Source organism: Bacillus sp. T33-2 (assembly GCF_002860205.1).
Lineage (GTDB): Bacteria > Bacillota > Bacilli > Bacillales > Cytobacillaceae > T33-2.
Map to the genome: position 1 here is coordinate 115,344 of NZ_PGVB01000016.1, position 56,232 is coordinate 171,575.

39 protein-coding genes, 4 pseudogenes and 1 riboswitch (1 of these 44 cut by a window edge) are annotated in these 56,232 nt (G+C 42.0%); of the genes and pseudogenes, 29 read left to right on the forward strand and 14 right to left on the reverse strand.

Annotated elements, in window-relative coordinates:
- From CVD19_RS13055 to CVD19_RS24755, 7 genes are all read left to right on the forward strand, one after another.
- Positions 1 to 634, forward strand: partial view of a carbohydrate ABC transporter permease gene (locus CVD19_RS13055; protein ID WP_101582299.1) — the 3' portion only. 242 nt of this gene lie to the left of the window's left edge; 634 of the gene's 876 nt are visible here — the last part of the coding sequence; its start codon lies off the left edge, out of view; the stop codon is at positions 632 to 634.
- Between the two features lie 5 nt (positions 635 to 639).
- Positions 640 to 1,533 carry a carbohydrate ABC transporter permease gene (locus tag CVD19_RS13060; RefSeq protein ID WP_257985126.1) on the forward strand — a complete coding sequence of 298 codons (894 nt, stop codon included), beginning with the start codon at positions 640 to 642 and terminating at the stop codon, positions 1,531 to 1,533.
- 137 nt (positions 1,534 to 1,670) lie between these two features.
- Positions 1,671 to 3,218, forward strand: a complete 1,548-nt coding sequence (locus tag CVD19_RS13065) for a DUF4127 family protein (protein ID WP_101582300.1) — start codon at positions 1,671 to 1,673, stop codon at positions 3,216 to 3,218.
- Between the two features lie 105 nt (positions 3,219 to 3,323).
- A complete protein-coding gene (locus tag CVD19_RS13070) occupies positions 3,324 to 4,895 on the forward strand; it encodes an FAD-dependent oxidoreductase (RefSeq protein WP_101582340.1) in 1,572 nt (523 codons plus the stop codon).
- Positions 4,896 to 5,156: 261 nt separating this feature from the next.
- Positions 5,157 to 5,969, forward strand: a complete 813-nt coding sequence (locus tag CVD19_RS13075; protein ID WP_101582301.1) for an MBL fold metallo-hydrolase — start codon at positions 5,157 to 5,159, stop codon at positions 5,967 to 5,969.
- Between the two features lie 495 nt (positions 5,970 to 6,464).
- Complete coding sequence (locus tag CVD19_RS13080; protein ID WP_101582302.1) at positions 6,465 to 7,289, forward strand: glycerophosphodiester phosphodiesterase; 825 nt, start codon at positions 6,465 to 6,467, stop codon at positions 7,287 to 7,289.
- 248 nt (positions 7,290 to 7,537) lie between these two features.
- On the forward strand, positions 7,538 to 7,702 hold the full coding sequence (locus tag CVD19_RS24755; RefSeq protein ID WP_180953619.1) for a hypothetical protein: 165 nt from the start codon (positions 7,538 to 7,540) through the stop codon (positions 7,700 to 7,702).
- 81 nt (positions 7,703 to 7,783) lie between these two features.
- Here the strand turns inward: CVD19_RS24755 and CVD19_RS13085 are convergent, their stop codons facing one another.
- Entirely contained in the window at positions 7,784 to 8,527 is a 744-nt protein-coding gene (locus tag CVD19_RS13085) for a plasmid pRiA4b ORF-3 family protein (RefSeq protein WP_101582303.1), read from the reverse strand.
- Between the two features lie 447 nt (positions 8,528 to 8,974).
- Here CVD19_RS13085 and CVD19_RS13090 point away from each other — a divergent pair, with 447 nt between their 5' ends.
- The 4 genes from CVD19_RS13090 (at position 8,975) to CVD19_RS13105 (ending at position 14,473) form a co-directional block, all read left to right on the forward strand.
- Complete coding sequence (locus tag CVD19_RS13090; protein ID WP_101582304.1) at positions 8,975 to 9,868, forward strand: LysR family transcriptional regulator; 894 nt, start codon at positions 8,975 to 8,977, stop codon at positions 9,866 to 9,868.
- A gap of 227 nt (positions 9,869 to 10,095) precedes the next feature.
- Positions 10,096 to 11,307: a M20 family metallopeptidase gene (locus CVD19_RS13095; RefSeq protein ID WP_101582305.1), complete on the forward strand. Its 1,212-nt coding sequence runs from the start codon at positions 10,096 to 10,098 to the stop codon at positions 11,305 to 11,307.
- 32 nt (positions 11,308 to 11,339) lie between these two features.
- The gene (locus CVD19_RS13100) at positions 11,340 to 12,764 is read left to right on the forward strand and encodes a YfcC family protein (protein ID WP_101582306.1); all 1,425 of its coding nucleotides are present in this window, start codon (positions 11,340 to 11,342) and stop codon (positions 12,762 to 12,764) included.
- A gap of 17 nt (positions 12,765 to 12,781) precedes the next feature.
- Positions 12,782 to 14,473, forward strand: a complete 1,692-nt coding sequence (locus CVD19_RS13105) for a M28 family peptidase (RefSeq protein ID WP_101582307.1) — start codon at positions 12,782 to 12,784, stop codon at positions 14,471 to 14,473.
- A 901-nt stretch (positions 14,474 to 15,374) separates the two neighbouring features.
- On the opposite strand, the gene CVD19_RS13110 is transcribed toward CVD19_RS13105, so the two are convergent.
- On the reverse strand, positions 15,375 to 17,249 hold the full coding sequence (locus CVD19_RS13110; protein WP_101582308.1) for a Xaa-Pro dipeptidyl-peptidase: 1,875 nt from the start codon (positions 17,247 to 17,249) through the stop codon (positions 15,375 to 15,377).
- A gap of 452 nt (positions 17,250 to 17,701) precedes the next feature.
- Between CVD19_RS13110 and CVD19_RS13115 the strand changes: the two genes are divergently transcribed.
- Positions 17,702 to 20,029 carry a WD40/YVTN/BNR-like repeat-containing protein gene (locus CVD19_RS13115; RefSeq protein ID WP_101582309.1) on the forward strand — a complete coding sequence of 776 codons (2,328 nt, stop codon included), beginning with the start codon at positions 17,702 to 17,704 and terminating at the stop codon, positions 20,027 to 20,029.
- Between the two features lie 228 nt (positions 20,030 to 20,257).
- Here the strand turns inward: CVD19_RS13115 and CVD19_RS25465 are convergent, their stop codons facing one another.
- A complete protein-coding gene (locus CVD19_RS25465) occupies positions 20,258 to 20,614 on the reverse strand; it encodes a DUF3291 domain-containing protein (RefSeq protein ID WP_257985129.1) in 357 nt (118 codons plus the stop codon).
- 453 nt (positions 20,615 to 21,067) lie between these two features.
- Between CVD19_RS25465 and CVD19_RS13125 the strand changes: the two genes are divergently transcribed.
- The gene (locus CVD19_RS13125) at positions 21,068 to 22,057 is read left to right on the forward strand and encodes a LysM peptidoglycan-binding domain-containing protein (RefSeq protein WP_101582310.1); all 990 of its coding nucleotides are present in this window, start codon (positions 21,068 to 21,070) and stop codon (positions 22,055 to 22,057) included.
- Positions 22,058 to 22,750: 693 nt separating this feature from the next.
- On the opposite strand, the pseudogene ftsZ reads toward CVD19_RS13125, so the two are convergent.
- Positions 22,751 to 23,758: pseudogene (gene ftsZ / locus CVD19_RS13130) on the reverse strand (cell division protein FtsZ); the annotation flags it as partial.
- A 617-nt stretch (positions 23,759 to 24,375) separates the two neighbouring features.
- Here ftsZ and CVD19_RS13135 point away from each other — a divergent pair.
- Positions 24,376 to 25,014 (forward strand): aspartyl-phosphate phosphatase Spo0E family protein, encoded by a 639-nt coding sequence (locus tag CVD19_RS13135; RefSeq protein WP_101582311.1) that lies wholly within the window; start codon positions 24,376 to 24,378, stop codon positions 25,012 to 25,014.
- 195 nt (positions 25,015 to 25,209) lie between these two features.
- Here CVD19_RS13135 and CVD19_RS13140 read toward each other — a convergent pair whose 3' ends face one another.
- The 3 genes from CVD19_RS13140 to CVD19_RS13150 are packed head-to-tail and all read right to left on the reverse strand — an operon-like array spanning position 25,210 to position 28,011.
- Positions 25,210 to 25,638, reverse strand: a complete 429-nt coding sequence (locus CVD19_RS13140) for a hypothetical protein (protein ID WP_101582312.1) — start codon at positions 25,636 to 25,638, stop codon at positions 25,210 to 25,212.
- 1 nt (position 25,639) lies between these two features.
- Positions 25,640 to 27,415 carry an aminodeoxychorismate synthase component I gene (gene pabB, locus CVD19_RS13145; RefSeq protein WP_101582313.1) on the reverse strand — a complete coding sequence of 592 codons (1,776 nt, stop codon included), beginning with the start codon at positions 27,413 to 27,415 and terminating at the stop codon, positions 25,640 to 25,642.
- On the reverse strand, positions 27,409 to 28,011 hold the full coding sequence (locus CVD19_RS13150) for an anthranilate synthase component II (RefSeq protein WP_101582314.1): 603 nt from the start codon (positions 28,009 to 28,011) through the stop codon (positions 27,409 to 27,411). The genes pabB and CVD19_RS13150 overlap by 7 nt, the downstream gene beginning before the upstream one ends.
- A 234-nt stretch (positions 28,012 to 28,245) precedes the next feature.
- On the opposite strand from CVD19_RS13150, the gene CVD19_RS13155 reads away from it, so the two are divergent.
- Positions 28,246 to 28,635, forward strand: coding sequence for a hypothetical protein (locus CVD19_RS13155; protein ID WP_101582315.1), 390 nt, complete (start codon positions 28,246 to 28,248; stop codon positions 28,633 to 28,635).
- 714 nt (positions 28,636 to 29,349) lie between these two features.
- Here the strand turns inward: CVD19_RS13155 and CVD19_RS13160 are convergent.
- A complete protein-coding gene (locus CVD19_RS13160) occupies positions 29,350 to 30,195 on the reverse strand; it encodes a MurR/RpiR family transcriptional regulator (RefSeq protein ID WP_101582316.1) in 846 nt (281 codons plus the stop codon).
- 306 nt (positions 30,196 to 30,501) lie between these two features.
- Here CVD19_RS13160 and CVD19_RS13165 point away from each other — a divergent pair, with 306 nt between their 5' ends.
- The 9 genes from CVD19_RS13165 (at position 30,502) to CVD19_RS13205 (ending at position 39,828) form a co-directional block, all read left to right on the forward strand.
- Positions 30,502 to 32,070, forward strand: a complete 1,569-nt coding sequence (locus tag CVD19_RS13165; protein ID WP_101582317.1) for an ABC transporter substrate-binding protein — start codon at positions 30,502 to 30,504, stop codon at positions 32,068 to 32,070.
- A gap of 28 nt (positions 32,071 to 32,098) precedes the next feature.
- Entirely contained in the window at positions 32,099 to 33,049 is a 951-nt protein-coding gene (locus tag CVD19_RS13170; RefSeq protein WP_101582318.1) for an ABC transporter permease, read from the forward strand.
- 17 nt (positions 33,050 to 33,066) lie between these two features.
- Positions 33,067 to 33,966 (forward strand): ABC transporter permease, encoded by a 900-nt coding sequence (locus CVD19_RS13175; RefSeq protein ID WP_101582319.1) that lies wholly within the window; start codon positions 33,067 to 33,069, stop codon positions 33,964 to 33,966.
- A gap of 27 nt (positions 33,967 to 33,993) precedes the next feature.
- Entirely contained in the window at positions 33,994 to 35,007 is a 1,014-nt protein-coding gene (locus CVD19_RS13180) for an ABC transporter ATP-binding protein (protein WP_101582320.1), read from the forward strand.
- A complete protein-coding gene (locus tag CVD19_RS13185; protein WP_101582321.1) occupies positions 34,988 to 35,974 on the forward strand; it encodes an ABC transporter ATP-binding protein in 987 nt (328 codons plus the stop codon). The genes CVD19_RS13180 and CVD19_RS13185 overlap by 20 nt, the downstream gene beginning before the upstream one ends.
- A 13-nt stretch (positions 35,975 to 35,987) precedes the next feature.
- Complete coding sequence (menC, locus tag CVD19_RS13190) at positions 35,988 to 37,103, forward strand: o-succinylbenzoate synthase (protein ID WP_101582322.1); 1,116 nt, start codon at positions 35,988 to 35,990, stop codon at positions 37,101 to 37,103.
- Positions 37,104 to 37,124: 21 nt separating this feature from the next.
- Positions 37,125 to 38,273, forward strand: a complete 1,149-nt coding sequence (locus tag CVD19_RS13195) for a M20 peptidase aminoacylase family protein (protein WP_101582323.1) — start codon at positions 37,125 to 37,127, stop codon at positions 38,271 to 38,273.
- Between the two features lie 40 nt (positions 38,274 to 38,313).
- Positions 38,314 to 39,480, forward strand: coding sequence for an o-succinylbenzoate synthase (gene menC / locus CVD19_RS13200; RefSeq protein WP_101582324.1), 1,167 nt, complete (start codon positions 38,314 to 38,316; stop codon positions 39,478 to 39,480).
- A gap of 162 nt (positions 39,481 to 39,642) precedes the next feature.
- On the forward strand, positions 39,643 to 39,828 hold the full coding sequence (locus CVD19_RS13205; RefSeq protein WP_101582325.1) for a DUF3934 family protein: 186 nt from the start codon (positions 39,643 to 39,645) through the stop codon (positions 39,826 to 39,828).
- 371 nt (positions 39,829 to 40,199) lie between these two features.
- On the opposite strand, the gene CVD19_RS13210 is transcribed toward CVD19_RS13205, so the two are convergent.
- The 5 genes and pseudogenes from CVD19_RS13210 to CVD19_RS13230 form a co-directional block, all read right to left on the reverse strand.
- Positions 40,200 to 40,676 (reverse strand): hypothetical protein, encoded by a 477-nt coding sequence (locus CVD19_RS13210; RefSeq protein WP_101582326.1) that lies wholly within the window; start codon positions 40,674 to 40,676, stop codon positions 40,200 to 40,202.
- 410 nt (positions 40,677 to 41,086) lie between these two features.
- Positions 41,087 to 41,305 (reverse strand): helix-turn-helix domain-containing protein, encoded by a 219-nt coding sequence (locus CVD19_RS13215; protein ID WP_101582327.1) that lies wholly within the window; start codon positions 41,303 to 41,305, stop codon positions 41,087 to 41,089.
- Positions 41,306 to 41,314: 9 nt separating this feature from the next.
- On the reverse strand, positions 41,315 to 41,803 hold the full coding sequence (locus CVD19_RS13220; RefSeq protein WP_308314871.1) for a DUF2975 domain-containing protein: 489 nt from the start codon (positions 41,801 to 41,803) through the stop codon (positions 41,315 to 41,317).
- 530 nt (positions 41,804 to 42,333) lie between these two features.
- Positions 42,334 to 42,954 carry an NUDIX hydrolase gene (locus CVD19_RS13225; protein ID WP_101582329.1) on the reverse strand — a complete coding sequence of 207 codons (621 nt, stop codon included), beginning with the start codon at positions 42,952 to 42,954 and terminating at the stop codon, positions 42,334 to 42,336.
- A gap of 143 nt (positions 42,955 to 43,097) precedes the next feature.
- Positions 43,098 to 43,881, reverse strand: a pseudogene (locus tag CVD19_RS13230) (IS1595 family transposase); the annotation flags it as partial.
- 294 nt (positions 43,882 to 44,175) lie between these two features.
- On the opposite strand from CVD19_RS13230, the gene CVD19_RS13235 reads away from it, so the two are divergent.
- From CVD19_RS13235 to CVD19_RS13260, 5 genes and pseudogenes are all read left to right on the forward strand, one after another.
- Positions 44,176 to 44,979, forward strand: a complete 804-nt coding sequence (locus CVD19_RS13235) for a 5-bromo-4-chloroindolyl phosphate hydrolysis family protein (RefSeq protein ID WP_101582330.1) — start codon at positions 44,176 to 44,178, stop codon at positions 44,977 to 44,979.
- Positions 44,979 to 46,154: a toxic anion resistance protein gene (locus CVD19_RS13240; RefSeq protein WP_101582331.1), complete on the forward strand. Its 1,176-nt coding sequence runs from the start codon at positions 44,979 to 44,981 to the stop codon at positions 46,152 to 46,154. Before CVD19_RS13235 ends, CVD19_RS13240 begins: the two co-directional genes overlap by 1 nt.
- Positions 46,155 to 47,124: 970 nt before the next feature.
- A riboswitch (cyclic di-GMP riboswitch) is annotated at positions 47,125 to 47,214 on the forward strand.
- A gap of 3,377 nt (positions 47,215 to 50,591) precedes the next feature.
- Positions 50,592 to 51,520 (forward strand): annotated as a pseudogene (tagU, locus tag CVD19_RS13245) (polyisoprenyl-teichoic acid--peptidoglycan teichoic acid transferase TagU).
- A gap of 389 nt (positions 51,521 to 51,909) precedes the next feature.
- A protein-coding gene (locus tag CVD19_RS13250; protein WP_257985127.1) for an IS630 family transposase occupies positions 51,910 to 52,972 on the forward strand; the annotation gives its coding sequence in 2 pieces (ribosomal slippage) (positions 51,910 to 52,419 and positions 52,421 to 52,972; 1,062 coding nt in all).
- A 1,169-nt stretch (positions 52,973 to 54,141) separates the two neighbouring features.
- A complete protein-coding gene (locus tag CVD19_RS13260) occupies positions 54,142 to 55,128 on the forward strand; it encodes a hypothetical protein (RefSeq protein ID WP_101582333.1) in 987 nt (328 codons plus the stop codon).
- Between the two features lie 235 nt (positions 55,129 to 55,363).
- Here CVD19_RS13260 and CVD19_RS13265 read toward each other — a convergent pair.
- Positions 55,364 to 56,061, reverse strand: a pseudogene (locus CVD19_RS13265) (transposase); the annotation flags it as partial.
- Positions 56,062 to 56,232 lie beyond the last annotated feature (171 nt).

Here is a 56,232-nt window from a genome sequence, read left to right on the forward strand (position 1 = left end):
CCTGCCCATTTTCCTCGCCATTCTCGTCAATCAGCAGGTGAAGGGGATTGCCTTTTTCCGCTCGGCCTATTACGTCCCGGTTGTTACATCGATGGTTGTCGTCGGGATCATGTGGAAATGGGTTTATGCTGATACAGGAATCCTGAATTATTTGCTTCAGGCAACAGGCATTATCGATAGCCCGGTGCATTGGCTGACATCGACTTCCACTTCCATCTTTGCTGTCATGGCCGTCACTATCTGGAAAGGGCTTGGCTATTATATGGTAATTTACTTGGCAGGGCTGCAGTCAATTCCGTCGGATTTATATGAGGCGGCCGACATTGATGGTGCAAGCAAGTGGAAACAAATTCTACATATCACCATACCGCTCTTAATGCCTTCCATAATGATTGTTTCTATCATGTCTTCAATATCTGCGATGAAGGTTTTCGAGGAGATATATGTAATGACAGGCGGGGGTCCGCTAAACAGTTCAAAAACACTGGTATTTTACATTTACCAGCAAGCTTTTGAAAAACTGCAAATGGGTTATGCCAGTGCGGCGGGTGTAATCTTATTCCTGCTTACACTGGTCCTCTCGGTCTTCAATTTAAGATTCATGGGCAAAAAAGAAGAAGCTATTAAGGGGTGATCAACATGCCTTCACCAATCATTGAAAAAAATACAAGCGTACCGGCAATCGAGCTAAATAGGGATAAGTCCTACATGAAAAAAGCAATTAAACTGATCACCACCTACACGTTACTGCTGTTTATCACCGTGCTTACAGTCGGTCCTTTTTTATGGCTCGTGGCGACCTCACTTAAATCTGGGAGTGAAAATATTTTTCAGTACCCACCCAAATTTATACCGGAGAATCCGACCTTGAGTAACTATAAGGGAGTTATGGAGGCATTTCCATTTTGGCGGTATTTAATGAACAGCACGATCGTCTCGTTGTTGACGGTCACCTTTAATATCATATTCTGCTCACTTGCGGCGTATCCACTTGCCCGGATGAATTTTAAAGGCAAAAACATCGTGTTCATCCTCATTATCAGCACGATGATGATCCCGTTCCAGCTATTGATGATTCCGATCTATCTTTTATCATTGGAGCTGGGCCTCCAAAATACCTATGCAGGGCTTGTGTTGCCGCATGCGACAACGGCATTCGGCATCTTTTTGATGCGCCAGGCGTTTTTTACGATTCCTTACGAGCTCGATGAATCGGGCCGAATGGATGGAGCCAACTCGTTCCAAATATGGTGGAAAATTTTAGTTCCTCTAGTGAAACCATCAATTGTGACACTGGCTATTTTTACATTTGTCACAGCGTGGGGGGACTTCTTGTGGCCGCTTATTATTACCAATGATGAAAGCATGTATACATTGCCTCTGGGAGTGAACACCCTGGCCGGAAATTTTTCGTCAAACTGGCGCCTCATCGCAGCGGGGGCGGTTATTTCTGTTCTGCCAATTATTGTCTTCTTTGCCGTCATGCAGCGCCACTTCATTGAAGGAGCAATGAAAGGAGCCGTTAAAGGATGACGGAAAAAAGCCATATACGCTATATCGCGTTTCACAACCACTCGGACCGGGAGTGCTACTTCCCTTGTGAAGTTCATGACTGGCACGAATAAGATTGCCACGTATATGATTGAATTTGAGGAAAGCGGGGACATAAAATGCAGCGGAAAATAGCGCTTATTCCGGTGGATGCACGGCCTGTAACCCGGGATTTGCCCTGCCAGCTTGCCTCGATCGGCGGCTGGGAGGTGCTCGTGCCGGAAACAGAAATGCTCGGCTTTTTAAGGCATCCTGGGAATGTCAATACCCTGTCAGAATGGATTAAAGCCGTAGCACCGATGGTCGACGGTTTTGTAATTTCAACAGACATGATTGGTTACGGCGGGCTCGTTCCGTCAAGAATTAACATGGAAGCGGAAGAAGTAATCAGCGCCAGGATGAACACCCTGCGTGAGTTGAAAAGTCTATACCCGGACAAGAAAATCATGGCTTTCAGTGCAACAATGCGCATCTCAAATAACTATGTAAACGAGGAAGAAAAAGAATACTGGAAGGATTTCGGTGAAGAAATCTGGGCGTATTCCTATCATTCTCACAGATTTGAAAAGACAAAAAGCCCTGAGTCGGAAGTGATGATTGTCCAGCTTGCCGCAAAGATACCACCCCATATCCTGGAAGACTATGTGGCAGCGCGGACGAAAAACTTTAATTTAAGCCTGTCGCTTTTGTATTTAGTCGAAGAAGGAATAATAGATGTACTTGTGTATCCACAGGACGATACGTCAGAATACGGGTTCAATATCCGTGAACAGGAACTGTTATCTGAGGAAGTGATGAAGCGTTCACTCTTTTCGAAAGTTTTCATTTATCCGGGTGCCGATGAGGTTGCGAATACGCTTGTCTCACGAATGATTTACCAGCTTGAGGAAGTAAAGCAGCCGTCATTTTTTCCGATTTTTAGCGGAGAAAAAGGGGCGCTTTCTTCAGCAATGTATGAAGACCGCCCGATCTCAGAATCTGTCAAAGGCCAGATTTTTGCCTTTGGTGGCCATACAGCAGACTGCCCCGCCGTTGCAGATATTATTTTGGCAGTAAATGTTCCGGGCAGGCAGCAGGGAGACCTGGCCTTGCAGAAAAATCTTGAAGGAGTCGATAGCACGGACCGCAATATCGGTGAATGGATTTCACGGATCAAAACTTATCTTGCGAATGGCAAAATGGTTGCCATAGCGGACGTTGCCTATGCAAACGGGGCTGACGGGAAGATGATGCCGTGGCTGCTGGACCAAATCGCTATCGACCAAATATCCGGATTTGCTGCGTGGAATACAGCCGGGAATACACTCGGTACAGCAGTGGCGCAGGCTTCAATGATTCATTTGCAAAAATTGAAGCCGTCACTGCATGAGGCAGAAATAAAACAAAGGTTGATTGACCAGCTCGCCATCCGGCTTCTTGATGATTATATCTATCAAACAACTGTCCGCCAGCAGGTAAGAAATTCAACAGATGAGAGTTCATTAACTAAGGAACAGCTTCTTAAAGTGGTCGAGAAGAGATTTTTCATTGAAGCTGTACCGTTCCTGAACAAGTTGGGGCTTGATTACGATATCAAAGTCTATTTGCCATGGAACCGGACTTTTGAAATTGGCCTTAATTTGTTAAAGAGTTCTGTCAGGCATACGGATACGGTCCCAAATAGCTGACCCAGACTAAGATGAAAAACATCCGGGAAATGGTTTCGTCTATTGGCATTGCTGGCGAAAAAGGACAGTTTCATCACCCGATTTTTATGGAAGGGAGCTGGAAATGTGCATAACGAGTTAAGGGCAAACATCATAATTATCGGAGGAAGTGTCGGCGGATGTGCCGCGGCACTATCAGCCGCAAAACTGGGCAAGAGAGTCATCATGACCGAGGAGACAGCCTGGATTGGCGGCCAGCTTACAAGCCAGGCAGTTCCGCCAGATGAACACAAATGGATCGAGCAGTTTGGCTGCACGAAAACATACCGTGAATTCCGGAATCGGGTCAGGGACTATTATCGGCGCAACTATCCGCTAACCGCTGATATGAGAAAAATAGATAACCTGAATCCCGGTAACGGCTGGGTCAGCCATCTGGCCCATGAACCAAAGGCAGCACTAGCCGTTTTGGAGGAGATGCTGACTCCATATACAAGTAGTGGCAAGATTACTATTTTGAGAGAATATCGTCCAATAGATGCAGAAACAGCACAAGACACGGTAATTTCCGTGACGGTTGAGAATGTTCGCAGCAAGCATAAGCTAAGATTAACAGGCACATATTTTTTAGATGCAACCGAATGCGGGGATGTCCTGCCATTAGCTGGAGTGGAATATGTTACAGGTGCAGAGGCAAGAAGTGAAACGGGCGAGCTACATGCCCCGGAGGAATCAATCCCTCAGGACATGCAGCCGATCACACATGTGTTTGCAGTCGACTATATCCAAGGCGAAGACTATACAATTGAAAAACCTGAGCAATACGAGTTCTGGAAAGAGTACCAGGCGCCATTTTTACAGCATAAGCAGCTGAGCTGGTGTGTCCCTGATGCCCATACCGGCGGCTTGAAGGAATTTACGATGTTCCGTACGGAAGAGCTGTGGGGTCTTTGGGACTACCGCCGAATCATTGATCAATCATTGTATGAAGCCGGGGCATATGAAGGTGACATCGTGCTGGTTAACTGGCCGCAGAATGATTACTGGCTTGGTTCGATCATTGATGTCAGCGAAGAAGAGCGCATAAAGCATCTTGAAGGAGCGAAGCAGTTAAGCTTATCGCTCCTGTACTGGCTGCAGACTGAGGCGCCGCGTCTGGACGGCGGGAAAGGATATCCAGGAATAAGGCTGAGAAACGATGTGCTTGGTACTGATGACGGCCTCGCGTTGTACCCATACATCCGGGAGTCCCGGCGAATAAAGGCACAGTTCACCGTTACAGAAAATCATATCAATGCAATTATACGCGGAGACAAAGGAATTGAAAGGTTTAACGATTCTGTAGGAGTCGGCAGCTACCGTATTGATCTCCATCCGACTACTGTAACTAATACCTTTTTCTACACGGAAAGCTATCCCTTCGAAATTCCGCTTGGAAGCCTATTGCCAGTCAGAGTGAAAAACCTTTTGCCAGCCTGTAAAAATATCGGCACGACCCACATCACAAACGGCTGCTTCCGTGTCCATCCGGTAGAATGGAATATCGGAGAATCAGCAGGGTTTTTAGCTGCATTTGCGTTCAAAAAAGGTGTGCTGCCTGCTGACGTGCGGAACGATAGCGAGTTGCTGAAGGAATTTCAATTGTTGCTGGAGCAGCAGGGGGTTGAACTTTCTTGGCCTGAACTAGGGGCAATATAAACAAGCTAGGAATTTTAGATCAGTAAGAGGTCCATTATTGTCATCCTGAGGGCTTTCCTTAATAGCCCCCGAATTTGGAGCCTCTCTTTTTTTATGTCTGGTCAAAGACGGTTCGGTGTCTCCTCGAAGACAACTCTTTTCCGTTGATAATCACTTAGCAACTTGCAAGAATGCACATTTCTTTCCCATTAATAATTAATGAATGGCCATTCATTTTGTGTTATATTACGTACAAAGGAGATGGGCAAAGGGGGACGGAACATGCTGTTGAAGAAGGACTTTACTGAACAAACGATAAATGGGGTGCATCTGGCAAACGGAACAGTGAGGTTTAATAATATCAAGTTGAATGTCCACTGTTTTGTGGTGGATGGTGTTTTGATTGATACGGGGGCACGGTCCCTGGAAAAAGAGTTTAAGCCATTTTTCGAAAAGGCGGATATAGATCAGGTGATGATTACCCATTTTCATGAGGACCATACAGGCTGCGCCGCCTTTCTTCAGGAAAAAAGGCTGCCGATTTTCATGAATGGGTTGATGCTAGACGTTTGCATGAAGAAAGCGGACTATCCGATTTACAGAAAGGTGTTCTGGGGAAAGCGAAAGCCATTTGAAGCGAGTTCCATTGCTTCTACCTTTACGTCTCGCCGTTCAACTTGGGATGTGATCGAGACGCCAGGGCATTCCCGGGATCATCTGGCTTTTTTGAACCGCGGTACTGGCCAGCTTTTTACCGGGGATCTCTACATTCAGGAGCGGACAAAGGTTGTGATGCGGGATGAAAATGTGCCGGTCATTATTGAGTCATTAAAAAAAGTACTAGCTTATGACTTTGAAGACGTATTTTGCAGCCATGCCGGCTTCTTGAAGGATGGGCGCGCGGCGTTGAAAAGAAAGCTGGAGTACTTACAGGAACTGCAGGAGAAAGTAGTAAGTCTCCACAAAAAGGGAATGGGACCAGAATCAATCAGTGCCACCTTGTTCCCGAAAAAATATCCGATAATATCTTTATCCTTGGGAGAATGGGATTCCATCCATATCATCGAATCCATCCTTCAGGCACAGTCCAGGTAAGCATAGGGTCGGTTCTGGTGCAGCTTTTTAATGCTGAAAGTCAAAAAAACCATGTAATAAAGCTCTATTCTCCCGGACTTAAGGTTTCCATCGTCCTTTTGTACATAATATTTAGACTTTATAGGATGATTGATTCTTAAGAAATATCTTATCTTAAAACCAATCGAGTATTAAGGAGCATAATAGCTATATTATATGTTTTGTTAACAAGGTAATTTGGGTCAGGAGCGTTTTTCACATGGGATCGACCAGATAACATATGTCAAATATTGAAGTCCGGAATGTAGCAGTAGCAAATTTGCCTCAATACTCATCGATGAATAGCAGCGCAGTACTGGTAAAATCAGACCGTTTTTATTTGTAAACAAAAATAATCCTTTTTAACTGAATTTATTAATAACAGCATAACTCTTTCTATACCGGAATGACATCCACCATCAACATTTCACTGCTAAACTGGATTTGCACAATCAATTTAGCAGAGGAGATGGAGAAATGAAGAAAACATTCGCTGGAGCAGGTTTCGCACTAACCCTTTTGCTGAGCCCGTTTCAACAGGCGTTTGCCGCAGAATCCACTGGGCAAATCAGAAAGATTGATAATGTCGCACACCGCGGGGCGTCGGGATATGCTCCGGAAAACACCATTGCTGCTTTTGATAAAGCGGTAGAAATGAAGGTAGACTACATAGAAATTGATGTCCAAAGAAGCAAGGACGGTGAACTTGTCATCATTCATGATACAACAGTTGACAGGACAACGGACGGAACGGGGTATGTCAGGGACTTGACATTTGAACAGCTGCGGAGCCTGGATGCGGGCAGCTTTAAGGGAGCGGAGTTTGCCGGCGAAAAAGTTCCTGCCTTTGATGAGGTGCTGGACCGGTATCACGGAAACACCGGAATTTTAATAGAATTGAAAGCACCAGAACTTTATCCGGGAATTGAAGAAACTGTGGCCCAAGAGCTGCGGGAACGGAACCTTGACAAGCCGCAAAACAACAAAATTATTATTCAGTCTTTCAACTTTGAATCTATGAAAAAAATCGATGCCCTGCTTCCAAAGGTTCCGGTTGGTGTGCTCACTTCCTCCAGAGCCCATACAACCGACCAGGCCCTGCAGGAGTTTGCGGCTTACGCTGAATACTTTAATCCAAGCTATGGGATTGTTACGAAGGATCTTGTTGATAGAGTACATGCACTCGACATGGGCATTTCATCCTGGACAGTCCGCAGCCGGGAAGCAGCACAATTCCTGATTGATATGCAAGTAGACGCCATCATTACCGACTACCCCGATTATGTCGATCCAAGGAAATAGAAATTTTTTCTGTATTAAAATAAACGGTATTGTTAAATAATGTACCATGTTCAATAAGCGTCTAGAAAAGCCGTCAGCAACGAAAATGCTGATGGCTTTATTTTTCCTGGAATATCGGATATGAAGATGTGAGAAAGTGTTATCAAAACTATTGAAGTCTGCTGATAATAACATCATGTAAAAAGGTAACACTAATGTCAATAACTTAAATACCATCTTGTGATGATAACAACACTGGAGGAGTGAAAATGAGTGACGATCGAAACGGCTGCCACAATATTAGTAAAAGAAAAGATATAAGTAAGGAAGAATTAAACCAGTATTTAAGTGAAGGCTGGAAGCTGATAAAAATAACGGTTGGAGAAGGGGAAACGCCCTTTACAGTTGGCTGGGAGGAAAACCATTTGCATTAAATGAATGCCAAGTGGCCAACCCAATTATTGTGCAGCATAGGTGTAGGTAGGTTTCCCCGGGAATGTTCTATGCAGTAAAACTTATAGTTTTAACTGTTTAAGATCGTCATTGACCTGGTGCAAATCGAACTCCTCCGGGTCGAAATCTTTATAATGCTCATAATACTCCTCGTCTATGTCATACGCATCCTTATCGACCCCAGGCGAGTCCGTCAATAGCATATATCCATATACGCCACCGCAGTCTTCCGGTGGGCACGCTCGTTTTCCTTTCAGGCAAACGGGGTGCTCGAGCTTTTCTTGTGATTGTTCAATTTTCTCTACTAATATTAAATGTTCCCAATCATCCCCGAAATCGTAGGTATAGGTGAATTTGAATTTATCTGCGGGTACCCAATCTGCAAGCCTCTCTTTCTTCGAATCGGCCTTTTCGCGGAAGCTTGGGAGGAACAATCCAAAGTCCTGCTCTTCATCAGGCAGTTCAAGGAGCACATCATTCAATTCAAAATTGTATAGGTGGTAGTTTTCCCAGCCCATGGCGGCCTGGATCGCTGTATGGAGTTGGTGGAAGGTAATGCTGCCTGGCACCAGGATCCTTCTCCAAATCGGTGGCCGTATTCCTTTTAGGCTTACCTTAAGCTGATAGGTAAACGTACTCTGTTTGCGTCTGCCAGAACGCTTTGGCGTGGACTTTTTGTTCGGTGGAATTGGAGAACTGCCTAGCAGATTGTCAATCTGACGCTTTTCAGAAGGAGATAGGTTTTGATAAGCTTCTGTCTTTCTTATGTCTTTAGAAAGCATGGCCATGATATGGTTTATATCCATCGTTCGTTCCTCCTCATAGGTTCTTACCGCTATTATAAAGCATAGGTAAAGCATTGGCACGGTTCTTCTGCGTCTATGGTGTCTAATCTCTAATGGGAGGAATTTGGTATAATGACCACAATTCCTTCGACTGGGGGGACGCCGACAATTGAACAGTCGATACATCATTGACAACAACATCTGGCTGGCGCATGAAATGATGTCACCCAGATGTTGTTTCTTTTTCTCAAGAAAATTATCGAAGACGAAATCATTATGGATATGTCCACTTTTATTCATATGGAATTGTTTTCTCATTTTGATGATACAAATCCATTACCCAGAATTCCAAGGCTTTCTGACTATTGAAATGTAGGTCTCGGCCTTTACATCCAGATTATGTTGGAAAAGACATATCGGTATGGTTTAATAGATGAAAATCATACTAGAAGCAGGTGGCATAACCGGATGGATGAGAAGGATTATTTGCTGTTGCAATATTTACATAAAGAACAAAATTTAACAAAAGCTGCAGAACGTCTTTATATGACACAGCCTGCCTTGACGTACCGGCTCCGGCAAATTGAAAAGGAGTTCAAGATTGAAATCTTTTCGAAAAGTGGGAAGAACAGCAAGATGACGCCGGCTGGGGAACATTTGGTGGAATATGCAAACAGAGCCCTGATTGATTTAAGAAGGACCAAGGAATACATACAGAATATGGGCAGTGAAGTGACCGGCAGCTTAAAAATAGGGGTTAACAGCCACTTTGGATTATACAATCTTCCAGCCATATTGCAGTACTATCTGACAAAATATCCGAGAGTCCAGTTGAATGTGGACACCGGCTTTAGTACCGAAATTATGGATTTACTGATGGATGGACAGATTGATGTTGCGATTGTGAGAGGGGATTATAACTGGCCTGACCAAAAATATCTCCTTAGTGAAGAAAATGTGTGCATCATCGCGAACCATCCGATTGAGCTCGAGCAGCTTCCGGGCATGTCCATGATCAATCGCAAAGAACCAAAAGTCCTTCTAAAATATAAAACTATCCCATATAATCCATACGACCAAAGCATCGAATACTGGTGGAATGAAAGATTTGTGAAACCTCCCCAAGTTTCCATGCAGGTAGACAGCTACGAGACTTGCAGGGAAATGGTGAAAAAAGGGCTTGGATATTCAATCATCCCGGGTGTCTTCGTTAAAGATAGTGATGATCTTTATGCCAGCCCTTTGATCTTTAAAAACGGACAAGAAATGAAAAGAAGAACCTGGATGTATTACCGGGAATCATCAATCACACTGGCTACCGTGTCGGCGTTTATTCACTATATAAGAAAAACGTTCTGCTAAGAACAGTCTTAAGTAATGGAATCATCATCAAAGGTGGTTCCTTTTTTTTAATTTTAAATAATATTTTGGTAGATTTTATTTATAAATATTCATATACTTGTTTATATTATATATAAAAATATTTTATACGAAACCAAAAAAAGTTTAATTTTACTTATAGATTAAGGGTTAGTAATATAGCAATTAACTCGATGTTTTAATCTAAATATTACGGAGGTTGTATATTTATGTATATAAATATAGCCGATGATAAAAAAATCATTGTGGATGCCGTTGAGGCACGGGATGCTGAATTATGTGAATTAGCGTTGCAAATCCACCGGAATCCGGAGCTAAGTTTTCATGAGCATGAATCCGCCAGGTCGCTGATAGCGCCACTAGAAAAAGCTGGTTTTGTGGTTGAAAGGGGAATTGCCAATCTGGAAACGTCATTCAGGGCCACATGGGAAGGCGAACCTGGTGGGCCGACGATCGCACTTCTCGCTGAGTATGACGCTCTGCCGGGATTGGGGCATGGGTGCGGCCATAATCTTATCGGAACGTCTGCAATTGGTGCTGCACTGGCATTGAAGGATGCTGTTCCAAACTTGAAGGGTAAAATCGTTGTACTCGGGACCCCGGCAGAAGAAGTGGGCGGCGGGAAAATTGTAATGGTGGAGGATGGTGTATTCGATGAGGTCGATGTCGCGATGATGTGCCATCCCCATAAGAGCACCATGGTCCTGCGCGGAGGATTGGCCTGTGTGGATGCCACCTTTAAATACTACGGAAAGGCGACGCACGCTGCGGCCAGTCCTGAACAAGGCATCAGTGCACTCGATGCCGTCATCCATACCTTTGTTGCCGTCAATTCCCTCCGCCAGTTTTTTAAGGACGATGTAAGGATTCACGGTATTATCACGAAGGGTGGGGAGGCAACGAATGTTGTGCCTGCCTATTGTGAGGCTGAGTTTCTGTTAAGGGCAGAAACCGTAGAGGAATTGAAGATTGTCCGGGAGAAGGTGTATGCAGCGGCACGGTTTTCAGCGGCAGCGGTGGGTGCCACTGTTGAGATAGAGGAAGGCCTTATTTACGCCGAAAGGAATAACAACGTCACTTTGGCTAATCTGTTCAAGGATAATTTGGAGCTTCTGGGCGAAGAGGTTGCCGAACCTCCGAAAAAGGGCGGCATAGGTTCTTCTGACATTGGTAACGTTGGACAAGTCACAGCGACAATTCATCCTTATATTAAAATTACTGACACTGCGAATACTCACACTCCGGAGTTTGTCGAAGCGGCCGGTTCAGAAGAGGGAATGGCAGGGTTGAACAAGGCGGCTAAGGCCTTGGCGTTGACAGCTTTTGATTTGTGCATTGATGAAGAGCACTATCGAGCGGTTCGCGCTGAATTTGAAGCCTGGAAAAGCGAGAAGCAGCAAAAAGAAAAAGCAAGCATTTGAAAATACATAGTAAAGGGTGAAGGGGTTTGAGCATGAATAAAGGGTCTGCAATTGAACTAGGGGGAAAGCCCAAGACGAAATTTTTTAAAATGCCACATACATTTGTCATCATTTTATGTATGGTATTATTTGCCGCAGTGCTTACATATTTACTGCCGGCAGGTGAATTTGACCGGGCGGAAGATAAGAGTTCCGGCAATACCGTAGTAGTAGAGGGTTCATACCATGCGGTTGAACAAAATCCGGTCAGCCTGGTTGACCTGCCTTTGGCAATTGTCCAGGGGCTTGTAAGTGCAGCCGATACAGTGTTCTTTATCTTTATTGTCGGCGGTGTTTTTCAGATCATTAATTCTACTGGGACTATTGAAGCCGTAGCAGCCCGGGTTGGAAAGACATTCATGAACCGAGGGCTTGTCATCATCCCAATTTTCTTGAGCCTGTTTTCTGTCGGCGGGTTTACGATCGGCATGTCAGCAGAGGTTATGGCATTCGTGCCGATTGGGATTGCGATAGCGAGGGCACTTGGCTATGACGCAGTGACTGGGACGGCGATGGTAATGCTGGGAGCGGCTGTTGGCTTTACCGCCGGGCTGCTGAATCCTTTTAACGTTGGGATCGCCCAATCCATTGCGGAGCTTCCAATGTTTTCCGGGATGTGGCTGCGCGCCATTATCCTCGTTGTTCTTTTAGTCGTGACAAGCCTATATATCATTCGTTATGCGAAGAAGGTAAAAAAGAACCCGGCCTCCAGTATTGTCTATCAGCTGGAAAAGGAAGAAGCCCATCAAAATCTCGATATCTCTTCCTTGCCAACGATGAAAGCGGCCCATTACTTGACGATTGTCACGGTCATTGCAGGCTTTGGCTTTTTGATTTGGGGAGTATCGGAGAAAGGCTGGTGGATGCAGGAACTTGCTGCCTTCTTCCTCGCTTTAGGGGTAATTGTTGGTTTCCTTTCAAAATATGGCCCTAGCAAAATAGCAAGTGAATTTGTGGCCGGGGCGAGTGCAATTACATTTGGAGCGTTTATCGTTGGTTTTGCCAAGGGTATTGTTATTGTACTTGAACAGGGACACGTGATTGATTCAGTTGTCAACGGCCTGGCCAGCATGGTCGACCAAATGCCTGGTGTTATCCAGGTACTTGGGATGTACTTTTTCCAAACGATCATGAATGTCTTTATTACGTCGGGAACAGGGCTTGCAGCGACGACGATGCCGATTTTAGTCCCTCTGTCGGATTTAATTGATGTTACAAGACAGACGACTGTTCTTTCGTATCAGCTTGGTGACGGACTTTCGAATTGTATCCTGCCTACGTCCGCAATGTTAATGGGAAGCCTCGCTGTTTCCAGGATCAAGTACCAGGAATGGGTGAAGTTTTTCTGGCCATTGTTGCTGTGGTGGGTTGTCATTGGCGCGTTTTTCGTCATCGTTGCCGATATGATCCAATATTAATAAGGAAGTAATGGAAAATGGTAAACTATACGGAATTGCTAGACTCTATTGACAAACATCGGCTGAAACAGCATGTCAAAACCCTTTCCCAGTGGGAACGGCTTACGGGGGAGGCAGAAGCTGAAAAGTCGGTCGACTATATCATAGAAGAACTCGAGAAGCAGAATATCAACCATGAACGTTACCAATTCGACGGGTATTTCAGTGATCCCGTCCTCGGGGAGGTCAATCTCATTGCCTCAAGGAAGCTGGAGATAAAGGCTAAGACGAGATCCTTTGGTTTAAATGTCCCGCAGGGAGTGAAAGGGAACCTTATATACGACTACTATAGTGAAAATACAAGAACTGCTACAGGCCCAGAAGACCGTTTTGAAAGGATGCACGGCAAAATTGTTGTCAGCTGGGACTACTTCGAGGACTTTGTAACAAAGATTGAACAGGCTGGTGCAACCGGCCTGATTCACATTTGGCCATCAAAAGAAGAAGCGATTCATGAAGAAACGGTAGGTACCGTTTGGGGAACACCGACCATTGAAAATGTTGGGCAACTAACGAAAATTCCCGTTGTTGGCGTCAACAACCACGATGGAATGCAGCTGCTTAAGCTTTTGGAGGAAGAAGAAGTTACGGTTGTCTTAAAAACAATCGTCAATACTGGGATCAAGCGTGTCAGTCTTCCGGTTGCCACCATCCCCGGAGAAACGGAGGAATATATTCTCATCTCCGGCCATTATGACTCCTGGCATAAAGGAGCAACCGATAATGCCGTGGCCAACGCCCTCATGCTTGAATTGGCCCGGATTTTTTCAGGCAAGTCCAGTAAACGCGGAATCAAAATCGCCTGGTGGCCGGGACATTCAAATGGCCGATACGCAGGGTCTGCCTGGTATTGTGACCATTTTTGGCAGGAGCTCAATGAGCATTGTGTCGCCCATATCAATATTGATTTCCCCGGCTCAAAAGGCAATGTAAATGTAGTTCCGAGATCAACCTCCATGGAGAGCGCCGGATTTTTGGAGGAGATTATCACCTCTTTTACAGGAAAAAGGCCATCTCGCTTTGATTATCTTCCTCGCGGGGCGGACCAATCGTTTTGGGGGGCGAATATTCCCATTCATCTGATGCTTAAATATGAACCGAATCCTGAGGATAAAATCTACCAGACTCCGGGAGGCAATTGGTGGTGGCATACAGAAGAGGATCTGTATGACAAAGTAGACTTTGACCTGCTGGTCCGGGATACTGGGATCCATCTTGCCATTGTGAATGAACTGGCGAATCGGGTCGTTCTGCCGGTTAACCTTGTGGAATTTGTGCAAACCAGCAGAAAGATTATCGATGAATTGGATCAAAACTCAGATGAAGACTTTGATTTTAGCGACGTCCATCATGCCTTGCGGAGATTAGCTGACGCGGTGCAGGCTCTATGTGAAAAGGAAATACCAGATGCCATTCATTACAATAAACTGTTGAAAAAAATCGGCGGATCATTAAACAGGATTAAATTTTCCTATTCGAGCCGATACGATTATGACAACACCTTTCCCTTCAGGCCCTATCCAGGCCTCGCGAAGGTAAAAGACATTTACCGCAGCAATACTTCGCCTGAAGAATTCCTGTTCACAATGGCCTTTTTTGTCAGGCAGCGCAACCGGGTTGTGAATGAAATAAAAGAAGTGATCCAGGAAATCAATAGGTATTTATATTGAGATTGGATGCCTGTGACAAGCAGGGCATCTGTCGGAGTATTTATGCATCGAACTTCGGAAAACATAATTGTTTTTCGAGGTTTTTTGTTTTTGGGGGATCATTATTAAGGCAGGCCTGCCGGAAAGCGTGGGTACGGTTCTCCCTATTCTTTGAAGTTATGATGCGTGTGCCGGGAACTTAATAAACTTGGTATGGGCGGTGGAGCCTCTCTTTTTCTGTCTGGTCATAGAGGTTCGGTGGCTCCTCAAAGAAAACTGTATTCCGAACATCTCAACGCAGTAAATTCGAAGAATACACAAACGGAACATGGAGGTTAGTTATTCTGGAATTCAAACTTTAATTTCTTATTTTAAGTGCACCTGCTGAAACTGCTTTTTTGTTGTTTAATCACAATGACCGGGCACAGCATTTTTATCCGTCACAACCAAATCAAAGAGAGCCAGATTGCATAAATTAGTACGGTACTTTGTTTTTTAATACCCCGTGATGAAAACAGGTTGAGGAAAAATAAGCACAGGTTTCCTTTCATAAGCCCTGGACATTTTTATCTTTACTTCGATTTGAAATCAAACGTAAGCGTGACAACAATGGTCGGCTGGTGTACTTTCTATATTTTTACTATTGAATTATGGTTGAAACCAAGGGATGGGTGGATTCTTGTATGTCCTGCTGCCTGACTTTACACTTTGAATTATAGTATTTTGATTTTCTAACATGGAGGATGCAGGCATGCTGACTTATAGCTGCCAGCATTACAAGAATTAGCACCAGGAAGCCATTGTCCTTCATGCCCGCCACTCCGTCTAAAAGTGCTGTTATACATAAATTTTCGTTCTACTCTACGCTACTACTGATACACAAGGAAGATGAACCCTATATACTCAAACTCGTTTTTCTGTATTATCTTTCAATTGCCTTTTTATCGTTGCCGACCAAAGGTAATTCCACGTAGCTTTCTCCCAGCTGAACAGTGTATGTGGCACCACTCATGGACGGAATGGTGCGCCTGTAGTCACTTCCTGCGATGATAACTCCGATGCGGTGCCCTGCTTTGAATACATAGTCTTCAGGAAGGGCACTCCACTGGAATTTGTACTTTTTCTCTGGTCTCAGTTGGTCCTCAAATAACAGTGATTTCCAGTTTTGTGGATCAAACCATCCTCTGGTTACTACTTCGTAAGGTGCAGTATGAGTCGTTTTTTCTGTCTCTTTATAGCAGGCATCATCTTCAGCTGTGCTTTCTCCCCAGCAGCTTTCCTGGGTAAGTGTCCGGATTCCTTCCCCTCTGCTTTCGTGGTGCACACGGGTGTCCGTTCCATAATCCACGATTAGCACCGTCAGATTTGAATCAGGCTTGTCCACTTTTGCGCTGAGGGAAATCTCCGGCCTGCCGCTAATTCGCACATCTTTCTCCAGTGTTTCTGTCAGAAATACTAATCGATCGCTTTTTACTGTCGTTTCGTTAGTTATCATTTCTGTCTCTGTTTGTTTCGGATTATCAGTAAAGCTCTGGGTGAGACGGCCTTTTACAGGGCGTGTACTTAAGTTGCCATTTGATTGCTCATTTGCCCCTGGTGAAAACCGCAGTTTCACTGGTATAGCTTTTTTATCTGGCCATGATGTATAGGTTTCCCAGTTGTCTGCTCCTCGTTCTATGTCTACGGCCGGTTCATCCATAATGCCATTCTCAATGTCAAGCAGCCAGTAATCAAACCACCGGTGCAATGTATCAACCCACTCAGCTCTTCGGAAATCAAACGGGTCGACGTGGCCGGTTTCAGTTAACCACAGTTTGCGGGGAACATCCTTCTTTGAAAGTGCTTCCCACCAATCAGCGAAATGGTTCATCTTCACGTTATAGTCATTCAAGCCATGGACCGCAAATACACTTGCCTTTACCTTCTTAACATCTTTCACATAATTTCGTTCATGCCAAAATTTATTATAGTCGCCTGATTGATCATCCGCCTCTTTATTGAGACGGTCAAAAACGGGCTGGCACGCTTCTTTTCGTGCGCTGCTGGTTACAGTCCTGGCTAAGCCGCCGGGTCCATTATTATAATATGTAAGTCCTTCATAGCGGTAATAATTGTACCAGCTGCTGATTGCGCCGATTGGCACGATTGTTTTTAATCCTTCGACGCCAGTCGCAGCAACACCATTGGCCAATGTACCATCATAAGACTTGCCAATCATGCCTACATTACCGGTCGTCCACGTTGCTTCTACTTCTTCGCCATTTTTATCTCTCGCCTCGGCCCGCCCGTTCAACCAGTCTATTACTACTTTAATACTTTCAATCTCCTCATATCCACCAGTAGTGGCACAGCCATCTGATTGATTTGTTCCAACCATTTCTGGATGGACAACTGCATACCCTCTCGGAACAAAATAGTTATCATAGAAAAGAGGGGATTTCTCAATGATACCATCTTTGTCTTTATCTTTTATTTCACCTTCATTTCCTCGACCAATTCGCTCGTAATATGGGCTAGCATCCATAATGACAGGAACTTTGAGTTCCGCACCTGACTCTTTTGGGCGAATGATGTCTACGGCGATGCGATCAGCTAGTCCATTATTATCAGTATCCAGGCTGGATTCGACAAATACAGTTTCGCGGATGGCATCACTATATGAATATTTCGGCTGTGATTTTAAACCAGTAAATGAAGTGTCCTGTGCTGCGGCTACTGTGCTTGTGTAGTTCACCGATGATAGAGTTAAAGAAGCTATTAAAAAAGTAGTAACTAATACGATACTTTTCTTTTTCATCCAATCCCTCCTTCATAATTTAAGATAATTATAGGAGAAATGAAAATAACATTAACAGGTTATATTTTACTGAATTTTAAAAATATTCATATTTTTGAGTAGAGCAAAAGAACCAAGTTAACGGGACGAAACAAGAAACCATATAATAGCCTATAAACTTGCAAAATGTTTGTGGTTTCTCCTGCCAGATTAGTACGAAACGTTTAATATCAGTGTCACTTCAGGTAGAACCTGCTCTAATTTAGACACTTTGTAGCAGAACAAAAAAATAGTGACAGGTAAAAAGAATCAAAATATTCAAAATATATTGTAAATATTTCATTATCCGTTTTAAAATAAGTTAACCAGTAACGGGAGGGGGTGATGAAATATACAGCATGCTGTCGTTTGCAGAAATCTTGATCGATTTCATGCAAGATTTAAAAACAATTAAGTAGTTGGGAGGAGTTTTTTTGAACAAAAAAAACTGGATAGTGCTAGCCGCAGTTTGTTGTCTTGTAGCAACATTCGTTACCGTTTTCCTCTTTCGGGACCAAGCCGCACCAGCTACAGAGAAAGTGATATCAGAAAACAAGGCAGAACCAAAAGACGAAGAAGGCTTCGTCGAAAAAGGGCCGGGAAAACGGGATGATTGGTTCATGACCCAAAAAGGGTACGAGGAAGATGTTATCCCGAGGGACGCATTCCGCAAAGCAACCGAACAGGCTAAAAAGCTTAAAGCTACGACAGCGAGCGAAGCACCTGGGGCGCTGAACCAGGAATGGAAGTTTAATGCTCCCAGTAATATCGGTGGACGAGTGGTTGATGTAGCCGTTGACCCAAAGCAACATGACACTATATACATAGCTGCTGCATCCGGAGGTGTATGGAAAAGTACTGATGCAGGAAATACATTTGAAACAGCATGGGATGATGACAACTCTCAAGCAATGGGGGCTCTTGCAGTCAGCAGCGAGGGAACGCTTTTCGCTGGTACAGGAGAAGCCAATCCTGGGGGAGGAAGTATTGTCTATGGAGGAACTGGTATCTTCAAATCAACGGATGGAGGCATGAACTGGGTACCAACCGGACTGAAGGAATCAGGTTCGATTGGCAGAATTGCCATAGATCCGGTCAATCCAAATCGTATTTATGTAGCCGCAACAGGACCTCTTTTCCATGATGGAGGAGAACGCGGGTTGTACCGCTCAACAGATGGAGGGAAAACATGGGATTTAGTGCTGGAAGGTGAAAATGCTACTACTGGTGCGGTTGATATTGCGATTGATCCGAATAACCCGGAAACATTGTATGCTGCGATGTGGGACCGGATCCGCTACCCAAATAAGCGCCAATATGGCGGAGAAGGTTCGGCGATATACCGGTCAAAAGATGGCGGGGACTCTTGGACAAAGCTTAAGGAAGGACTGCCGGCAGGCGAAAAGGGCAGAATCGGGATTGCTGTATCCACGTCTGATTCGAACCGGGTATATGCAACTGTGGTCAAGCCTGACGGATACTTTGAAGGCTTCTACACTTCTGATAATGGCGGTGATTCCTGGATTAAGGCCCCTTATCATAAAGATCTGGCCAACTCCCAGTCATCCTTTGGATGGTGGTTTGGCCGAAATTATGTTGACCCGAATGATGGAAACCATATTTTTGTAACTGGTGTAGAGCTGATGGAATCCACAGATGGCGGGAAAACCTGGGCGAAGATTAGTACGCGGGCTGTCCATGCTGACCAGCATACGATGGCATGGGATGCTAAACAGCCAGGCAGGGTGTACCTTGGGAATGATGGAGGGGTCTACCGTTCTGAGGATAATGGCTCGGTAACGAAAGGATGGGTTAAGGCGACATATGAGCCTTATACCCAATTCTATACTATGGATATCAGCCAGCAGGATTCATCAAGAATCTCAGGAGGAACACAGGATAATGGTTCAAACAGATCGTGGGGTAGAGACGGCTGGAATAACTACTATGGGGGAGACGGGCTTACTAACCTTATCAACTATGAAAACAAGGATATCGTATATGCCTGTTATCAGTATGGAAATTGTGCATGGTCTGAAGATGGCGGAAACACGATGAAATCTTTTACAAAAAACACAGTCTCAGAGAGAAGGAACTGGCTGACACCAATCGTTTTTGACCCGAATGACCCGTCCATTATGTACTACGGCGGAAACATGTTAAACCGCTCAGTCGATGGAGGCAGGACGTGGCAAGCGATCAGTCCAAGTCTTTCGGATGCGGTAAGCCAGGATGCCTATCCTTATGGAACCATCACGACTATTGCAGTCGCAAAATCAAACGGGGGTGTGATTTACGCAGGCACAGATGATGGAAAGTTATGGACGACTAAAGACCTCGGGAAAAAATGGACCGAATTAAAGGACAAGAATCTTCCTGTCCGCTGGGTCACAAGGGTGGCTGTCGACCCGAAGGATGAAAGTTTAGTCTATGCCACTTTCTCCGGATTCCGTTCTGGTGATAATACTGCTCATGTCATGCAAAGTAAAGATGGAGGAAAGACATGGAAGGATATCAGCGGCAACCTTCCTGACGTTCCCGTCAATGACATTATCGTCAATCCGAAGAACCGTCACACACTATATATAGCGACTGACGTAGGCGTATTTGTATCTCCTAACGGCGGAAAGAAGTGGTACAGTCTCGGCGAGGGCATACCGATGATAGCGGTAACTGATATTAGCTACCATGAAGCGACTGGTGTCCTATATGCAGCGACGTTTGGAAGGGGGATTTACAATGTAAAACTGACTGGCTGGTAAAAAATATAACTCTGATAATGAAACTGCCTTCACATATGGAGGCAGTTTTTTCATCCTGTGGGACAAGTCAATGGTTTCCTAAATTATGAAACTGGATATACTGCGTATCTCTATTCCCCGGCACAATTTCTCTCAAGCTTCATTTTCAACCTATCTTTGAATGCGAATTTGAATACCCTCCTGGGAAACTCTATGCGAGCAATAATCTAAATTGGTGAGAAAGTTACATTAAATTAAGGGAGCAGAAGCAAAGTAATGGGGGGGAGAATTTCCACTTCCTATACGGAAGCAAGTCAACTGGCCTCTGCTACTTAACCAAGAACATCTCCCCAGCTTCATTAAATGCGTGCTTACAGTCAAACGCAAATGAGTTGATCCATGCTGAAAATAATAGTTATATCGCTTGAAAGCCTCCTCCCAGGATACATCCTTAACCTGTTCCGTCCACCACACCACATATGTAGGTTGTTTCTCTTGATGAGGTCCAATCCACTTGTTCCTTTCTCGTAAGGCTTGCTTATGTCTGCCAGAAGAGGTAAAACGATATAAAGATTGAAGACTTTTCCATACCGTTAGTGTAAGAATAGGAAAGCCCCCCCTTTGATTGCATCCTCAGGAAATGGCACTCCATTAAATGAAAACTCCTTTAGGAGATGCCCTGATATGGCAGCCTGTCGAATTACTTCGTATCCTACTTCAAAAAACTCACGAGAGGCAGGGTGTTCATACGGGTTTTAGTCTGCCAACAGTATAGATCGCAACAAAAGCCATAATTACTCCTCCACTTACACTTTTTACCTACTTACATTCAAGAAAGAATGGACAAATTCCTGTTCTGCAAAATTGCTAATATGCTTTAGGTTTTATGCGTTTTCTCATTTTCGAAATGAACCACAAGGGATCGAATTTATGCTTCTGTAATATGGTGTCTTTATTTTGTTATCCTCGTCATCTAATTAAAATCTCCCTGTCCTTTTATTGTAAAAAAACTATGTTAACATAACAAAATAAAGAGAACAGCCGATGGGAGGCACACAAATGAAACAAAAATTTCGATCTTTATTGATGGCAACGGCATTATGTATAGCAGCTGCCACAACAGTACAAGCAGAACAAGTTGTCGTACATAAAGGAGATACTCTATGGGATCTTTCACAAAAATATGGTGTAGTTGTAGAATCCATTAAAGAATGGAATAACTTATCTTCTGACCTCATTCATCCAAATGACATTCTGGAAGTATCGCCTGTTAAAGAGGTTCTTGTGAGACAAGGAGATACCCTCTGGAATATCTCTAACATATACGGTGTTACAGTGGACGATTTAAAGCAATGGAACCATCTAGCTGCCGATTTAATTCATCCCGGTCTGGTATTGACGATTTATACTGATTTACATAATGACGATACCGCTAAAACAGAAACTGATGAAGATCAAGCAGCAGATACTCAAGCACCAGCTGCATCTGTGCATAATAATCGGGAAGGCCAGGAAGTCACTACTGAGGCGACTGAAGCACCAACTGAAACAGTAAATACTGCACCGGCAGGCGGGGATATCACTGCTGAGGCAACACCAGCACCAGCTGAATCTGTAAATACTGAGCCGGAAGGAGAGGACAGCACTGCTGGGGCAGCACCAACACCAGCTGAATCTGTAAATACTTCGCCGGTAGACCAGGAAACCACGGCAGAGGCAGTGCCAACACCAGTTGAACCTGTAACGAGTGAGCCGATAGGTGAGGAAATCACTGTTGAGGCAACTGCTTACACCGCTGAATGCGAAGGATGTATTGGTATTACAAAAACAGGTGTCGATTTGAACGAAAACCCTGATGCAAAAGTAATTGCAGTCGATCCAAATGTTATCCCTCTGGGGTCTAAAGTTTATGTAGAAGGATATGGTTATGCCACCGCTGAAGATACAGGCGGCGCAATTAAAGGAAACAGGATCGATGTGTTCATTCCTGAGCAGGGTGACGCTTTGGTCTGGGGAAGACAACAAGTAAAAGTAACCATCATTAATTAAAGAGAATGATAGTAACGCCCATTTGTTTTGGGGTCACTTTTAAAAAACAGAAACGTTTGCACAAAACGAACCCTCCTTCAGCAAATGGCTTAAAGGGGGGATTTCTATCAGGGATTTTATATTTAAATAATAATTTCTACTCGTTTAAGTTCATTCAATGCACCGCCACCAAAAAGGACATCCTGTTTCATAGGATGTCCTTTTGTCATTTCATTACCTTCTATTTCTTCGGCGAAAGAACGACGGAATTTCTAGTGAATCTGATCGTTGTTGCCGTTGCCGGCCAGGCTTTACGGATTCTCTATATCTTGCCGGCTCTTCGTATCTTGCCGGCTCTTCGTATCTTGCCGGCTCTTCGTATCTTGCCGGCTCTTCGTATCTTGCTGGTTCTACATATTTTGCCGGTTCTTTATATCTTGCCGGTTCTTCGTACCTTGCCGGTTCTTTGTATCTTGCTGGTTCTTCGTATCTTGCTGGTTCTTCGTATCTTGCTTGTTCTACATATTTTGCCGGTTCTTTATACCTTGCTGGTTTTTCGTACCTTGCTGGTTCTGCGTATGATGTTCCGGGCTCTTCATAATGACTGTATTCTTCATATTGTGCGGGTTTCCTATATCTTGCAGGTGCTTCGTAATTGGGTTCATCGGAAGCAGCGTATCCACGCTGTGTTGTATGTATTTGTTGCATAGCTTGGGACTTTGCGGCCCCTGCTGCTGATGGGTAGCGGGTTTTTGGCGAAATTTCATCGTCATGATTGAAGCCAGTAGCAATTACCGTAATCATGATATGGTTATTAAGATCCTCATTAATGACGGAACCAAAAATCATGTTTAATTCCTGACCGGTTGCAGAGGCTACAATATCGGCTGCCTCCTGTACTTCATACAGACTTAAGTCATTCCCGCCCGTTATATTCATCAATACACCCTTGGCTCCATCAATGGATGTCTCAAGCAACGGACTGGAAATGGCCTTCTTTGCGGCTTCTACGGCACGGCCTTCACCCGAGGCAGCACCGATGCCCATTAATGCCGTTCCTTGAAAGGACATGATTGTTTTTACGTCAGCAAAATCAAGGTTAATCAAACCGGGTACGGCAATTAAATCCGAAATGCCCTGGACACCCTGCCGCAGGACATTGTCCGCTTCACGGAATGCTTCCAGCATCGGTGTTTTTTTATCGACTACTTCCAATAAACGTTCATTTGGAATAATGATTAAGGTGTTAACGGCTTTCTTCATTGCTTCAATTCCGGCCGCCGCATTTTGTGCACGCTTGCGTCCTTCGAAATTGAACGGACGTGTCACCACGCCGATTGTGAGGGCACCAAGCTCACGGGCGATTTGGGCAATAGCAGGAGCAGCTCCTGTACCAGTTCCGCCACCCATTCCTGCTGTCACGAAAACCATATCAGCACCTTTTAAAGCGTCCTGAAGCTGCTGTCTGCTTTCCTCGGCTGCCTTCCTCCCGATGTCGGGATTTGCGCCCGCACCCAATCCTCTTGTTAGCGTATCACCGATTTGCATCTTAATTTCCGCTTTAGACATATTAAGAGCTTGTGCATCTGTATTAACAGCAATGAATTCTACACCCTGCACCCCATCTTCAATCATCCGGTTGACGGCATTATTTCCACCGCCGCCTACTCCAATCACCTTTATCGTGGCAAATTGATCTATGTACGGATCCAATTCTAACATTCCTATTCCTCCTCAAATACTTTTCTAATTGCCCCCAGTGGGTTTCTCAGGTTTTTTTCTCTATCATATAACATATAATAAAATTCGCTATAAAAAGTCGATTCGTGCAAGTTGTTAGTAATTTGTAACGTTAAAGTAATAAATGAGGCTACGGAAGTGGTCAGGGGATTCCAAACTTCCAATGAAGGGACCCAGAACGTACACCGCGTACAAACGCAATGAATACGTCGAAATTCAAGAGCTAATCTCTGCAACGAAAATTCATGCAGAGATCATATACAACTTCTTGGGACGGCAAAACATCGAGTAGCTGGAAACAGTACTTACGGCTATGTCCTATTCCCTGGAATGCCCCGAATTGTCTCGAAGACAATAAAACTGTATAATAAGATAGGGAATAACCGCGAATCTTGGGTAGTTTCGGTTGCACGAAACTATTCGAAGGTTGGGAGGTAATTCCTTTTTCTGCAAGAATAACCCTGTAACAACAACGTCATTCATCTCTCCACCATTTTAGTGGCTCGTGATATTCGAAACGTTACTTTAGGACTTAGGGGATACTAACCGAATTAGTATGATTGAAACTATGAATCATTCAGACAAAAAGGAGTTTCTTTATGATTAACGAGGTTATAGAAAGCATTCGTGAAAAGTTGTATAAAAATACTAATATTCAACAGTTATCATCTGCAAGGACACTGGAACTGAGTGAGGAGCTTAACAGATTTCTTAATTTTCAAATGAGAGTCAGCAAGTCATTGCCTGCAGATTATTCACACTCAAATGTACATGAAAATGCCGTCCGGAATATTTTGGAGGTTGCTTTAAAGGAAAAATTTGATTTGCCTGACCCGTTTAGCGATAGGTTGTTAAACGGCCGGATTTGGTATGATATGGATATTGTCCTTTTTTTGCTAGCCTCTATATCCAAGAAGTACGGAAATGATGCGGTTGAATATATGGGTGAACTGGTGCCGGACAAATGCATTTTTCCTGAATCGATTCAAAGTTTTAATGATGCGATACAAAATTTAAATCGTATCTATTACATGAACCATAAGACAAACGTGTACATTGGAGAATATTTACCCTATATGGAAAGCAAAAATCAAATTCAGTTATTTTGTAACACGGCACATTACCCGGCAGCTTATAATCACGGGATTATTAAGGGTTTGTCCAAGAAATTCAATCAATCTCTTAAGCTTTCTATAGCCAGTAGAAACCATGGGGGAGAATTTAAAATTGTGAACTAATATATATTTCTCTTCCGTACAAGAGCACCTTTCAGGGTGCATTTTTTTGTCCGTTTTGCCAGCAACTCTATCAAGCTACGACGTACCAGGATTTTATGTTAGGGAAATGTCAGAGGGCATTCAGTGAATAAGAAGGATCGTCCCTGTCATTGCTTGAAATCCTCGGCTCATTTAACAGCATAAAAAAGGGGCTGCTCAGCCCCCTTGCTTATTTAGTTCTTTATACGCAATTACTTTTAAAGCCAAGATTTCCTCGTTCGTTAATTTAGCCTCAATATTCCGCAGGATTTCCTCTTTTGATGCAGTGCCATTTTGAACCTGCGACTGAATATCCTTAAGTTCTGTAAGTCCCACTTTATTGATTAAAAGACGTGTAGCCTCTTCTTTTGTTGTGAACGGCAATTTACTTTCATCTACGTTTTCCGCTCCTTCTAAGAAGGCTTGAAGTTCGGGATCATTCTCAATTGACTGCCTGATTGCCTCTATTTCTCCGCTATTTTCAAGTTCCGTTGAAACAGCGTCCATCAATTTTTCAGAAGCCATATTGGTACCAACATAATAAACGCCAATCCCTAGCCCGACGAGAATAACCATCAGAACAACAATAAATTTAACTATTTTCATATTAACAACTCCTCGGCCCATCATTATACCAACCGTCCCTATGCTTCACATTAACCCACTTCCTTACACTATTAATGAGCCAGAGATTTGTGCAAATCTTTAGATCACTGATCGTGAGCGTTCTTTCATGGATTTGGTTATTTTCTAACAGGTGTTTACGGAATGTTCCTGGAAGCAAGCCGCTTTCTACATAAGGGGTGAATAACTCGCCTTCAATTTCCAGCACAACATTTCCCGTGGTGAATTCAGTGAGTTCATTCTGTTCATTCCATAAGAGTACATCATATGCTTCTGGGAATCTACCCTTAAATGACGAGTAGATCTGCCGGTTTGTTGTTTTGTGATACAGAAATATATCATCTTTTTTTATGGGATGATCTGCCAGTGCGACAGTAACCTGGTTTTGGGAAGCGGTGATTGCTGCACCTTCCACGGTTGCTTGTCCATCTTTAGAAACAAGCAGCCTGACTTTTTGTTCTTCGTTCACGTTTGTGAGAGCATATTTTTGCAGTTCTTCTGCAACGTTTTCAATACCAATAGCAAACCCGAAATATTCTGCAGACTTTTTCATGCGGTCAAGATGTTCATTAAGCAAAAAGTAATGTCCGTTTTTTAGATTTAAGCTTTCTAATAGTTCGAAATCTGGCCGGTTTTGTTGTAATAACGCTGCTTTAGTTATAATTTCGTGGTATTCATCTTCTTCAGTTGAATCCCATGTAATTCCGCCGCCAACTCCATACTCGGCTTTGCCCGTTGATTTTTCAATGATGACTGTCCGGATCGGCACATTAAAGATTGCTTCCTTTTTCGGGGTTATATACCCGATCGCCCCGCAATAAACTTCTCTTGGGGACTTTTCCAATTCAGAAATAAACTTCATTGTGCTAATCTTAGGCGCTCCAGTGATTGAGCCACACGGAAACAGTGCTTTAAAAATATCAGTAATCGTGGTTTGTGGTGATAAATTAGCAGTAACTGTTGATGTCATCTGGTAAACCGTGGGATACTGCTCGATTGAAAAAAGGCTGGGAACTTCGACCGAACCTGGCTCCGCAATGATGCCCAGATCATTCCTTAACAAGTCCACAATCATCAGGTTTTCGGAACGGTTTTTTTCAGAGGTCGATAACTGTTCTAGGTGGGATAAGTCCTCCTGATACGTCTTTCCTCTCTGGATCGTCCCTTTCATGGGCCTTGTAGTGACTTTATTGTTTTGCAAGTGAAAGAATAGCTCCGGCGACGCAGACAATATACTATGTTCCTCTGTGGAGATATAGGCACAATAATTCGCAGACTGCCCCTTGGCGAGCTGCTTAAAGAAGCTGAAATCATCCCCTTTAAAGGTCGAGTTCAGGCGGATCGTATAGTTAACTTGATATGTATCTCCGTTTTTTATATACTGTTTGATTTTATGAAACCGGGAACGATATTCTTCAATATCTACATCGGGTAGCCATTCCGCTACAGAATAGTGTTCTGGTTCATAACTTACTGGTTCACCCGGCTTACTGAATAATCCAAACCATAACAGGGGCATTTTATTTTGCTCATTTACTAAAAAAGCATCATCAAATGCGGGGGCAGCCTCGTAAGTAATGTATCCAGCCGCATATAAACCTGACTCTACAGCATCCTGAACCCGTTGCAAACAGGGGATGACCTCATCAATTGTCCTGGCAATAATGATTTCTTCCGGATTGGAAAAGGTGAGCGGGGTGACTTTTCCGCTATCGTCTGCAAACTCAAAATGCAACATATTCTGCTTATTGTTCAACATAATGTATTCTCCTGTAATTCAGTTGCTTTAGGGTTGGGTATAAAAAAGTTTTTCAAAAGCTGAATGCCTGATTCGGTCAAAATAGATTCAGGATGGAATTGCATACCTTCGACTTTATATTTTTTATGCCTGATGGCCATAATCTCGCCAGTTGGGCTTACTGCACTTACTTCTAAACAGTCTGGAATTGTTTTAGAATCTACAATTAAAGAATGGTATCTTGTAACAGAAAGTGGGCTACCCATATTATTAAAGACCGATTGCCCATCATGAGTGATTAATGACACTTTTCCATGCATTGGCCTTTCGGCTTGTATGATTTTTGTACCAAAAAATTGTGCAATGACTTGATGGCCTAAACAAATCCCTAAAATGGGGGTTGTTTTATAGAACTCTTTTACAATGTCCAGGGATAAACCCGCCTGCTCCGGATTTCCCGGGCCGGGGGAAATAAGGATAAATTCAGGATCCATTTTTTTTATTTCATCAATTGTTGTCTGATCATTTCTGATGACAGCCACATTTTTGTCAAATTGCTTTATATATTGTACGAGATTAAAAGTAAACGAGTCATAATTATCTATCACCAGAATCATCATCAACTCTCCATTTCCCCTGTGATAAGACATTTTCATATTAAGGAATTACATTTTAGAATACATGAAAACCACCTGGCCTGTCGCGTACCTCCATGAATAGGACAACTTGATAATCCGTCGCGATAAAATAGTAACAAGCTGTTTTCAGATTGTTAAAAAGCTGTCAGAGGTAACCAATATTAAGTATAATTGGGTTAATAATACGAGTTTTGGACTGAAGAGGGATTAATAATGAGAGATGTTATTTTGCTTATCGCTGAAATAGTTAATATGTTCCATGACCAAATTAATGAAATGAGTGATGAGTTAGGACTGAACCTATCTGATAAGGATTTGCACCTTTGGGTTTTTGGTATTTTAGGGATTATTTCTTTTTTAATTGTCCATCAATTGTTTAAAGCGCTGGCCAGATACAGTATTACTGTGATTTCTTTTATCTATACTTTTACTGTTTTAATAGTGATTGTATTTGCGGTAGAAATTCAACAGAAAATTACTGGCAGGGGTAACATGGAATTCGTTGACGCAGTAATAGGATTATGGGGGTTTTTACTGTTCTTCCTGGGATATCTCGTTTTAAAATTAGGAATCCTCTGGATAAGAAAACTAATGAAAAAATAAAACAATACGTTAGCGCAATTTCTCTTTTCGGAGGAATCAACTTATGTCTCTCCACGTTACATACAAGGTGGATAGTATTATTTTCTGAATTGGGCCGCTAAAAAATAGCCCTCGCTTAACTATATTAGCTAAAAAACTCCGTCGACTCAATCATACATCTAAAGTCTCAGTTTATTTCAGTGTTAAGGCCAATGTGAAAAATTAGGTCGCAAACTAAAATAAACTTAACAAAACTAAAGGAGACGATCAGTATGTTTGAGGAAACGTACGTAATTGAAAAGGAGATTCAGAGAAGGGAAGAAGAACTTCTTAAATTTCAGCGTGCAATGAGAAATGTCGATAGTCTTAAAGAAATCCCGTTCTATTGCAGGTTGCCTGTCATTCAACAGCTCAATCTGTGCCAATGTCAATAATTTAAGGACAAAAATTCGCAAACGGATACCATGAAACTGAAGATCATACCATTTTTCGTTCAATAATGATACAGTTGTTTTTCCATTAACATCCACGGACAATGCATATCAATATCGTTGGCCCCACAATCTTTCATAAACACCTTCAAAGCCACCTTCATTTTATCGAAGGTGGTCTTTTATTGAATGGACGTCTGTCCCCGGGGAAATAAATGTTCAAATTCACTCGAAGATAAGGAAGAAGCAATCTTCGAGAACTGTCCGCAAAAACTAGAGGCAATCCCAGCCTCATTTTTTCGTGCTACATAAAAAAGTATCCAGGGTTAAATTTCTCATATTCATCTCTTCTTTGTTCAAACCCTTTTTTATCAATTACGGATACACCTGCCACGATTGCGTTGACCAAAGAGAAAACAGGCGGGGCGGAGTCGATTGTGGATCTTGTCGACAATCCGATGGGTAATAGGACATCTGAGAATTCGGCTAGCGGAGACAATGGAGAATCAGTGATGCCAATGACAAACGCTCCCTGCTTTTTCGCAGATTCCGCCAATCCCAGGGTCATCGAAGAATACCGGTGAAAAGTAATGGCAATCAGGATGCTCCCGCTGTCCAGTTTTGATAATAAATGGTTGAAATCGTCTATGCCGGGATTGATAAGATGTGAATTTCCCTTGATGATATTAAGTGTAAATGAAAGCCAATGGGCGATCGCAAATGAGGTCCGGATGCCAGTGACCATTATATTGTTTGAATTATAGATTTTCCTGACTGCCCTATTTAGGTCAGCTTCGTCCAAATTCTCCATAACCTCGCTGATGTTTGCCATATCCCTTCCCATACTCTGGGCAAAAAAGTTTGGCTTGTCTGCCATTCCTTCTTTGTCAGCCTGGTATTCATGCAGGCTGCTCTTTTGGAAAATAAGATAGTTTCTAACCTCGTTTTGCAGTTCGCTATACCCACTATATTCCAGTGCATAACAAAATCTGATCACCGTGGTTTCACTCACTCCTACTTCCTGCCCAAGCTGGCTTGCGGATTTCATCGCGATTGACTGAGGATTATCGAGTACGTATTTTCCTACCTTTTTGTTTCCTGACGACAATGAGGGATATTTGTTTTTGATTCTTTCTTGAAAATTGGCCATATGCAAAAACTCCCCTACTTTATTTGGTCTATCCTGATTATGAAGTATGTGTTTTCTATAAAAATATCATGTTTGATGGAAATATGGCAATTCAGTCCGGTGGAATAAACGTGAATTTAATTCTATTTTTCTAAAATAACATTGTATAAAGAGTATTGCGAAAAGACTGAATATATGATAAATTTATTGAAAGTATAAACTTCAAAAATTTAAAAAACGAAGTGTAGACTTTAGTTTTGGAAAATGATGGGTAGGTTTTTTGCAAGCCTCTCCAAAAGATGATCAATACAAAGGGGGAAATAGGAAATGAAGAAAGTCAGCTTTTTATTCATGGCCGTATTGCTTATGTTTTCTTTAGCCGCCTGCTCGGGCGAAGAGAAAAGCAGCAGTACAAAGGAAAAAGAAAAAGAGGTTTTTGGAGGAGAACTGAAAGTTGCATACAACGCACAGCCGCCGACCCTGGACCCCTTATTAACGACTGCTGTAGCCACAAGGGACATTCAGCGTCATGTTTTTGAAACACTCGTGACGTTTGATCAAAATTTCGGAATTCAACCGATGCTTGCCGAGTCTTATGAGGTGAGCGAGGATGGAAAGACAATCACCTTTAAACTAAGGGAAGGAATCAAGTTCCACAATGGTGAGGATATGGATGTAGAGGATGTTATAGCCTCCATGACAAGATGGGTAAAGGTTACTCCTCTCGGTAAGTCCTATTTTGCGGATGCCACCTTCACCGCTGAGGGAGACAATACAGTTGTTTTACAGCTGCAGCAGCCTCTTTCCACAGCACTGGCAATGCTGGCCGACCCGGGGCAGGCAGCCGTCATAACACCTAAAGAGGTGAACGAAAGTGCAACGGAAAAAGGACTTGCAGAATTTATCGGGACAGGCCCTTATAAGTTCGTTGAATGGAAAACAGACCAGCACGTATATTTAGAAAAATTTGCTGACTATAAATCTCTTGAAACAAAAAGCAGCGGGCTCGCCGGTAAAAAAGCTGGCTACGTTGATGATATCTACTTCCAGTTTGTAACGGACGCCTCCACCCGCCTTGCAGGGATCCAGACAGGGGAATACGATATCGCAAATGCAATTCCATTTGATAATGCAGAGCAATTGGAAGCAAGCGGGGATGTTAAGAACCATATTGACCATAACGGCTTTAATGGAGTGGTCTTTAACAAGAAAGCTAGGTTTTTCCAGGATGTGAAGGCCCGCCAGGCTGTAAACGCGGCGCTCGATCAGGAAGAAATCCTGATGGCTTCGTTTACAAACGATAATTTTTATGAACTGGAACACGGGCTTATGATAAAAGACCAGAAGGATTGGTACAGCGACGCAGGGAAGGACCAATACAACCAAAAGGATCCGGATAAAGCGAAAAAATTGCTGAAAGAAGCGGGCTACAATAAAGAAGAAATCATTATTTTGGCCAGCAGGGATTATGAGGACCACTATAATGCTGCAGTTGTTGTCCAGCAGCAGCTTGAAAAGATTGGCATGAAGGTAAAACTTGACGTGTATGACTGGGCGACAGTCCTTCAAAAACGTAACGATCCAAATGCCTATGATATTTTCGTAACCGGTTTCCCAACCGAACCGATTCCTGCAAAATATGTCTTTCTAGATTCAGTTACTCAATGGCCTGGCTGGACCAACAGTCCGGAAATGGATGAATTGTTGGACAAGATCAATACTGCGTCATCACAGGAAGAAGCGAAAAAATACTTTGACGAGCTTCAGGAAGAGTTTTATAACTACCTGCCAATCATAAAATTCGGAAATAAGACGACGATCACCTCGACACGTTCCAACATAGAAGGAATGGGCTTTTTACAAGGGATTACCTTATGGAACGTCCAGAAAAAGTAACTAGATAGCAGAGGGAGAGGAGTTACCTTTGAAAGGATATATTTTAAAACGGTTATTATCCCTTATACCTGTTCTTTTCGTAGTAGCCGTTGTTGTTTTTCTCATTATCCATATTACACCTGGTGATCCGGCGGCTGTCATGCTGGGTCCGGATGCAAGTCCGCGTGAGGTAGCCGAGCTTCGTGAGGAACTCGGCCTCAACCTCCCTCTTTACCAACAATTTACGGATTGGCTCGCTGGTATCGTAAAGGGCGATTTTGGGTGGTCCATTTTTATGAAAGAACCTGTACTTCATTCGTTCTTTTCTCATTTGGGCCCGACGTTATCGTTAGCCATCTTTGCCCAATTGCTCGCCATTTTACTTGCAATTCCACTCGGAGTCATAGCTGCCAGAAAGAGAGGCAGTATAGTGGACCAGTCATTCATGGGAATATCGCTTATAGGGATTTCTGTTCCAAGCTTTCTGCTTGGGCTGTTGTTGATTTTATTGTTCGCTGTCCAGCTCAGGTGGCTGCCTGTTGCAGGTTACAGGCCTCTGAGCGAAGGATTGTTCCAGCACTTGCGCTATCTGATCTTGCCGGCAATTGCCCTCGGTGCGATGCAGGCTGCCCTTATCGCCAGGATGACAAGGTCATCCATGCTGGATATATTAAATGCGAATTTTATCAAAACTGCCCGTTCCAAAGGTGTGAAAGAAAGTATTATTGTGTATAAGCATGCGCTGCGGAATGCCTTCATCCCAATCCTGACTGTGATTGGACAGACCTTCGGCACGTTGGTTGCAGGCGCTGCAGTCGTTGAAACCGTGTTTAATATTCCCGGGATTGGCCAGTTGATTATTAATTCTGTTGAACGCCGGGATTTTGCTGTCATCCAGGGTACGATCATGCTTGTGGCGATAAGTTATGTATTAATCAATCTTGTGGTCGATTTATTATACGGCGTCATCGATCCGCGAGTCCGTCTTAACCGCAAATAGAAAGGAGGCGCTCTTTTATGCAAGCATCCGTTACAAGAGAAGTTGAAATATCAAATGTTAAAAACCATATAAAAAAAGAACGCAGACAATTGCTGCTAAGGCGTTTCCTTTCAAATAAACTTGCTGTCACCGGGAGCATCATTATTGCGGCTGTGATTTTGTTTACCATTCTAGGCCCGCTTTTAGCTTCCCAAAGTCCCTACGAGCTGGCGGCAAAAGAACGTCTTCAGGCTCCCAGCGGTGAACATGTTTTCGGAACCGATAATTATGGACGTGATTTATTCAGCCGGGTTGCCCATGGGGCGAAAGTATCGATCGGGGTAGGATTTTCGGTGGCCTTGATCACTTCTTTGGTGGGAATGCTGATTGGGCTTTATGCAGCATACAATCGCGTCCTCGACAATGTCCTGATGAGAATTTGTGATGGTTTGATGGCGTTTCCGGCCATTTTGCTGGCGATCGCCATTATGGCCGCCATCGGGCCGAGGACGGAGAACGTCATAATCGCATTAGCGTTTGTCTTTACACCTTATGTTGCCCGGACCGTCCGTTCTTCCGCACTCGTTATTAAGGAACAGACGTACATTGAGGCATTAAGGGCCCAAGGTGCCAGTTCTGCAAGAATCATATGGCTGAACATCGCTCCCAATGTGATTTCACCATTGGTCGTCCAGGCCACTTTCATTTTTGCCGATTCCATCATCGTCGAGGCGGCATTAAGCTTCCTCGGAGCAGGAATACCGGCACCGGCGCCAAGCTGGGGGAACCTATTGTATGATGGCAAAATGGTCATTTTTAATGCATGGTGGATGACAATTTTCCCTGGCATTGCAATCATGCTGACCGTTTTTGGCCTTAACCTGTTCGGGGACGGCATTCGTGATTTATTAGACCCTCATAATAACAAAGCAAAATAATTACATATGCAGAGGAGGGGAGCAGCAATGGAAAGCAAACTTCTGGAAGTGAAAAATTTAAAAACGCATTTTAAAACGGAACGGGGTTCCGTCACAGCGGTGGACGGAGTCAGCTTTTCGGTCCATGCAGGAGAAACTGTTGGCGTTGTTGGTGAGTCAGGGTGTGGGAAGAGTGTAACCGCAGAGTCCATCCTCCGCCTGCTTGATGAAAAATCAACGAAATATGAAGGGGAAATCCTCTATCAGGAAAAGAATTTGCTAAACTATTCGATCACCAAGATGCAGGATATAAGAGGAAATGATATCTCGATGATTTTCCAGGATCCGATGAGCTCGTTAAACCCTGTTTACACCGTAGGAAACCAGATTGTAGAGGCCATTCTTCTCCACCAAAAAGTCAGCAAACGAGAGGCATACGAAAAAGCGGTCGAGATGCTGCGGTTAACTGGAATACCTTCACCTGAAAAGAGGGTCAATGAATATCCGCACGAGCTGTCCGGCGGGATGAGGCAGCGGGTGATGATCGCCATGGCTCTTTCCTGTAAGCCTAAGCTCCTTATTGCCGATGAGCCGACGACCGCTCTTGATGTTACAACACAAGCCCAAATTCTCGATTTGATCAATGATTTGAAAGAGGAATTCAACATGGGCACAGTGATGATTACTCACGATTTGGGTGTTGTGGCGGAAGTGTGCTCAAGGGTCGTTGTGATGTATTTAGGCCAGGTCATTGAAGAAAGTAATGTCCAATCACTGTTTAAGACACCATACCATCCCTATACACAGGGCCTGCTAAAATCAATTCCGCAAATGACAGGGGACCGTTCGGAAAAGCTCCATGTCATTGAAGGCAAAGTTCCTACCCTCCATCAAGTGCCGAAAGGATGCCGATTTGCACCGCGCTGCGCCTTCGCTACTGATTTGTGCAGAGAAGAGATGCCTGAGCTGACACAGGAGGAAGATGGCCGGAAAGTCAGGTGCTGGCATTACAAGGAAATACTGAAGGCTGGGGAGGATCAATATGTCAGTGCTGCTGAATGAACAAGATAAGCCTCTCCTGGAGGTAAAGAACCTTAAGAAATATTTCCCTATAACAAATTCACTTGGGAAAGTCACAGGACAGGTAAAAGCGGTAAATGATGTTTCTTTTAACTTGTATGAGGGTGAGACCTATGGCCTCGTCGGTGAATCAGGGTGCGGGAAAAGCACCACTGGCAGAACGGTGCTGCGCCTGGTCGAGCCGACAGAGGGAGAAACCGTTTACAAGGGCCAGAATATTTATAGCCTAAAGGGACGGGAGCTTTTAAATATGCGCAGGGAACTGCAAATGGTTTTTCAGGATCCGTATTCCTCTTTGAACCCTAGAAAACGGATTGGGCATATTTTAGAAGAAACACTGAAAATCCACAATATCGGCACAAAGCAGGAACGGATGGACCGCGTGATGGATATGTTAAATCGAGTGGGCTTTCAGTCGGAGCAGTATTATCGATATCCCCACGAATTTTCCGGAGGGCAGAGACAACGGATCGGGCTGGCCAGAGCATTGATGGTCAATCCAAGCCTGATTATCTGTGATGAACCGGTATCCGCTCTCGATGTTTCGATCCAGTCGCAGGTTTTGAACCTGTTGGAAGAAATCCAGGATGAATTTAAGCTTGCCTATCTGTTTGTTTCTCATGATTTGAGTGTTGTCCGCCATATATCGGACCGGATTGGTGTCATGTATCTGGGCCGCATGGTAGAAGAGGGGCCGACAGACGAACTCTTTGCCAACCCGCTTCATCCTTATACGAAAGCATTATTATCGGCAGTGCCTGTAGCGGATCCAGCGGTGAAAAGGGAGAAGATCAAGCTGAAAGGCGAGGTGCCTTCGCCCATCAATCCGCCAGCCGGATGTGTTTTTCATACTAGATGCCCTTTTGCAATTGACATTTGCAAGCAGGAAGTTCCAGTCATGAAAATGAACGCTGCCAATCATTCTGTCGCTTGCCATCTTTTTGAATGAGAGAAGGATCAAAATGAGAATTGATAAAGTTGTCATCAGAAGGTTGAAAATGGATTTGAAATTTCCGTTTCAAACGAGTTTCGGGACTCAGACAGACCGGGAATTCCTTATCACCGAAGTGTATGATGGAAATCATGTGGGCTATGGTGAATGCGTAGTGAACTCCAATCCCTTTTATAATGAAGAAACGGTCGAGACCGCCTCTCACATATTAAAGGATTTCCTAGTCCCATTTCTTTTTCAAAAGGAAGAGATTGCACATCCGGATGAAGTGAATGAACTGTTTAAACAGGTCCGGCGAAATAATATGGCTAAATCAGCATTGGAAGGTGCTGTGTGGGATTTATATGCGAAGAAGCAGGGAAAGACACTGGCTGAAGCAATAGGTGGGGCGAAACAGTCTATCCCGGTAGGTGTCAGCATCGGAATCCAGGAAACAAAGGAAGCGTTAATTGAGAAGGTTGGAAATTATCTTGACCAGGGCTTCCAAAAAATAAAGATAAAAATTAAGCCGGGCAAAGATATCGAAATGCTCAAGGCGGTCAGATATACATTTGGGGATATTCCAATGATGGCGGACGCTAATTCCGCATATACATTGAATGACATTGAACTTTTTAAAGAGATCGACAGCCTGGGGTTGATTATGGTGGAACAACCGCTCGCACATGATGATATTATTGACCATGCCAAGCTGCAGGCTGCCATCAAGACTCCTGTTTGTCTTGATGAAAGCATTCATTCAGCCGAAGATGCAAGAAAAGCAATCGAGCTTGGCAGCTGCAAAATTATAAATATCAAGATTGGCCGTGTCGGCGGAATTTCTGAAGCGATCAAAATTCATGATCTGTGCAAAGAGCACGATATACCTGTATGGTGTGGCGGAATGCTTGAGTCCGGAATAGGAAGGGCCCACAATCTTGCCATTACAAGCCTTGACAATTTTACAATCCCCGGAGATACAGCTCCATCAGCACGCTATTGGAACGAGGATGTCATCGAACCGGAGATTGTGATGGATGCTGGTGGTAATATCCAACTATCCAAGGCCCCCGGAATTGGGTACAAGATCAACAGGAAGGCATTAGAAAAATATACGATAGGTACAGCAATGTTTACTAAAAATTAAACTGGCTGAAGGAGGAGTAACATGTTGGGAACACTCGAGGTTAAGGACCTTAAAAGCCAGATATTTACTATTTTTAACCACTTGCATAATAATCCTGAGGTAAGCTGGAAGGAATATGAGACAACCCGATATATTACTGGATTACTTGAAGAGCTGGGAGTTAAGTTCGAGACTTTTGAGGATTGTACCGGTGTTGTGGCCGAAATGGGAGAGGGCCCTTTCACAGTGGGCTTGCGGGCCGACATGGATGCGCTCTGGCAGGAAGTGGATGGAGCCTGGAAGGCAAACCATTCATGCGGTCATGATGCCCACATGACCCTGGCATTAGGAGTTATTCTGTCGTTGAAAAAAATGAATGTAAAACTCCCGGGTAAAGTGAAATTCATTTTTCAGCCAGCAGAAGAAAAAGCCAATGGTGCTTTAAAAATGCTGGAGAAAAAAGTAATCGATGACATCGATTATTTATACGGCGTCCATGTACGGCCAGACCAGGAGGTTCCGCATGGCAAAGCTGCGCCTGCTATTGTCCACGGAGCGGGTAAATTTATTACTGGGAAAATCATCGGTGACGACCTGCATGGCGGCCGTCCGCATCTGGGAGCAAATGCGATAGAGGTTGGCTCTGCAATCGTCCAGGAAATCAAGGGAATCCGGCTTGATCCTCAAATTCCTTATTCGGTTAAAATGACCCGGTTCACAGCCGGAGGGGACAATGATAATATCATCCCTGGCTCTGCCGAGTTTGCGATCGATATGCGCGCACAAACCAACCAGGCAATGAGGCAGCTGGCAGCAAAAGTTGAAAAAATCATCGAAACGATCTCAGCCTTGTATCAAGTAAGAATTGATTTTACATATGCAGGGAATGCAGTAGCCGCCGAAGTGAATGAAGAAGCCCAATCGATCATGGCCGAAGCTATCCAGATTGTATTGGGTAAAGATCACTTATTCCCGCCAAGTGTTACATCTGGCTGTGAGGATTTCCACTTTTACAATGTACAAAGACCGGAAGTAAAAGCAACCATGCTTGGATTGGGATGCGGACTGGCCCCGGGCCTCCACCATCCGAAAATGACATTTGACCGTGACGCTTTAATCACGGGAACAGAAATTTTAACCAGGGCGATTCTTACTACTTTTGAAAAGAATGGGCTCAAGGTAGAATATTAAAGTTGCAGTCGAAAACATATTCCACAGGGAGGAACGACCGATGAAAATAGAAAAGGTCAAGCTTGAACGTTTAAAAATGCCGCTTCTTGCACCATTCCAAACAAGCTTTGGGATTGAAACAGAAAAAGAATTTATTCTGGTGAGTGTGTATGGAGATGGACATGTTGGCTTTGCAGAGAGTGTCGCCATGGATACACCAGTATATAATGAAGAAACAAGCGATACGGTATGGCATATAGCTGAACAAGTTATCATTCCAAAATTGCTTGAAACAGAGCTTGATACTCCTGAGGATTTTTCAAAATTATTCTCCTGGATCCGCCGAAACAATATGGCCAAATCAGCAATCGAAAGTGCCATTTGGGATCTATATGCGAAACAACAGGGAATCTCGCTTTCCCAGGCACTGGGCGGCGAAAAAGAAGAAATCGAGGTCGGAGTCAGTATCGGGATCGAGCCAACTGTTGAAGGCTTGCTTCAGAAAGTTGAAGGGTATTTAGAGCAAGGGTATAAAAAGATTAAAGTTAAAATCAAGCCGGGTGTTGACGTCGAAAGGGTGAAAGCTATCCGTGAAAAGTTCGGATATGATATCCCGCTTATGGCAGATGCAAACTCGGCGTACACACTGGACGACATTGAAATACTTAAGCAATTGGACCAATATGGCCTTATGATGATTGAACAGCCGCTTGCTCACGATGATATAGTGGATCATGCCAAGCTTCAACGAGAACTGCAAACCCCAATCTGCCTGGATGAAAGCATCCATTCAGTTGAGGATGCCAGAAAAGCCATTGAGTTGGGAAGCTGCAAAATCATCAACATCAAAATTGGCCGTGTAGGCGGGCTTGCTGAAGCGAAGAAGATTCACGACCTTTGCGAAGCACACGGTATTCCAGTCTGGTGCGGTGGAATGCTCGAAGCAGGTGTTGGCCGAGCCCATAATATCGCCATTGCGTCACTATCAAACTTTATCATTCCTGGCGATACATCTGCCTCCAAAAAATACTGGGCCGAAGATATCATTGAGCCAGAAGTCACCTTAAGCAAGCCAGGGATCGTCACAGTGCCAAAAGGTCCGGGAATCGGATTTAATGTTGTCCAGGAAAAGGTTGATAAATATCTATTAAGCTCAAAAACTTACAGAAGAGTGGAAAACAATACAGAAGAGTTGGATACTACAACCCCGGCATTGTCTGTGAATTGACAGTCGCAGAGCTATCTGCAATCTCGCAAAGCGGATTGTATAAATATCTTTTTTTATCAGTGGGGACCATTGCCATATTGGCTTTGGTTCTTTTTTCTGGAGTTTTTTCAATGAAACCGGATAAAACTAATGAGAAGTGTTGGAATAATGGGAGTTGATTTTATGGGTAAGGCAAAGGGAAAGGGCGGAACAGGAAGGGGAACAGGTAAAAAGGGCTGGACTCGTTGGCAAGCTAAATCAAACAAAGCGAAGAGTGCCAAACCCTTTAAATTACCTTTACGCATCAATCCGACAATAAACGAAATAACAATCCCGTATATACCAATTAAGCTACCACCTATTAAATAGATTTAGTGAAAATCCCTCAATAAACACCAAAGGTAAATTATTCCTAATTAATATAATAATTATAATAAAAATAGAATACAATCATATTTTGAAATTTTTGATCATTTTAAACAATTTGTGGAATTTTTATGAGTAATCTGTAGACTAACCGGCTTCGATCCTTAATCATGACATGAAAACCGTATTTAAAATTTGAAGGCTCTGTTACCATTTCCTCCGGGCTTCGAATTTTAAATATAATCTATGTTAAATAATATTGTTGATAAATAACCATAAACAAGGACCCTTAATTGGGCCCTTGTTTTAAATCCTTATTGAAGATAAGCACCCGTTAATTCTTTACAAATACAGTAATATTCGATGTCGCAATATTACTGTCTATCGAGTTGTTGAAGGAAAGAAAGAACCTTCAATTTACTTCGATAGCCAATTAAATTACCATACTTGAAATCTTTATTTGCTCTTTCTTCAAACTCTGCAATCCAATCTACTCGCCCATTCGAATCCGCATCTGTTTCATACATACTAAACTTTGGTGAAACTTGAGTTACTGCATACTGCTTGATATTGTTAGTGGCTCTTTCATAATCAAACGTTATAGTCATATGTTCTTTTAAGGAAATTTCCCCTTTGTCATACAATGCCTTTGATATTTCGGTTAATTCTTCAAATGTAGTATTTCGAACATTATACTTACTCGCAAGTTCTTCATAAATATCGCCAGTTAAACTTTCTTTTGTATCCATCATTTTTACTTCTGTGTTCATAAATACTTCTTCAACAGTAGCATTCTTTTTAGTAGTTGTATAAACAGATGTTGCAACGTTTCCTAAAGATTGAATCCTCAATTTCTTCACCTCTTTAAAATTGATTAGAAATCTTACTACTTATATCGACTAATCACAAAATTTCTTCATAATTTATTGTGAGTTATTATATTATTTTGATTACTTTAAGTTGTGGTCTTCTAACCTGCCTTTAGTTGAAGAAGAAAAAAGCCACCTGGTTCGGCAGCTGATCTTTAACTTCAGGAATGCAATACTCTTCAATTGAACTGCTTTCTTCGCCAGAGCCTGACACAGCCTGAGAGTTCTTCAACTAAAGTACCCTTATGTTTAGGTACATTAGTTCACAAACTTATCCATTTTTCATCTATTACAGGAATGCTGCCCCTTTTTTCAATAAGAGTATTGAGCAGCCGGTCCATTATTGATACTAAAATTAGCCCCGTAATTTAGTGTAAAACTTCAAAAAACCTTTATGAATTTGTCTCTTCATTCATATATCCTAGAATATCACCAGGTTGACAATTTAAAGCCTCGCAAATTCCTTCTAAAGTTGAGAATCTAATGGCTTTTGCTCTTCCATTTTTCAAAATTGAAAGATTAGACATTGTTATTCCCACCTTCTTCGAAAGTTCGGTAACACTCATTTTTCTTCTAGCTAGCATTACATCAATATTAATTATAATAGCCATTTTACCACCTTAGATAGTCAATTCATTTTCTGATTTTAATTCAATCGCACTACTTAACAAATGCTGTAGAACAGCCGAAAAGTACGCAATAATTAGACTTGCAAATATTATTGTAATACCTATAATGGCTATGCCAGGATGCAAAGCGTTCAAGACAGCCATTATAAAAATTCCTATTACATATAGTACCGATATTGTGATTGCACAAACCATAATATATCTTAGCGGCATAACGCCTAATTCTGAAAATGCTTTTTTGTTCTTTATAACTTCTAAGAGATTGTATGACTGGTACAAAGCGAAGAAAAATGGTATCGCTGAAAAGTACAACCCTATTAGAACCGGATATTTTAAAAATGCAAACTCTGGATACATACTTGCTGTATATCCAGCAAGTGAAGGTAATGCAAAGATACATAAGCTTAAAATTACAATGGCAATAATACACACAGCTGATTTTAAAAAGGTTATTGTTCCTCGTTTCATTAGGCACCCCATTCTTTTTATTTACAACCATATTATTACAAAAATTATTGATATTCAATATATATTTACTGATTATCATTGGTTTTTACTTAAACATAAAAAGGGCTTTCTCATAAGAGAGAAAAGCCCACAAAAAAACTCACCAACAATTTGATCCTTATTAAACTCTTCTGTATCGTTTGTTCAATAAGGAATTCGACTAAAAAGGCGGTTAATCCTTTCTGGATCAAGCACCTGTTACTTTAAGAAGAGCTATTTTATAAATAATTTAGTAATTAAAAGGTTGATAACTCCAACCCCAAAAGCAGTTACTCCCCAAAAGAAACTCGTCCAACGCCCTCCATACTATGAGGACTATCTTGTAACTTTATGAAAAAATAGAGAGTTGCGAAAAAAAGGAGTATAAAAAATATATATTTTAAATTTGGAACATACCTATTAAAAATCAAGGTAAGCATTACCGTTATAATCAATGGAAAGAATACGAGTATTAGCCTATAAATTGTTTTATCCAAACAGATACTTGAATTAATCCATTTATATTAGATGTTTTCTTTTATTTTTTGAATGACAGTTTGATAAAACGAAACTTGATGAGGAACAAATTTTTCTCTTCCAAACTTTTCTTTAAGTAAAATCTTATCTCCATCTTCATTTAATCTAAAACCTTGAACATTAACGCTCTCTTTCTTTCCGTACCAAAGATCAGCAAAATCATTAAATACAACTTTTACAATCCCTGAAACTTCTTCCAGTTGCAGAGTAAAATCATCAAAGATTTGGTTCTGTTTATATAAAAAAACATTGGCAAGTTCCTTATCGATAAAATCTTCTTTAATAACACAGTAATCAATTACACCTAAATGCACTAATTTATCTAATGGAACATCAATCCCTATTTCTTCTTTTATCTCTCTTACACCATCAAGAACTGTTTCATAAGCTAATATATGTCCAGCAGCAGTAATATCCAATAGACCTGGATAGTCTTTTTTTGTTTGGCTACGAAGTTGTAAGTAGACATAATCTGTATCTTTTTCCTTGGTAACAAACCAACAATGAAAAGCTTCGTGCCAATAGCCCATTCTATGTACCTCTTCACGAGTTGCAACACCTATCTGATTTCTATTTTCATCAAAGATCTTTAATTGTTCATTATCCATATATTTTCCCCCAACCATTATTAATTATCTAAGGACATTTAAAGGATTTTTCTAAAATCTGTTCTTTTATAAAAATCCCTATAGAAGAAAGGTCTTATTTTCTTAACCTATCCTGCCCTTTAGTTGAACAAGACTCATTAAATAGTTTTGAAAGGGTAATGCTCGATTCCTTTTTCCTTTGCATAGGCTTTGAAAGCCCTACAGGCGTCTGTGCAAAGGGTATTCGTAATGGATACCTTTTAACCGATTGCTTTATCAAGTTTGGATTTAACGATTCGGCCCTGCCTAACACTTTTGAGAAGGTTTGTTTTTGGCGGTCTCTTGCAACCAAGACACAGACCTGTTCCTTGCTGACGCCACGAAATTGGGAAGAACCGCCACGTTTGCGGGCTTTGCGGCCCGTTATCTTTCGTTTTCCTTTTTCAGAGTACAGGAAATAGGTCTCGTCCATTTCAACGATACCAGAAAAGTGGTCAATATCCATCTGTTTCAAGGCAGATAAAACTTTGTGCCGCCAATAGAAGAGGGTGACGTGATGAACCCCGATTAGCTCTGATGCTTTCCGTAAAGAATGCCCTTCAATCATACAATGGATACAATCCAGCCATATTTATGGGGAAGGTGAGATCCCTTGTAAAGGGGTATTGGTTACATCGGTAAATGTTTTCCACAGTCCTTGCAGCGGTACCGCTGACGTTCAATAACTTTCGTTCCTGCTTTAATTCGATACTTCCCAAAGCGGACAACGTTAGTTGAATGGCAATGTGTGCAAGTGTAGCCTTCTTTATGTTTCTGTTCAGATATTTCTTTAAAGATAGGCTCACTTGTGTAATAAGAGGCAAGTGATTTTATGAAAAAGTCTTTTAATGGCAGTTGATCTGCGGTGTTAAGTTTTTGAATCTCTTTGATAATATCCCTCAGTGCCATTCCGAACCACCCGTTTTTCTTCTTATACACCTATTATAGAACAAACGTTCGCTTATAGCGAATATCAACATAGTCCTTTAACAGAGCTTGAATATAAGCAATAATTAACAACGAAGAGGTAATGAAAACTGAAGGAAATACGTCTCAAGCCCTAGAATATTTTACAGTGCTGGTCTGTAGAAATTTTACGCTTTTTTGTGTATTGTATAAATAAGGAAATCGTTCGCGAAATGAAACATTGATCCTTCTCACTCGTATTAAAAATTAAGGATATTAAGTCAGGAGTCGATTTCAATGAACCCGTTTATAAGGTTTTTTATAGGAACATTCGCAGCCACCCCTATAGCTGTATCCGTCTGGTTAACCAGTTTTTTTGCTCTCGACTATTCCATCTTGGTTTCATCCGCATTTTCGGTATCTAGCGGGCTTCTTACGTATTTCTTCAGTTCTTTTATGATGAAACAGCGCTTTTTAAGGAAGCATCAGCTGACCAGGAAAGAGTACAAATATATAAAGAACAATTTGGATGAAGCCAAGCGGAAATTGAACCGTTTAAATAGAGCGGTGTTTTCGATTCGGCATATCCCGTCGTTAAAACAGAGAGTCGATCTCATTCGCACTACAAAAAAAATCTACAAGCTGACAAAACAGCAGCCAAAGCGGTTTTATAAAGCTGAACGGTTTTATTTTTCCCATTTGGATTCAGTTCTGGAATTGTCTGAGAAATATGTGTTCCTGTCCCGGCAGCTTAAACAGCATCGTGAAGTAGAGCAATCGCTCCGGGATACACGCCGGACTCTGGAAGAACTGACACGAACTGTGGAAAAGGATTTATACACAATGCTTTCTGATGATATAGAAAATCTTAATTTCGAAATCGACGTTGCGAAGCATTCGATCAAAAGGGTAGCCGATCATCGCAAGACTGTCCCGGTTAATGTTGAGAAAGCACCAGACAGTTCCATCCATGCGCTACCAGGTCCCAGGCATTCAATAAGAACACACAAGGACACCAACCTTGAAATAAATATCGGTGAGCACGTGATCCACAGGCCGCGGGAGTCGGATGCACTTGATGAAAGCAGGAGGTTAAATTGATGAATGAAAATGGTCCAAGCTTGTTAAAAAACACGGGCAATATTATGGATGATATTTTATCAGACCCGTTTGGGGAGAATGGCCAAATAACTCCTCAACCATTACAACAGCATCAAGATGCGAAGCCGGTGAAGCTGATCGATGTCATCCCGGAGGAAAACAAGGCAAGGGCCTATCAGTTGGCCCAGCAGATTGACCCGAAAAACCACCAGGCGATGATTTCCTACGGCACTCAGGCACAAGGCAAATTATTGTCGTTTTCCCATGCGATGCTCGAGCATGTCCAAAAGAAGGACATCGGGGAAGTAGGGGAGATCATCAGTGATTTAATGAAAAGGCTTAATGACGTGAGCCCGGATGAGTTAAAGCAGGGCAAGACATCATTATTTTCCAGGATGTTTGGCAAAATATCGGGTTCGATCCAGGAAGTCCTGTCAAAATATCAGAAAACAGGTACCCAAATTGACCGGATCAGTGTGAAGCTGGACCGCAGCAAAAATGTACTATTATCAGATATCGCCATGCTTGAAAAGCTGTATGAAAATAACAAAGAATATTTTCACGCACTGAATGTATATATTGCAGCCGGCGAACTCAAGTTGGAAGAATTGCATGAAAAAACAATACCAGAACTGAAAAAAGCAGCCGCGGCAACAAACGACCAAATGAAGTTCCAGGAAGTAAATGATATGATCCAATTTGCCGACCGCCTGGATAAAAGGTTATATGACCTAAAGTTAAGCAGGGAAATTACAATTCAAAGTGCCCCGCAAATCCGTCTTATTCAAAACACAAACCAGGCGCTCGTGGAGAAAATCCAGTCGTCGATCATGACGGCGATACCGCTTTGGAAAAACCAAGTAGCGATTGCATTGACCCTGATCAGGCAGCGCCACGCAGTTGAAGCCCAGAAACAGGTCTCAAAAACAACCAATGAGCTTCTATTGAAAAACGCGGAAATGTTGAAAACGAACACCATTGAAACGGCCCGTGAAAATGAACGCGGACTCGTTGATATTGAAACATTGAAGAAAACCCAGGAAAACTTAATCACCACTCTTGAAGAAACACTCCGGATCCAGGAGGAAGGGCGGAACAAGCGCCGCCAGGCCGAGCATGAACTGGCATCAATGGAAAACGAACTGAGACAAAAATTATTGGAGATAAAAGGATAATTAAATTTTCAGGTGCCTGACCCCCGGTGCGTTAATGTGCTACAAGGGGTTGGGTTTTTTTGTGTCGGTGTTTGTGTACTGATTGAATTCTGAATAAATGATGTAGCGGCATACACGTTAGGTTCTTTGTTAAGTGGAAAAGAGTGTGCTGAAAAATGCAAAAAAAAAAGCCACCTATATCGGAGGCTAAAAAAGGGGAAAAACATTTGGTATCTTTATGATTGCCCAAACGGGTATGAAATATACACAAGAAACATATTTTATTGTAAGAGGTGTATTTATTCCGGTCTTTTTTCATATAGTGGGTAAGAGGCAAGAATAGCCATCCGGCAGGTGTTCTTAGAAGCCTGGCCAGTATTATTTCTTAAAGCGGTTACTAACTACCTCCAGTATTAAGAGCTTTTCCCGTACAGTTAACATTCTCCAGCTTCCTGCTTTGATTTTCACAACAAACACTCCCCTTTATCAATATGATATTAAATCCAATGGATAATAATTGGTAATTTTGATATGTTACTTAATACCGCTATTAAAGCTAAATGAAACAACAAAAGTTTCTACAAAAACCTTCAGGGTTCTTTTCCAGAAACGGAAAAAATGTCGCAAAAAAACAGGGATGCTGAATGCCCCCGCTGTTCGACAGTAACCTATAGTTCCGAAACTCTTTTCCAAATTCACAGTTCACTTAGTTTTATATGTCGTCTCTCTTGGTGATTATAGTGTTATATCACTTTTATGTTTGGAGTTTCTGCCAGGTTACATACAAAAAGCGTAATCAGTGTAACTACATGCCTTGTGTTTATTGTAGTGGGCCAAAACGTAATAGTACAATTGGTTTACGTGAGTCAGAAAAAGGGTAAAAAAAATGTGTATTTACTGTTAAGTTGTTGATTAAATATTCTTTTATAGGTAAATAGCACCTTAACAAATTTACTATTTTAGGTTATTTTTGTTGCATAACACATAGATCGTACGATAATGGCAAAATCATTGAAAAATGATGACGCAAAGCTTAAGGGACTAAAGTTACCGAATGTAACTATGTCAGCCAGCTGCCGAATACGAGCTCCTGCGGTTTATGTGACTAAAAGGAGGCTACGAGTGTGTTTAAAGGATTATTAAAATTAAAGTATCATGTCCACATGTTTCTAAAAAGACATAATGAGGCACTTGTGGATGACGCCCTCTGTAACCAATTAAAGTCACATCTTAAAGCTAGAGCAAATTACCATGGGCATAAAGCTAAGCTTATCATTTTAAAAACAGAATGCCATTAAAGAGCAGATTGACGATGATCTGCTCTTTTATTATGTGAAGGCAGCTATTTTGATGATAAGAACCTTTTTCGCGGCCTGTTCAAAAACTTTATATATAAATAGCCATCAGTGCATTTAAAAATCCGAATCCCAATAATCTTTAAAGGAGTAAATATCTCTTTCATCTGAAGTAGCGGCATCTATTTAACCTCCCGTAAATTACTCTAGTAATATTCTACCGTAATAACGAACAAGGTTAAATAGTTTGTTCTCGATAAAAAACGACAACGTTAGTGTATAATTCCTAAAATTTTCTTTATCAATGTGGGAAAAATAGAATATTTTGTAGTACATATGTCTCCTCCCTTTTCAACGTCGGTGTTCACGTAATAAGCTTCTGTGGTGCCGTTATTTCCTTAGAGGCACTTCACAGGGAGGAAATCCAGGCGGAGGTATGAGTACTGAACGAGAGCTGGTAGAAGGTTGCGGGTGTTTGAAGCCAACTAACTGTCCGATATGTCATCTTACTCAGGATTATGAATGATATGCAGTAGTAGTATATGTGAAACTTTTGGATGGATTACTGATAGGTTCACTATCAAGCTTTTTCACTGTGAACCTTTTGAGACTAACAAAATGCGACGACAACGGAAATAAAGAATACAGTCAAGATTAGATATTATCCGAGCAATCTAACTGAGGGATTGCTTATTGTGTGACGGGGCAGTCACATAGGGTGTGGAATAGAAGTTTTATTTAACAGCCCACCTTTTCTTTATCAGGACAGAGACGCCATTGCGGTGAAACGACTGGATGAGGGATAAAGAAACAGAATTCCAGATGGTGAGAATCCATCCGCCGAGGAGACTCACCTAGCTCGGGAAGCCTGATCTAGGGCAACATCGTAAGGTATTGTCTGAAGGAGATGCGATAATCGAGAGATCCACAGGCGAAAAGGCAAAACTGGCATTTTCTTCAAAAGTCAGAACGAGAAAATGTGACTTGTCACGTGATGGTGAAGGGCATGTCTTGAAGGAAAATGTAAGACCCCGTGAGATCTCCACCTTACCGAACAGGCAGGGTTCTAGTCTCTAAAGGCAATCCGAAGTGACAAAGAACGGGTGGAGAAGTCAGACGTTCTCGTAGTACGGCAGTAGCCCAATGACCATAACATCGGGTGAACGGAAGGGGAACGACCCTACGGCTCTATGTCATCAACCCAGATGTGATGCCAACAATCATGTTACTTCGGTAAAACCGTTTGAATGTACATCAAGGAAAGGGAAAAAGATGCAGAATCTCTGGAATAACTCATATTTTGTTTTAATATAAACCTTATTGCATCCTATTGGCTATATCTGAATAAAGGGTATGGGGCTATACAAAAGGACAGTACATAGATGATCATGTCAAAAATGCCAAACGAAGATTACAAAGGAACATTGAACGTGCAAAAGCAAAAGGTGAGGAGTATTATACTCCCCACCGACTCCAAAAGATGCAAAATGCCTGAACGCATTCTCTTGATAAACATTGTATACTATGGGCAAGACGTATGCCTTAATAGGGCACGTACGGTTCGATAAGGGGGAAGCCACGAAAGTGGTTTCCCTATTTTATTCTGTTTGTTTTGTTGCATGCTAGTCAAAAATAACTTCATATTAAGGCGGGATGTCCATGCTGCCTTCATTTGGCTGCTATGAGTGTGATGTATTCTCCAAGAGGTACCTGCAATGCGTCTTGAGCAAAAGAAACAGGCAGATGATTAGAAGACAAAAACTAGAGGTGTATCGTTTCCTTCAGACATTGTTTGTGAAAAAGATTACTAGTACTTCTCAATTTGAACCCAGGTTGTTCCTTGGCTCAATAATCAGAGGCTTTCTATCCTTTTCTAAATTTGGTTGAAAATTCGTTGTCTTTTATGCATTTAACATAGATAAAGCTTATCCTCTTTCTCGTTCTTAATTCGTAATTTCAGACAGTTTACAAGTATTTCTTGTCAAAGAGCCAGGCTGTTATTGCATAAGAATACATAGTTGAACCATTGGGGCTGTTAATTAGGTTATTTATTAAAATTCTAAGATTCCAAAACTGTCGGCGAAGCGGGAAAAGAAGAACAAACCAGAGCCAATTCAACATTCGGTGAGAGTATGCATATTTTTCAGTACCTGTATTCTAGGGGGAATATAATAGAGGCTTTTATAGAATGGACGCGACGAGGTTGGCGCGTGGCGATACCTTGGTCTTGAAGAAGGTATCGCCCATTCGCCTAAATTTATGTGATCTGTGATTTTGAGCAAAACGTCCATCATCGAATCCTATGTTTCCCTAAAAATCATTGGTTTGTTTAATATTACTGCTTGGCAATCGACCATGCTTTTTGTTTATGATAATGCACTTTTGCATGTATCTGAGACCTTAATTTTTCACAAATTGCATCGTCTAACAATGCTTCATTATACCTCTGCAGAAAAATATGCATATAGTATTTACACATTACAAAGGATTTTATCATACTAATAGCCCCTTAGTTTGTTATCAGAATTTTTTCTACCTATTTAATTCCCATTTTTTAGTCTTTCAAACCCACATCGTTCCGTTATTTTCATGGACGACAGGCAGCACATATTTAATAGACAAGGACCAAGCAATAATTAGTATTATAGCCTGGTTTTTACCCAGGAAATAACGTATTCACGAGCCTCGCATTAACACGCAGGTCGAAGCGGCCAGCATAATTTACAAAGTAAAAAGGTTCAGTAATAGTTTTTTAACATTTACGTTGTACTATTGTACTGAATAATCCGTGGGGTGATAACGTAATGATCAAAGTAAAGATAATATGGCACGAGTTACGTTATAAGTATTTTCTGCAATTAGCTAGGGACTGTTTAAGGTATTCTTTAAAAACGCATTTTTCACAAAAAGCAAATTACCATTTAAGGAAACTTAGAACTTTGAGTGACGAGGGCTAAAACCAGTCCTCTTTTTTTCTGTCAAGGGAATTCATAATAGTCCCGTCAGGAAGACACAAGTACTCGAAAAAACACATCGCAGGTGGTGATCACCACAGACGTAGTTACACATAAATGTACTGTTTTTTCTAAATTTCACACCTGAAGTTTACTAATTTTTGGTATAATATTAATAGGGTTATATGTAAATTATTTGGGGGAAGGCATTGAGAACAAATAGAAATAAGAAAAAGAAAAAGTGGGTGGGGGTGGCTGGAATCATTGTCCTCCTGTTAATGGTAGGTGTAGGTGTCTATGCATACACAATTTTTAATTCCTTGACGAGTGCAGTTAATGAAATGCACCATCCCATTGAACGTAAAATGTCGGATAAGCGGGCAAAGCCCGTTACGTTAGAACAGCAGCAACCCTTCTCTGTTCTGATGATGGGGGTGGATGAGCGGAAAGGTGATCGGGGACGCTCTGACACGTTGATTGTTCTGACTGTGAATCCAAATACAAGAACGACAAAAATGCTAAGCATTCCGCGCGACACACGAACTGAAATTGTCGGAAAAGGGAAAGTCGATAAAATCAACCACGCTTACGCTTTTGGCGGTGTGGAAATGGCGATGAACACAGTAGAAAAATTTCTGGATATCCCCATTGATTACTACATGCAGGTCAATATGGAAGGGTTTAAAGATGTTGTTGATGCTGTTGGCGGCGTAACGGTAAGTAATGATCTTGAATTCACTTATGAAGGGGAACACTTTTCCAAAGGGGAAATTGTCCTTAATGGCAAAAGGCGCTAAAGTTCACAAGAATGAGGTATGATGATCCACGTGGTGACTTCGGGCGCCAGACAAGGCAGAGACAAATCATCCAGGCGGTCTTAAAAAGGGGTGCCAACTTTTCTTCATTAACAAAATTCGATGATATTTTTGCTGCCCTTGGAGAGAACATTACAACAAATATCACCTTTGGAGAAATGGTTGATATTCAGCAAAACTATAAAGATGCTGCCGGCAATGTCCAGCAAATACAAATCAACGCAACAGGGGATACAATTAATAAAATTTCATATCAAATTGTTTCTGACGAGGAACAACAGAGAATCCAAAATGAACTGAAAGAACAATTGCAGCAGCTTTAATTGAGTATCAAGGGACACATTCGTTATCATGTTGCTTTTTTAAGTTACATGATCATTTTTAAGGATCCAATACATCATTTTCACTTGAATGATCCACGACAACCCAACAATTAACTGAACCATATTACGAAAAGACGCGAACCATGATATTGGGTGAACAATCTGTTAAAAAAGCCCTTTAGACCAATCCCTTCACTGCGTGGTTTGTGTTGATGATGCAAATAGACACTGACAATATCCATCAGGATAACATAAATAATAAAAGGTGCCTCCCGAAGCTGTCGTTTTTTATCTATATAGATTGAACTTAAGTTTTTCTTCGTGAATTGAAAGGATTCTTGTACACCGTCCGTCGAATAAAGATGTATCATGATTTGGGCGGTGGAGATATGAAATCTACTAATGACGAATTACAGGAAGTAGAGATTAGGATTAAAACTGAAAAAAGTCGTCGCATGTATGAACGCTACCAGGCAATCCGCCTGCATCTTATGGGGAATACTCCCAAACAAATCGCGGCGATTCTCAAGCGCACAGATAAAACAGTCTCCACGTATCTCCGTTCCTATCGGGAACATGGGTTGGACGGCCTCTCTATGAAGTTCTCGACAGGAAAACCACCCCGGTTAACGAGGGAGCAACAGGCACAATTGAAACAGGCCATTATTCATTTTCTGCCTCATGAGGCGGGGTTTCCCGCCAAGTTCAACTGGACGCTGGAACTCATTAGTGCATACACCCTTCGTGAGTTTGGAGAGGAATACTCCATCCTTGGCGTTTCAAAAATGATGAAACGACTGGGCCTGAGTTACACCAAGCCGACATACACACTGGCAGCAGCTGACGAGAAAAAGCAGAAAGAATTTGTCGAAACCACTTTTCCTGAGGTAAAAAAAATACGAGAACGGCGAAATTGATCATATTTTGTTTGAAGATGAAAGCATGATCCGTGATTACCAGGCCCTTCAGTACACATGGTTTGAAAAAGGCAAGCAAAGAATCATAAAAACCTCCGGCAAACATCGGGGTGTAAAACTGTTGGCTACGGTTGATTATGTCACCGGTGAAATCGTCTGGCAGGAAGAAGACCTATATACAGCAGTAGAATTCCTTGCGTTCCTCAAAAAAGTGACCGAAGCCTACCCGACTGGGAACATCGCATTGATTCTGGACAATGCGCGGATTCATCATGCGAAATTGCTTGAACCCTTCCTCAAGGAAATGAAAGGAAGGCTGCAGCTGATATTTTTGCCTCCATACAGCCCTCAACTTAATGTAGTGGAGGGACTTTGGAAGTGGCTGAAAGCTGATGTGATAAATAATGTTTTCTACCATACAGTAGATGAAATTCGAGAAAACATCCATGCCTTTATGGAGCATTTAAATCCCAGGACAGTCATTGACCGGCTGTGCGTAAGAATGGAGTCAAACGCAATTCAGGAAATTCTTTAGTTCAACTTATATAGAACATATTGTTTGAAATGTTCTTTATTAAGTTAAACTGGTAGTAGTTCGATTATTGGGGAGAGACACATTGCCACTATTGGTATGTGAGAAGTCTTTATGCCATTAAAATTAATTGGAATTAAGATTTTTAAATGCAGTGATGGTATTTATGGAACCGGCCACGGGAAAGGCTGATATCCTCACATTGATTTTTCATTATAAGCAATTTAATTGATGAAGAGCAGATTAACAGGATATCTGCTCTTTATTTTTAATCTTTTTGGAAACCCACATTTAAATGTATAGAAATTTCCATTAAAAATCATATAACGTGTCCTGTTGTTCACGTCATGTGTGAGTTCGATATACCAGAAAAACAAGGAGGTGAATATGTATATGAAGAATTATTAATAAATTGCGGGTTTCAGGGGGGCCGAAAGTGAGCTTATTTACAGGTTATATTGGTGCATATTTAACCGTTCTCGGATTTTTGTTCTTTAACAACGAACTAATCGTTCCATAAATTAAGATAACCGGAAAGCTGTACATCAGATAAACGTGTGTCCAGGAGACAAAGCCCTCTATATAGCTAAAGTTTCCCTCTTGGAACGGGTCAAACATGACTAGACCAAGAAACATGGAAAATACTACACTTGCAAACGAAACACTAATTATTTTCCTCGGCATGAATAATAAAAGGTGTTTAATAATCATCTATTTCACCCCAGACAGCTTAAAAATTAGATAATAATTACTTCCCCGATCAGTCCTGCATTCAGCTGAATGCAACTCCCACGCCTAGCGGACTATTTCATTTTTGATCCTAAATAATTATTCCCAGTAATAATTATACTAAAATGGAATATTTTTATTATGTCACTATGATAGTTATATAGGAGAAAATATTTAGGGGATATTTCTGGCCCGACATTAATCCAAGTCCAATTCAAAAAAAACAAAGAGTTTTTGGACAGCAACGGTCACTACAACTAGTTAACTCGTGCGGAAGCTTCAGTGTGTAGATAATTGCAAAAAGTCCGCTCAATCGAGAGGGCTACCTATCTTTAGTATTTTTTGACTACTTACTATTATAGTGAAAAATGGATATACATAGTAAAAATAGTTTGATATACTATTTTAGGTAAATAATACTAGAAAGGTTTGAGAACAGGATAATGAAAAAATCCTTTATTTCACTTTTTGTTGTAGCTTTATTGTTTATGTTCGGAAATTTCAATAAGGCACAAGCCTCCAGTGGCTGGCATTTCCAGGATGGATACTGGTACTATTATCAAGACGGTATTGTTCAAGAGGGATGGCAGCTGCTTGGAGGCACATGGTATTACTTTAACACCTGGGGTAAAATGGAGACTGGCTTCAGGTATATTGGAGGAAACCATTACTATTTTGATCCCAGTGGTGCCATGAAGACTGGCTGGGTTAACACAGGTGGATACTGGTACTATATGAACCCAAGTGGCGTTAGACAAACTGGCTGGCAGCAGATAGGTGGACAATGGTATTACTTTAACATCTGGGATGAAATGGAGACCGGTTTCACGTATATTGGGGGAAACGATTATTATTTTGATTCCAGCGGTGCCATGAAAACTGGCTGGGTTAATGTCGATGGATACTGGTACTATATGAACCCAAGTGGCGTTAGACAAACCGGTTGGCAGCAGATAGGCGGCGCATGGTATTACCTTGATTCAGAAATGCAAACTGGCTGGACCTATATTTCAGGTACTTACTATTATTTCAATGATAATGGTACATGGCTTACCTCCGGATGGGCAAAAGATGGATCGTATTGGTCCTACCTCAATGAGTATGGTGTTAAACAGACTGGTTGGAGAAATATAAATGGAACATGGTATCACTTTGATTCCAGTGGTTATATGGCATCGGATGAGTGGGTATATGAATATGGAAATAAAACATTTTATATGGATGCAACTGGCGCGATGGTAACAGGATGGATGAGAAATACCAAGGGAAATTGGTTGTATTTTGATCAATCTGGAAGAGCGGCAGTGGGATTCAAACAAATAGGATCTACATGGTATTATTTCTATGATGATTATCGTTATGCTCAAATGGCAAGCGATACTGTGATTGACGGTTATACAATAAGGCCAGATGGTGTAGTGATAAGATAGAGTAATTGTTGACGTGACACAAGAGCGTAAACATACAAAATAGTCCTGCTCACTCGAGAAGGGCTCAGATTGTAGACAAAAGGCATTCAAATGTTCCCATTCAGATGCCTTTTGTTATTTTTTGCATTTGAGAAATTAGACCGACCCCGCTAGGAGTCAATTTTAGGCCACTTTTGGACTTTTCCAGGCCCAGTTGGGTATCTTTTTTAAATTCATGGCAGCAAAAGTTAGCATCGCTTGCATGGAATGAATATGCGAACTGTTTGGTGCGCTCGTCCTTTAATAATAACCACTCTCTGGGTCAGTGGTGCTTTCTTTAATTTCCTTGGTTCCTTCTTTATCAAATTTATCAGGAGGAAATGGCTTTTTTCCGTGATTTTCGCGATCTTTATTAATATCCTCTTGAAGACTTGCTTCATAAGCTTTGGTTTCCTTTCGAACTACCTACTTCTCGAATTTATGCTTGTTTGCACTTGCTTTAACATGTGTAGAATCGATAAATACATGCTCGCTACTAATCAACTTCTTGTCTCAAGCTTCCTTCAAAATACGGTAGAAAATTTGTTCAAATAAATCTGTGTCTTAAAAACGTTGTTCGTAATTCTTACCGAAGGTTGAGAAATGCGGTACTATATCATAAAATCCAAAGCCCAAAAACCAACCATAAGCCATATTCGTTTCGATCTCAACAATGGTTTTTCGCATAGAGCGAATAGCGAAGGTATATTGGATAAAAGCCATCTTAAACAATACTACAGGGTTAATACTCGGACGTCCTCGTTCAGATGAGTACATATCTTGAACAAGTGAATAGATAAATGGTAAATTGATGGCAGCTTCTAGCTTGCGAACCAAATGGTTCGCAGGAACAAGCGGTTCGATAGCAATCATTTCTATTTGGTCGCGGTTCATCTGTTTATTTTTAGTTAGCATTTTATCCACCTCATATATATCTCGGTATCTCAATTATACAAAAAAGACTGTCGGCAAATCCGATTTTTTGGATTTGTCTACACTCTGAGGCCTTCTCATTTGAGAAGGCTTTTTGTGCGACGGGCAGTCGCATAGGGCGGGGATAATCTCCACAGCCCTCTTTTCTTTTAT

Excerpts from the sequence above, each read along its gene's own strand:
- menC (WP_101582322.1), top strand. The coding sequence starts at position 35,988 with ATGAGAATTGATAAAGTTGTCATCAGAAGGTTGAAAATGGATTTGAAA.
- CVD19_RS13135 (WP_101582311.1), top strand. The coding sequence starts at position 24,376 with ATGATTAACGAGGTTATAGAAAGCATTCGTGAAAAGTTGTATAAAAAT.
- CVD19_RS13075 (WP_101582301.1), top strand. The coding sequence starts at position 5,157 with ATGCTGTTGAAGAAGGACTTTACTGAACAAACGATAAATGGGGTGCAT.
- CVD19_RS13085 (WP_101582303.1), bottom strand. The coding sequence starts at position 8,527 with ATGGATATAAACCATATCATGGCCATGCTTTCTAAAGACATAAGAAAG.
- CVD19_RS13175 (WP_101582319.1), top strand. The coding sequence starts at position 33,067 with ATGCAAGCATCCGTTACAAGAGAAGTTGAAATATCAAATGTTAAAAAC.
- CVD19_RS13205 (WP_101582325.1), top strand. The coding sequence starts at position 39,643 with ATGGGTAAGGCAAAGGGAAAGGGCGGAACAGGAAGGGGAACAGGTAAA.
- CVD19_RS13090 (WP_101582304.1), top strand. The coding sequence starts at position 8,975 with ATGGATGAGAAGGATTATTTGCTGTTGCAATATTTACATAAAGAACAA.
- CVD19_RS13220 (WP_308314871.1), bottom strand. The coding sequence starts at position 41,803 with ATGGGGTGCCTAATGAAACGAGGAACAATAACCTTTTTAAAATCAGCT.
- CVD19_RS24755 (WP_180953619.1), top strand. The coding sequence starts at position 7,538 with ATGAGTGACGATCGAAACGGCTGCCACAATATTAGTAAAAGAAAAGAT.
- CVD19_RS13235 (WP_101582330.1), top strand. The coding sequence starts at position 44,176 with ATGAACCCGTTTATAAGGTTTTTTATAGGAACATTCGCAGCCACCCCT.
- CVD19_RS13110 (WP_101582308.1), bottom strand. The coding sequence starts at position 17,249 with ATGAAAAAGAAAAGTATCGTATTAGTTACTACTTTTTTAATAGCTTCT.
- CVD19_RS13165 (WP_101582317.1), top strand. The coding sequence starts at position 30,502 with ATGAAGAAAGTCAGCTTTTTATTCATGGCCGTATTGCTTATGTTTTCT.
- CVD19_RS13150 (WP_101582314.1), bottom strand. The coding sequence starts at position 28,011 with ATGATTCTGGTGATAGATAATTATGACTCGTTTACTTTTAATCTCGTA.
- pabB (WP_101582313.1), bottom strand. The coding sequence starts at position 27,415 with ATGTTGAACAATAAGCAGAATATGTTGCATTTTGAGTTTGCAGACGAT.
- CVD19_RS13095 (WP_101582305.1), top strand. The coding sequence starts at position 10,096 with ATGTATATAAATATAGCCGATGATAAAAAAATCATTGTGGATGCCGTT.
- CVD19_RS13105 (WP_101582307.1), top strand. The coding sequence starts at position 12,782 with ATGGTAAACTATACGGAATTGCTAGACTCTATTGACAAACATCGGCTG.
- CVD19_RS13155 (WP_101582315.1), top strand. The coding sequence starts at position 28,246 with ATGAGAGATGTTATTTTGCTTATCGCTGAAATAGTTAATATGTTCCAT.
- CVD19_RS13260 (WP_101582333.1), top strand. The coding sequence starts at position 54,142 with ATGAAAAAATCCTTTATTTCACTTTTTGTTGTAGCTTTATTGTTTATG.
- CVD19_RS13180 (WP_101582320.1), top strand. The coding sequence starts at position 33,994 with ATGGAAAGCAAACTTCTGGAAGTGAAAAATTTAAAAACGCATTTTAAA.
- CVD19_RS13060 (WP_257985126.1), top strand. The coding sequence starts at position 640 with ATGCCTTCACCAATCATTGAAAAAAATACAAGCGTACCGGCAATCGAG.
- CVD19_RS13125 (WP_101582310.1), top strand. The coding sequence starts at position 21,068 with ATGAAACAAAAATTTCGATCTTTATTGATGGCAACGGCATTATGTATA.
- CVD19_RS13195 (WP_101582323.1), top strand. The coding sequence starts at position 37,125 with ATGTTGGGAACACTCGAGGTTAAGGACCTTAAAAGCCAGATATTTACT.
- CVD19_RS13080 (WP_101582302.1), top strand. The coding sequence starts at position 6,465 with ATGAAGAAAACATTCGCTGGAGCAGGTTTCGCACTAACCCTTTTGCTG.
- CVD19_RS13100 (WP_101582306.1), top strand. The coding sequence starts at position 11,340 with ATGAATAAAGGGTCTGCAATTGAACTAGGGGGAAAGCCCAAGACGAAA.
- CVD19_RS13140 (WP_101582312.1), bottom strand. The coding sequence starts at position 25,638 with ATGAAAATAGTTAAATTTATTGTTGTTCTGATGGTTATTCTCGTCGGG.
- CVD19_RS13215 (WP_101582327.1), bottom strand. The coding sequence starts at position 41,305 with ATGGCTATTATAATTAATATTGATGTAATGCTAGCTAGAAGAAAAATG.
- CVD19_RS13065 (WP_101582300.1), top strand. The coding sequence starts at position 1,671 with ATGCAGCGGAAAATAGCGCTTATTCCGGTGGATGCACGGCCTGTAACC.
- CVD19_RS13185 (WP_101582321.1), top strand. The coding sequence starts at position 34,988 with ATGTCAGTGCTGCTGAATGAACAAGATAAGCCTCTCCTGGAGGTAAAG.
- CVD19_RS13225 (WP_101582329.1), bottom strand. The coding sequence starts at position 42,954 with ATGGATAATGAACAATTAAAGATCTTTGATGAAAATAGAAATCAGATA.
- CVD19_RS13160 (WP_101582316.1), bottom strand. The coding sequence starts at position 30,195 with ATGGCCAATTTTCAAGAAAGAATCAAAAACAAATATCCCTCATTGTCG.
- CVD19_RS13240 (WP_101582331.1), top strand. The coding sequence starts at position 44,979 with ATGAATGAAAATGGTCCAAGCTTGTTAAAAAACACGGGCAATATTATG.
- menC (WP_101582324.1), top strand. The coding sequence starts at position 38,314 with ATGAAAATAGAAAAGGTCAAGCTTGAACGTTTAAAAATGCCGCTTCTT.